General features: G+C 50.9%; 50 protein-coding genes and 1 riboswitch (2 of these 51 running past the window's edge). Of the genes, 25 read left to right on the top strand and 25 right to left on the bottom strand.

Annotation, left to right across the window (positions count from 1 at the left end):
- Positions 1-559 carry the final stretch of a RagB/SusD family nutrient uptake outer membrane protein gene (locus ICL55_RS30335; RefSeq protein WP_188104805.1) on the top strand. Its footprint begins 1,250 nt before the window's first position, so the window shows 559 of its 1,809 coding nt (coding positions 1,251-1,809); its start codon lies off the left edge, out of view; its stop codon occupies positions 557-559.
- Positions 560-701: 142 nt separating this feature from the next.
- Here ICL55_RS30335 and ICL55_RS30330 read toward each other — a convergent pair whose 3' ends face one another.
- Both ICL55_RS30330 and ICL55_RS30325 read right to left on the bottom strand, forming a co-directional pair.
- Positions 702-1,418: a phytanoyl-CoA dioxygenase family protein gene (locus ICL55_RS30330; RefSeq protein ID WP_188105078.1), complete on the bottom strand. Its 717-nt coding sequence runs from the start codon at positions 1,416-1,418 to the stop codon at positions 702-704.
- A 15-nt stretch (positions 1,419-1,433) separates the two neighbouring features.
- Positions 1,434-2,705, bottom strand: coding sequence for a hypothetical protein (locus ICL55_RS30325; protein ID WP_188104802.1), 1,272 nt, complete (start codon positions 2,703-2,705; stop codon positions 1,434-1,436).
- A gap of 137 nt (positions 2,706-2,842) precedes the next feature.
- Here ICL55_RS30325 and ICL55_RS30320 point away from each other — a divergent pair, with 137 nt between their 5' ends.
- Complete coding sequence (locus ICL55_RS30320; protein WP_188104799.1) at positions 2,843-3,916, top strand: NADH:flavin oxidoreductase/NADH oxidase; 1,074 nt, start codon at positions 2,843-2,845, stop codon at positions 3,914-3,916.
- 24 nt (positions 3,917-3,940) lie between these two features.
- Here ICL55_RS30320 and mgrA read toward each other — a convergent pair whose 3' ends face one another.
- Positions 3,941-4,942: an L-glyceraldehyde 3-phosphate reductase gene (gene mgrA, locus ICL55_RS30315; RefSeq protein WP_188104797.1), complete on the bottom strand. Its 1,002-nt coding sequence runs from the start codon at positions 4,940-4,942 to the stop codon at positions 3,941-3,943.
- Between the two features lie 193 nt (positions 4,943-5,135).
- A complete protein-coding gene (locus ICL55_RS30310; RefSeq protein WP_188104794.1) occupies positions 5,136-6,056 on the bottom strand; it encodes an acyl-CoA desaturase in 921 nt (306 codons plus the stop codon).
- Positions 6,057-6,227: 171 nt separating this feature from the next.
- Between ICL55_RS30310 and ICL55_RS30305 the strand changes: the two genes are divergently transcribed.
- Positions 6,228-6,794, top strand: coding sequence for an HdeD family acid-resistance protein (locus ICL55_RS30305; RefSeq protein ID WP_188104792.1), 567 nt, complete (start codon positions 6,228-6,230; stop codon positions 6,792-6,794).
- A 136-nt stretch (positions 6,795-6,930) separates the two neighbouring features.
- Here ICL55_RS30305 and ICL55_RS30300 read toward each other — a convergent pair whose 3' ends face one another.
- Positions 6,931-7,470: an RNA polymerase sigma factor gene (locus ICL55_RS30300; RefSeq protein ID WP_188104790.1), complete on the bottom strand. Its 540-nt coding sequence runs from the start codon at positions 7,468-7,470 to the stop codon at positions 6,931-6,933.
- A 166-nt stretch (positions 7,471-7,636) separates the two neighbouring features.
- On the opposite strand from ICL55_RS30300, the gene ICL55_RS30295 reads away from it, so the two are divergent.
- From ICL55_RS30295 to ICL55_RS30235, 13 genes are all read left to right on the top strand, one after another.
- Entirely contained in the window at positions 7,637-8,581 is a 945-nt protein-coding gene (locus tag ICL55_RS30295; RefSeq protein WP_188104788.1) for a FecR family protein, read from the top strand.
- A gap of 96 nt (positions 8,582-8,677) precedes the next feature.
- A complete protein-coding gene (locus ICL55_RS30290) occupies positions 8,678-12,127 on the top strand; it encodes a SusC/RagA family TonB-linked outer membrane protein (protein ID WP_188104786.1) in 3,450 nt (1,149 codons plus the stop codon).
- Positions 12,128-12,145: 18 nt separating this feature from the next.
- A complete protein-coding gene (locus ICL55_RS30285; RefSeq protein WP_188104784.1) occupies positions 12,146-13,588 on the top strand; it encodes a SusD/RagB family nutrient-binding outer membrane lipoprotein in 1,443 nt (480 codons plus the stop codon).
- Positions 13,589-13,829: 241 nt separating this feature from the next.
- Positions 13,830-16,451 carry a M1 family metallopeptidase gene (locus ICL55_RS30280; protein WP_188104782.1) on the top strand — a complete coding sequence of 874 codons (2,622 nt, stop codon included), beginning with the start codon at positions 13,830-13,832 and terminating at the stop codon, positions 16,449-16,451.
- A 94-nt stretch (positions 16,452-16,545) separates the two neighbouring features.
- Positions 16,546-17,724 (top strand): hypothetical protein, encoded by a 1,179-nt coding sequence (locus tag ICL55_RS30275; RefSeq protein WP_188104780.1) that lies wholly within the window; start codon positions 16,546-16,548, stop codon positions 17,722-17,724.
- A gap of 78 nt (positions 17,725-17,802) precedes the next feature.
- Entirely contained in the window at positions 17,803-19,275 is a 1,473-nt protein-coding gene (locus ICL55_RS30270; protein ID WP_188104778.1) for a cobyric acid synthase, read from the top strand.
- Positions 19,272-20,294 (top strand): pyridoxal phosphate-dependent aminotransferase, encoded by a 1,023-nt coding sequence (locus tag ICL55_RS30265; RefSeq protein ID WP_188104776.1) that lies wholly within the window; start codon positions 19,272-19,274, stop codon positions 20,292-20,294. The genes ICL55_RS30270 and ICL55_RS30265 overlap by 4 nt, the downstream gene beginning before the upstream one ends.
- Complete coding sequence (cbiB, locus tag ICL55_RS30260) at positions 20,279-21,214, top strand: adenosylcobinamide-phosphate synthase CbiB (RefSeq protein ID WP_188104774.1); 936 nt, start codon at positions 20,279-20,281, stop codon at positions 21,212-21,214. Before ICL55_RS30265 ends, cbiB begins: the two co-directional genes overlap by 16 nt.
- A 14-nt stretch (positions 21,215-21,228) precedes the next feature.
- Entirely contained in the window at positions 21,229-22,071 is an 843-nt protein-coding gene (locus ICL55_RS30255) for an SDR family oxidoreductase (protein ID WP_188104771.1), read from the top strand.
- Positions 22,072-22,085: 14 nt separating this feature from the next.
- A complete protein-coding gene (locus tag ICL55_RS30250; RefSeq protein WP_188104769.1) occupies positions 22,086-22,448 on the top strand; it encodes a hypothetical protein in 363 nt (120 codons plus the stop codon).
- A 226-nt stretch (positions 22,449-22,674) separates the two neighbouring features.
- Positions 22,675-22,878 carry a hypothetical protein gene (locus ICL55_RS30245; RefSeq protein WP_188104768.1) on the top strand — a complete coding sequence of 68 codons (204 nt, stop codon included), beginning with the start codon at positions 22,675-22,677 and terminating at the stop codon, positions 22,876-22,878.
- A gap of 200 nt (positions 22,879-23,078) precedes the next feature.
- Complete coding sequence (locus ICL55_RS30240) at positions 23,079-23,798, top strand: DoxX family protein (RefSeq protein WP_188104766.1); 720 nt, start codon at positions 23,079-23,081, stop codon at positions 23,796-23,798.
- A 165-nt stretch (positions 23,799-23,963) separates the two neighbouring features.
- The gene (locus tag ICL55_RS30235) at positions 23,964-24,272 is read left to right on the top strand and encodes a hypothetical protein (protein WP_188104764.1); all 309 of its coding nucleotides are present in this window, start codon (positions 23,964-23,966) and stop codon (positions 24,270-24,272) included.
- A gap of 131 nt (positions 24,273-24,403) precedes the next feature.
- On the opposite strand, the gene ICL55_RS30230 is transcribed toward ICL55_RS30235, so the two are convergent.
- The gene (locus tag ICL55_RS30230) at positions 24,404-25,093 is read right to left on the bottom strand and encodes a uracil-DNA glycosylase family protein (protein ID WP_188104761.1); all 690 of its coding nucleotides are present in this window, start codon (positions 25,091-25,093) and stop codon (positions 24,404-24,406) included.
- Between the two features lie 38 nt (positions 25,094-25,131).
- Positions 25,132-27,177 (bottom strand): hybrid sensor histidine kinase/response regulator, encoded by a 2,046-nt coding sequence (locus ICL55_RS30225; protein ID WP_188104759.1) that lies wholly within the window; start codon positions 27,175-27,177, stop codon positions 25,132-25,134.
- A 340-nt stretch (positions 27,178-27,517) separates the two neighbouring features.
- On the opposite strand from ICL55_RS30225, the gene ICL55_RS30220 reads away from it, so the two are divergent.
- The 3 genes from ICL55_RS30220 to ICL55_RS30210 all read left to right on the top strand — a co-directional run bounded on the left by ICL55_RS30220 (position 27,518) and on the right by ICL55_RS30210 (position 31,276).
- Complete coding sequence (locus ICL55_RS30220) at positions 27,518-28,747, top strand: YdcF family protein (protein WP_188104757.1); 1,230 nt, start codon at positions 27,518-27,520, stop codon at positions 28,745-28,747.
- Positions 28,748-28,811: 64 nt separating this feature from the next.
- Positions 28,812-29,732: an NAD-dependent epimerase/dehydratase family protein gene (locus ICL55_RS30215; protein ID WP_188104754.1), complete on the top strand. Its 921-nt coding sequence runs from the start codon at positions 28,812-28,814 to the stop codon at positions 29,730-29,732.
- 71 nt (positions 29,733-29,803) lie between these two features.
- Positions 29,804-29,914: riboswitch (SAM riboswitch) on the top strand.
- Between the two features lie 183 nt (positions 29,915-30,097).
- Positions 30,098-31,276, top strand: coding sequence for a trans-sulfuration enzyme family protein (locus ICL55_RS30210; protein WP_188104752.1), 1,179 nt, complete (start codon positions 30,098-30,100; stop codon positions 31,274-31,276).
- Here ICL55_RS30210 and ICL55_RS30205 read toward each other — a convergent pair.
- Positions 31,227-32,438, bottom strand: coding sequence for a dicarboxylate/amino acid:cation symporter (locus tag ICL55_RS30205; RefSeq protein ID WP_188104750.1), 1,212 nt, complete (start codon positions 32,436-32,438; stop codon positions 31,227-31,229). The two genes, ICL55_RS30210 and ICL55_RS30205, sit on opposite strands and share 50 nt — an antisense overlap.
- A gap of 147 nt (positions 32,439-32,585) precedes the next feature.
- Between ICL55_RS30205 and ICL55_RS30200 the strand changes: the two genes are divergently transcribed.
- Positions 32,586-32,915: a NirD/YgiW/YdeI family stress tolerance protein gene (locus ICL55_RS30200; protein WP_188104748.1), complete on the top strand. Its 330-nt coding sequence runs from the start codon at positions 32,586-32,588 to the stop codon at positions 32,913-32,915.
- A gap of 14 nt (positions 32,916-32,929) precedes the next feature.
- Here ICL55_RS30200 and ICL55_RS30195 read toward each other — a convergent pair whose 3' ends face one another.
- Complete coding sequence (locus ICL55_RS30195) at positions 32,930-33,907, bottom strand: sulfite exporter TauE/SafE family protein (protein ID WP_188104746.1); 978 nt, start codon at positions 33,905-33,907, stop codon at positions 32,930-32,932.
- A gap of 307 nt (positions 33,908-34,214) precedes the next feature.
- Here ICL55_RS30195 and ICL55_RS30190 point away from each other — a divergent pair, with 307 nt between their 5' ends.
- The 3 genes from ICL55_RS30190 to ICL55_RS30180 are packed head-to-tail and all read left to right on the top strand — an operon-like array spanning position 34,215 to position 37,097.
- Complete coding sequence (locus tag ICL55_RS30190; RefSeq protein ID WP_188104744.1) at positions 34,215-35,501, top strand: hemolysin family protein; 1,287 nt, start codon at positions 34,215-34,217, stop codon at positions 35,499-35,501.
- Positions 35,502-35,512: 11 nt separating this feature from the next.
- Positions 35,513-36,376 (top strand): pirin family protein, encoded by an 864-nt coding sequence (locus tag ICL55_RS30185; protein WP_188104742.1) that lies wholly within the window; start codon positions 35,513-35,515, stop codon positions 36,374-36,376.
- Between the two features lie 49 nt (positions 36,377-36,425).
- The gene (locus ICL55_RS30180; protein ID WP_188104740.1) at positions 36,426-37,097 is read left to right on the top strand and encodes an MgtC/SapB family protein; all 672 of its coding nucleotides are present in this window, start codon (positions 36,426-36,428) and stop codon (positions 37,095-37,097) included.
- A 34-nt stretch (positions 37,098-37,131) separates the two neighbouring features.
- On the opposite strand, the gene ICL55_RS30175 is transcribed toward ICL55_RS30180, so the two are convergent.
- Positions 37,132-37,428, bottom strand: coding sequence for a hypothetical protein (locus ICL55_RS30175; RefSeq protein ID WP_188104738.1), 297 nt, complete (start codon positions 37,426-37,428; stop codon positions 37,132-37,134).
- A gap of 278 nt (positions 37,429-37,706) precedes the next feature.
- Here ICL55_RS30175 and ICL55_RS30170 point away from each other — a divergent pair, with 278 nt between their 5' ends.
- Both ICL55_RS30170 and ICL55_RS30165 read left to right on the top strand, forming a co-directional pair.
- Positions 37,707-37,883 carry a hypothetical protein gene (locus tag ICL55_RS30170; protein WP_188105085.1) on the top strand — a complete coding sequence of 59 codons (177 nt, stop codon included), beginning with the start codon at positions 37,707-37,709 and terminating at the stop codon, positions 37,881-37,883.
- Between the two features lie 3 nt (positions 37,884-37,886).
- Positions 37,887-38,513: a hypothetical protein gene (locus ICL55_RS30165; protein WP_188104736.1), complete on the top strand. Its 627-nt coding sequence runs from the start codon at positions 37,887-37,889 to the stop codon at positions 38,511-38,513.
- A 133-nt stretch (positions 38,514-38,646) separates the two neighbouring features.
- Here ICL55_RS30165 and ICL55_RS30160 read toward each other — a convergent pair whose 3' ends face one another.
- The 15 genes from ICL55_RS30160 to ICL55_RS30090 all read right to left on the bottom strand — a co-directional run.
- Entirely contained in the window at positions 38,647-40,236 is a 1,590-nt protein-coding gene (locus ICL55_RS30160; protein ID WP_188104734.1) for a beta-N-acetylhexosaminidase, read from the bottom strand.
- Between the two features lie 68 nt (positions 40,237-40,304).
- Positions 40,305-43,232: a DUF4132 domain-containing protein gene (locus tag ICL55_RS30155; protein ID WP_188104732.1), complete on the bottom strand. Its 2,928-nt coding sequence runs from the start codon at positions 43,230-43,232 to the stop codon at positions 40,305-40,307.
- A gap of 18 nt (positions 43,233-43,250) precedes the next feature.
- Positions 43,251-44,384 carry a VWA domain-containing protein gene (locus tag ICL55_RS30150; RefSeq protein WP_188104729.1) on the bottom strand — a complete coding sequence of 378 codons (1,134 nt, stop codon included), beginning with the start codon at positions 44,382-44,384 and terminating at the stop codon, positions 43,251-43,253.
- Positions 44,385-46,760, bottom strand: a complete 2,376-nt coding sequence (locus ICL55_RS30145) for a DUF5682 family protein (RefSeq protein WP_188104727.1) — start codon at positions 46,758-46,760, stop codon at positions 44,385-44,387.
- 15 nt (positions 46,761-46,775) lie between these two features.
- A complete protein-coding gene (locus tag ICL55_RS30140) occupies positions 46,776-47,855 on the bottom strand; it encodes an ATP-binding protein (RefSeq protein WP_188104725.1) in 1,080 nt (359 codons plus the stop codon).
- 13 nt (positions 47,856-47,868) lie between these two features.
- Positions 47,869-49,338: a DUF5691 domain-containing protein gene (locus ICL55_RS30135; protein ID WP_188104723.1), complete on the bottom strand. Its 1,470-nt coding sequence runs from the start codon at positions 49,336-49,338 to the stop codon at positions 47,869-47,871.
- A 555-nt stretch (positions 49,339-49,893) separates the two neighbouring features.
- A complete protein-coding gene (locus tag ICL55_RS30130) occupies positions 49,894-51,204 on the bottom strand; it encodes an SWIM zinc finger family protein (RefSeq protein WP_188104721.1) in 1,311 nt (436 codons plus the stop codon).
- A 474-nt stretch (positions 51,205-51,678) separates the two neighbouring features.
- A complete protein-coding gene (locus ICL55_RS30125; RefSeq protein WP_188104718.1) occupies positions 51,679-51,993 on the bottom strand; it encodes an iron-sulfur cluster assembly protein in 315 nt (104 codons plus the stop codon).
- Positions 51,990-52,418 (bottom strand): SufE family protein, encoded by a 429-nt coding sequence (locus tag ICL55_RS30120; RefSeq protein ID WP_188104716.1) that lies wholly within the window; start codon positions 52,416-52,418, stop codon positions 51,990-51,992. Before ICL55_RS30120 ends, ICL55_RS30125 begins: the two co-directional genes overlap by 4 nt.
- A 15-nt stretch (positions 52,419-52,433) precedes the next feature.
- Complete coding sequence (locus ICL55_RS30115) at positions 52,434-53,681, bottom strand: aminotransferase class V-fold PLP-dependent enzyme (protein WP_281392634.1); 1,248 nt, start codon at positions 53,679-53,681, stop codon at positions 52,434-52,436.
- Between the two features lie 11 nt (positions 53,682-53,692).
- Entirely contained in the window at positions 53,693-55,003 is a 1,311-nt protein-coding gene (gene sufD / locus ICL55_RS30110) for a Fe-S cluster assembly protein SufD (RefSeq protein ID WP_188104714.1), read from the bottom strand.
- A gap of 13 nt (positions 55,004-55,016) precedes the next feature.
- Positions 55,017-55,781 carry a Fe-S cluster assembly ATPase SufC gene (gene sufC / locus ICL55_RS30105; protein WP_078670616.1) on the bottom strand — a complete coding sequence of 255 codons (765 nt, stop codon included), beginning with the start codon at positions 55,779-55,781 and terminating at the stop codon, positions 55,017-55,019.
- A gap of 44 nt (positions 55,782-55,825) precedes the next feature.
- The gene (gene sufB, locus ICL55_RS30100) at positions 55,826-57,271 is read right to left on the bottom strand and encodes a Fe-S cluster assembly protein SufB (RefSeq protein ID WP_188104712.1); all 1,446 of its coding nucleotides are present in this window, start codon (positions 57,269-57,271) and stop codon (positions 55,826-55,828) included.
- A 13-nt stretch (positions 57,272-57,284) separates the two neighbouring features.
- On the bottom strand, positions 57,285-57,611 hold the full coding sequence (locus tag ICL55_RS30095; protein ID WP_168874558.1) for a HesB/IscA family protein: 327 nt from the start codon (positions 57,609-57,611) through the stop codon (positions 57,285-57,287).
- A 38-nt stretch (positions 57,612-57,649) separates the two neighbouring features.
- On the bottom strand, positions 57,650-57,671 hold the final stretch of the coding sequence (locus ICL55_RS30090; protein WP_188104710.1) for an NADPH-dependent FMN reductase. The gene runs 548 nt beyond the window's last position; 22 of the gene's 570 nt are visible here — the last part of the coding sequence; the start codon falls outside the window, past its right edge; the stop codon is at positions 57,650-57,652.

Below are 57,671 nucleotides of genomic sequence, written 5' to 3'. Positions count from 1 at the left end.
GCAGGTGAACCAGGATAAATTCTATGACGGCAACTCCTGGGCGCCAGGCAACGCTATCAACTATGTACTGATACGCTTTGCCGATGTGCTGCTGATGGCAGCCGAATGCCAGGCCAATACCGGTAACCTCGACAAGGCAGAAGCTTATGTAAATATGGTCCGCGAACGCGCTGCCAATCCGGTGGGATGGGTCAAGGAATATATCGATCCCGATGATCCTATGGGCGGAAATACGGACGAACCGGCCGCCAACTATCACATCAGCCCGTATCCGGCAGGTGCCTTTACCGGCGGCGGAAAAGATTATGCGCTGAAAGCCATCCGCTTCGAACGTAAGCTGGAACTGGCCATGGAAGGCCATCGCTTCTTTGACCTCGTAAGATGGGGATTAGCACAGACAGAGATCACCCGCTATTTTACTTATGAGAGAACGATCACATCAGATATTGCCACCGGCAACTTCAGCGTTAGGAATAAATATTATCCGATTCCGCAGCGCCAGATAGACCTGAGCGTAAAAAATGGTACCTCCGTACTGACGCAAAATCCGGGATACTAAACTGGAGTTTGATTTTTGAAATTTTAAGAATGAATAAATAATAAATAAAAAGATCGAAACGATGTCAAATCGCTTCGATCTTTTTATTTATTACTCGCTTCGGTGATCTCCCGAAACCAAAAAATCGTACATCAAAAAATCCCTAAATTGTTTCAGACCACATTAATCCGCCGGGAAGATGTTTGTCAGAGAATTCCATATGTACCACTCTGCGGTTGGAGCCGCTGGTGCTACGGGAGGAGGCATGCATCAGCAATGGCCGCATGATCATGATGGCACCACGTTTTACAGGGCAACTTACCTCGGGCGTATCCTGCAACGAAATAGTGTCCGGGCGCACAATACCCTGTAAGTGTGTACCAGGGATCACTTTTAGCGCACCGTTCTGCGCATCGGTATCGTCGAGGTGCAGCCGGATGGTGTAAATGTTTTCCAGCAGCGACAACGGCGGTTGAACGGCGTACTGGTTTTGTTTCACTGTCCAGGGGCCGAAGCCTTCTACCGGCAACCGTTCGCGAACGGAAATCGTCAGGTCCTGATGCCATGCCACAAACCAGTTGGATTGTCCCGGCTTATCGAAATAGATGGATTTTACCGGCACATAATCTTCTCCCAACAGCGTATCAATAACGTATTGCAGCGCCGGGGAAAAAATAGCGCTTCGTACATCCGGCACTGATTGCAGAAACTGCCGGATGGCAAACAGATCAGCCGTTTTACGGAATACGGTCTGACTGGTATCTGCTGCGGCTATCAGTTGTACTATTGTCTGTACTTCATCTTCGGAAAATATATCCTCCAGTACAGTATATCCTTGTGTGGCCAGCTGTTGCCGGTGTACTTCGATATCTTTGATCATCTTCAAATGTAGGGGTTATTTGTTGAACGACGCTTCATTCACCCAATGAAACCCTCTGTTCATCAGCAGGTAGCGGTTAGTATCCTTTTTTCGCAGGTTTATGCGCACGCTGTCTTTACTAATAGTACCCAGCAACGTCAGCGTATCTCCACTAATAGTATAGTGTAGGTGAGCAGAGTCGCCTGCGCTGTTGGTGATCCATTTTAGTGTATGCGTTATCGTATCGGATTCGACGGTGGTGGTTATTGTCTCCTGTTTATCATTAATCACCAGACGGTCACTTTTCTCGAAGTACAGCGTTTCCCACGGTAACCGTTTTTTCTTCAACAGAGGCGGGTTACGTGTATCCATCATTAGTTCATTGGCGGAGAGGGCGGAGAAGTTTGTCACCTCGTATGTGCCATAAACAGGCCCCTGGGCGTACCGTTTTTTAGCAGAATGGTGAACGTAACTCCCTGTTCTGAAAGCGAACCACAGCACCCATACCACCGCGAGATATCTGATGCCATTGAAGACATATCGTTTCCATCGGATGGTAAATACGGGATAATATCGAGTGGTAGCCGGGACTGCCCGCTGCAATACCAAAAAGCTGGTCAGCCGTTTTATGTCTGGCATGATAAGGAACAAGGCCGTCAGCAACAGATGGCCCGAATAGAGTTTTACACAGATATCATAGCAGAAGTTCAGTGCCACCACGTTGGTCAGCACCGCTATGCATACCAGGGCGCCCAGCAGGCGGGTAGGCCGGAACAGTAGCAGAAAACCGCCCAGGCATTCGGCTATTCCGGAAAATATAGTATAGCCACGGGAGTATCCCATGAACGCCCACGCCAGTCCCATCGGAGAACTTTCGCCTAGTGGCTGGTCCAGTTTGTAAAGCGAAGGTTCAGAAAACTGACCGGGAAATACTTTGGCCATACCATATTTAAACATGGCCATCGCTAAGGTATAACAGAGTGGCACCATCACCCAGTACTGCACTTTATCGTAGTTTTTGCGCTTTCTGTCGATGACGGACCAGAGCAGGCATCCCGTCAATGCGATGAGCAGCAGGCAGAACAACTGAAGATAGTTAAATGTGGTATCTCCACTGCCGGAAGGCCATGCTTCAATATTATAGTCTTTGCGAAGCAATAGTCGACCGGCGCGTGTAACGGCATCGTCCCACCATGTCTGGGGAATATATCCGGCGAAATGATATAACAACAGGTAAATCGAAAAAAAACGAAAAAGTATCCGGTTGATCACCGGCCATGTGGAGGGGCTATTCAGGGGTTGTTGCATAAGGCTAGTTGGATAATGTTGCGATAATATGGAATATTATTATGCAGCACAAAGCCTTTAGCATTACTTTAACAACACCTGATAAGATGGCGGTTCGGGGAGAATAGCTTATTTTTAAGCAGATAAAACGAGAGCCCATGGCGCATTTGTTCACTCCTTTGCAGCTGAGGACCGTCACGCTGCGTAACCGCATCGCGGTATCTCCCATGTGTGAGTACTCCTCCGAGGATGGTTTTGCCAACGACTGGCACCTGGTACACCTGGGCAGCCGCGCGGTAGGCGGGGCCGGACTGGTGCTCACCGAAGCGGCGGCCGTGTCCCCGGAAGGTCGTATCTCCCCGCAGGACCTCGGTATCTGGAAAGATGAGCACATCCCTATGTTGCAGCGCATCACCACCTTTGTTGCCGCACAAGGCGCGGTGCCGGGCATCCAGCTGGCACATGCCGGCAGAAAGGCCAGTACACGAAGGCCATGGGAGGGGAGCGGTAAAGTGGCGCCGGCAGACGGTGGTTGGGAGAACGTATATGCTCCCAGCGCCATTCCGTTCAACGACGGATATCCGATGCCGTTAGCCCTCACGCAGGAAGGTATCCTGGAGGTGCTCAACGATTTCAGGAAAGCGGCTGCCAGAGCGTTACAGGCCGGTTTTAAAGTAGTAGAGATACATGCGGCGCATGGTTATCTGCTGCACAGTTTTCTGTCGCCGCTGAGTAATCAGCGTACCGACGAATATGGGGGCAGCTTTGAAAACAGGATACGTATGTTGTTGCAGACGGTGGAATCGGTGAGAGCCGTATGGCCGAAGGAACTGCCGCTGTTGGTACGCATATCCGCTACCGATTGGGCGCCCGGTGGCTGGGACCTGGAGCAGTCCACACAACTGGCAACATTGCTGAAAACGGAAGAGGTAGACCTGATTGATTGTTCATCCGGCGGACTGGTGCCGCATCAGAAAATAAATGTGGGGCCATTGTACCAGACACCTTTTGCAGAGAGCATTAAAAAAGAAGCGAAGATAGCCACCGGCGCGGTGGGATTGATTACCACCGCGCAGGAAGCGGAATCTGTTATTGAACAGGAAAAGGCAGATATCGTACTGCTGGCGCGGGAACTGTTGCGCGACCCTTATTTCCCTTTACGGGCAGCCCATCTGCTGGGCGATACCGGCGTTAAATGGCCGGTACAATATGAAAGAGCCCAACCCCGCTGATACATAGGCCTGCGGCCCGGGGCGTTAGCTCCGGCCGTGCAGGATATTTTCTATTCTTTCCAGCTCTTCGGAAGTGAAAGATACATTCCTGAGCGTGTCCAGGTTGTTGTCCAGCTGTGCTACGGAGCTGGCGCCTATCAGCACGGTGGTGATACGTTTGTCTTTCAGTATCCACGCCAGCGCCATCTGCGCCAGGGATTGACCGCGCTCCTGCGCGAGGCTGTTGAGCTGCCTGATTTTGGCTATTTTTTCCTCAGACACTTCATTCTCCTGGAGGAAACCACTGGGCTTGCTGGCGCGGGAACCTGCGGGAATACCGTTCAGGTAGCGATCCGTGAGCAGGCCTTGTGCCAGCGGCGAGAAAGGAATACAGCCGACACCGTTAGCTTCCAGCACATCGAGCAGGCCGTTTTCCACCCATCTTTCAAACATGCTGTATTTGGGCTGATGGATCAGGCAGGGCGTACCCAGTGATTTCAGTACGGCAACCGCTTTTTTGGTTTGTTCGGCGGTGTAGTTGGACAGGCCCACGTAGAGCGCTTTCCCCTGTTGCACGATGCTGTGCAGCGCGCCCATGGTTTCTTCGATAGGCGTTTCCGGGTCGGGACGGTGAGAGTAGAAGATGTCCACGTATTCCAGTCCCATACGACGCAGGCTCTGGTCGAGGCTGGAGATAAGGTATTTGCGGGAGCCTTTGTCGCCGTAAGGGCCGGGCCACATCAGGTAACCAGCTTTGCTGGAGATCACCAGCTCATCACGCAGATGACCGGTGAAATCCTGGCGGAGAATACGGCCGAAATTTTCTTCCGCACTGCCGGGCACCGGACCATAGTTGTTGGCCAGGTCGAAATGCGTAATGCCTTTGTCGAAAGCCCTGCGGATAATACTACGGCCATTTTCATAGTTGTCTATAGAGCCGAAGTTGTGCCACAGGCCCAGCGATATGGCCGGCAATTGCAGCCCGCTTTTACCACAACGGTGGTACATCATGGCATCATACCTGTCAGTAGCTGGTGTATATTGCATATATAATTACAAATTATGAATTACGAATTAATGAGCGAAGATCGTTGCGAAATATAGAGAAGATTATTGGAAAATAATATAGTGGCCGCTGTTGCCTGAAACAGAAAGAAGCGCATATTATATTAAAAAGCGAAGACCTGAGCAGGTGTTGCTCAGGTCTTCGCTTAAAAAATTCGTCACCCGTAATTCGTAATTAATCCTGAAGTTGTGCTTCGGACACGGCTACACGTCCGGCCTGGATATCTTTCAGTTTGTTGCTGTTCTGAACTTTAGCCGGTACGGGGCGAATCTCCCATACGATGCCCAGCCAGCCCAGTGTTTTGATCACATAGTAGCTGATGTCGATTTCCCACCAGTAGAAACCCTGACGGGCAGCGCTCTGATAGTAGTGATGGTTATTGTGCCATCCTTCGCCCAGCGTGATCAGCGCCAGCACCAGGCTGTTGCGGGACTGGTCGCCGGTATAATAACGTTGTTTGCCGATTTTGTGCATCAGGGAGTTGATGGTAAAGGTACCGTGGTACAGGATCACAGTGCTCAGGAAGAAGCCTATCAGTAGGGTAGACAATCCCGCGGTCCAGTCGAACCATCCGGTGCCGTTTACTTTATTACCCACAAAATATACTGCTATGGCCAGTATCACAGCTGGCACCATGTGCCACTTGTTGAGCCAGAACAGTTCTTTCGCTTTGTGATCTTTGATCAGGTCAAAACGGGTAGGTTTGTATTCAGGGCCCATGATCCAACCGATATGCGCGTACCAGATACCATAGATATTGGCAGAGTGAGGATCTTCCGGTGTGTCACTGTGTTTGTGGTGAATACGGTGATTGGCAGACCACCAGAGCGCGCCTTTCTGTAAGCTGCTCTGTGCACCGCCTGCAAGGATAAATTGAAAGAATCGCGACGTTTTAAAAGCGCGATGCGAAAAATACCGGTGGTAACCGGCTGTTACAAAAAACATGCGCACTACGTACAATACGCCGCACAGTATCCAGTCAAATGCAGTGGTGCCGGTAAAAAATGCCAGCAGGGGAACTGCATGAATTCCCAGAAAGTCCACTTGATGCCACCAGTTAGGTGATTTTCTGTCTTGCTTGATCGCCTTATTCATTCTGCAAATATAGTTTCCGTGGTCTATTAAATTTATGATTTAAATCATTTTGACAAAGTTAGGGCATTTCACCGGCCAAACCGAGGGACTTTATGCCGAACTTTTTAAGCGGACAGGTGTTAGGAAGATATAGATTGTCATTATTTTATAACAATAAAATAAAATTCATATATGTCACAGGTCCTGTCAGCTATCCGCAACAATGTAAAGTACTGGTGGCTTTATCTGCTCAACGGTATCATCTTCATTATTGCGGGCTTCATTGTTTTCAGTAATCCATTCAGCAGCTATGTGCTGCTCAGCATCTTTTTCAGTGTAACCCTGTTCGTAACCGGTATTTTTGAGATCATCTTCGCCACCAACAACCGGCGCTCCATGCACGGCTGGGGATGGTCACTGGCGTCCGGCATTATCGACGTAGTGGTGGGCTTCATCCTGATGCTATATCCGGCCATCAGCATGGCGGTTATCCCCATTTTCCTCGGTTTCTGGTTTATGTTTAAAGGCATCAGCCTGATCGTGTTCGCGATAGCGCTCAGCACCGACAAAATCCCCAACTGGGGCTGGGTACTGGTAGGTGGTATCCTGCTGATCATGATCGCTATTGTGATACTGGATAATCCCGCACTGGGCGTGGCCACTATTCTGGGGGTAATGGCAGCAGCCTTCTGGGTGACCGGCGTATTGAGCATTATTTTCGCCTTCCGGCTGAGGCATGTGAAGAAATTAATTCATTAGCTCAGGCGAAGTTGTTCACGCAAAGACTCCAGGTGAGCAAAGAACGCAAAGAACCATTTTTTTAGGAATAATAAAGAAAGCAAAGGAGCGAAGACAAAATTTGATCTCCGCTCCTTTGCTTTCTTTGTTTTTATATTTAATCTCTTTGCGTTCTTTGCTCACCTGGAGTCTTTGCGTGAACCAATTCCCTCCGCAGAAATTTCAATGCCCTGTTCATCTGCGTTTCTATCGTACCGGTAGTTATATTGAGCTGGCTGGAAATCTGTTTGTAGCTGTAGGCATGTTCCTTATGCAACCGGAAAATTTGTTGCTGTTGTGCCGGCAGGCGGTTGATCGTGGTTTGTAGCCGGCGTTGCAGCTCCTGTTCCATCAGTTTTTCTTCGGGGGAAGGAGCGGTGGTTTCCGGCGTGTATTGTGACAAGGCCTCTTCCTGACGCGCTTTTTTTCGCAGCTCGTCGAGGAACAGATTTCTGCCATAGACTTTTAATAACGCAATTATTTTTTCATCGTCACGGATACTGTCCAGGTTCTCCCATACCTTGATATAAGCCTGCTGCACCAGATCGGCGCACAGGTCATGATCTTTACAAAGTGCGAACAGTACCCCAAAAAGTTTGTCATAGGTCTGGTCTATTATCCGCTGCAGCCTTTCTTCCTGTTGATGTGCCAATGACATGTTGATTTTTGTATGCCGCAAAATTACGGCGGTGTTAACTGCCCGTAGATTAACAAATTGTTAAGCCCGCTTTTTTTGTACAGGCATTTGCCGGTGCATACGTGTATTATTCAAACACGGCTTCCGGAGGGGTGGCGACAGGCTACCGGGAAGCACTAAACGAAAAATGGATCAGGAACGCATCATAAAATATTTTCAGGGGCACTGTCCGGCGGAAGAAGCCAGACAGGTGCAGCAGTGGCTGGAGCAGCAAGGCGCTGAATGGATAGATCATTTCATGGAGCAGCACTGGGATGCTATTGCCCGGACATCTACTGAAGAAGAACGCCGTCATCTCGCCTCACAGGTGATCGCCATGGCGCCGGCCCCAAAGGGGAAATGGCGCTGGCTCGCCACCGCCGCTGCCGCCGCCTGCATGGCTGCCTTTGGAGGCGCTGCCTGGTGGGCTTTCTCTTTATCTGCCCCACAGCAGCTGGCCTGGACAGAAATACGGAACGACAGCAATATCGTTCGTACCATTCAACTGCCAGACGCATCTACCGTGACACTCAACAAACATGCGGTAGTCCGTTATTCATCTGCCTATAATAAAAAAGACAGACAGGTGGAACTGGCCGGGGAGGCTTTCTTCGAAATCCATCCTGATGCGAACCGCCCTTTTATCGTACAAGCCGGCAGCACCACCGCCCGCGTATATGGCACCGCCTTTAATGTCAACGCGCTGCCCGGTGCAGGAGAAACACGCATCGCGCTGCAAAGCGGCAAGATCGGCGTCACCTGCGACAGCCTCTCCGGAGAAAAAATCCTGTCACCAGGACAGCTACTCGTATTCGATAAACATACACATCATACAACTGTTACACCGCTGCCTCCTGCACAAGCCGACAGCTGGCGCAAAGGACAACTGAATTTTGTCAATACACCATTTAAGGAAGTATTGCTTCAACTTGAAAATACATATGGACTGCATTTTATCTATGCCGGCAAACCACAACAACAAACAGTAACCGCCGTGTTCCCGGCCAACGATCTGCCGAAAGTACTACAGCACCTGGCTTTCATCTGGGAGCTTGATTTTCAGCAGCGGAACGACAGCATCATTATTCAATAAAACATATTTACCTGCATCGACCTGTGTGGCATCGCCAAAAGCGGTGCAGGGGGACTATTTATTCCTGTAAAGCAAACAAAACTTCAAAACAACAGTATGAAAAAGAATCTGCAACGGTGGTTCCAACCAGTTTCCGGATGGCAATACCGCGCAAAGATTGGTTGCTGGTCATTAGCACTGGTAGCTGTCATGAGTGCCCAGGTACAGGCGCAGTCCATTCAGGTAGACCTGCATGGCTCCAACCTGGCGATGGTAGTGGCCAGCCTGCAGAAACAGGCGCCCGGTTACCATTTCTCTTATCAGCAACAGGCACTGGAGAAAGTAAAAGTAGAACACATCACCTTTCATCAGTCCAGCGTTAAAGCGGCCCTGGAGTACCTGCAAAAAAATTATGGCCTGCAGTTCCTCCTGGAAGGCAACCAGGTATCTGTGAAGTATAATCCCGCCCCGGTTAGCGCCACCACCGATATTCAGGTGGTGCAGGGCAAAGTGACCGATGATGCCAACACCCCGCTGCCGGGTGTGAGCATCATGGACCACCACGGTAAAATGCTGGGCACTTCAGATGCCGCAGGGGTATTCTCCGTGAAAACCACCACCGGCGCCACCCTCATTTTTTCATACATGGGCTTTACAGCAGAGAAATATACGGTGACCGGCAAGGAAGATGTCATTAAAATCTCCCTCAAACAAAACAGCCGCGAGCTGAATGGCGTAGTGGTTACTGCCTTAGGTATTTCCCGTGAGCAGAAAAGCCTCGGCTTCGCTACGCAAAAACTGGATGGCAGCGCCGTGAGCGCCGCCCCCACCAACGGTTTTGTGAATGCGCTCAGCGGTAAGGTAGCTGGCCTGAACCTCACCAAAGCCGGCGGCCCTATGGGTAGCAGCCGCGTCGTGCTCCGCGGCGAAAGCATCCTCGACGGACAAGGCGGCGAAGCCATCCTCGTGGTAGACGGCGTGATCGTCAATAAATCCTTCAATGGTACCGGTCATCAGGGGTACCTCGGCAACGACAGCCCCATCGACTTCGGCTCTGCACTCACGGACCTCAACCCGGACGATATCGAATCCATCAACGTACTGAAAGGCCCCGGCGCTGCCGCGCTGTACGGCGCCCGCGGTGCTGGTGGCGCCATTATCGTGACCACCAAAAACGGCTCCCGTAATACAAAAGGTATGGGCGTGACCGTTAGCAGCAACCTGGCTTTCGATCAGATCAACAACTGGCCCGATTATCAATATGAATACGGTCAGGGTACCAACAACGCTAAATATTATTCCTACGGTAAAACAGCCGACGGCTCCAATACCTCTTCTACCAGCTCTTCCTGGGGCCCTAAGTTCGACGGACAGTCCTACTTCCAGTTCAACTCACCCATGGACGCTAACGGCGTAAGAACAGAACGGACGCCCTGGGTACCTTATAAAAACAACCGCAAGGACTTCTTCCGTACCGGTCTTACCAATACCAACACCGTTTCCGTGGCAGGCAGCAACGATAAAGGCGACATGCGCCTGAGCTTCACCCACATGAAGAACGAATGGATCATGCCCAATACCGGCTATAAGCGTTACTCCATCTCTTTCTCCGGTAATACACAGGTAAGCAAAAAAATCTCCCTGTCTACCAAGATCGACTATACGAATAAAATCGCCGACAACCTGCCTAACTCCGGTTATAACAACCAGTCTGTTGCTTATTTTATCAACTTCCAGAATCCCAACGTGGACCTGAACTGGTACCAGCCTTACTGGAAGCCTGGCAAAGAAGGGGTTGAACAGAACCATCCTTTCAGCTCATTGATTGATAACCCGTACCTGATCGTAAATGAAATGATCAACGCCTCCAACCGGCACAATGTTACCGGTAACGTGATGGTGAAGTACAAAATTCTTGATAACCTGGAACTGATGCTGCGCAGCGGCCTCGACATGGGCTACGAATTCCGTAACCAGCGCCGCCCTAAAAATACCCAGAAGTTCCAGGATGGTATGTACCGTCAGCAGACCGTGATGAACTACGAAAACAACAACGACTTCCTGCTGCGTTATAATAAAAATATCGGCGCCGACTTCAACGTCATCGCCAGCGTAGGTGGTAACGTACGCAACCAGCGCCGTTATTATACCAACCAGCGCGCTGATAAACTGGCTGCGGTAGGGGTGTACAACCTTGCCAACAGTAAAGACCCGGTGTTGTCCAGCTCTTCCCGTCCGGTAGCACAGGTAAACAGCCTGTATGCGTTCGTGAACACCTCCTGGAAAAATAAATTGTTCCTCGATCTGACGCTCCGCAGAGACCAGTCCAGCACACTGCCGTTACAGAACAATGTTTTCTATTATCCATCCATCGCTGCCAGTGCCGTGCTGAGCGAAATGGTACATCTGCCGTCTTTTGTGTCTTATGCCAAACTGCGCACTTCTTATGCCAGCGTAGGGTTTGATGCACCTTTCGGTACCTACTCCCTGGAGAAAGATTATGAGTCCGGCTCTATTACCGGCAGCATGAGCAATCCAACAACCATCCCTAATCCGAACCTGCAGCCGCAGCGTAACAACGCCCTGGAATTCGGTACAGAATGGAAACTGCTCGACAACCGTGTAGGCTTCGACGTTACCTGGTACCGTCAGCGTGCTATCAACCAGATTTCTGCTATTCCGATCGATCGTTCCACCGGATATGAATACCAGCTGGCCAACGTCGGTATTGTAGAGAACAGAGGGGTGGAGGTGATGCTGAACGTAACACCGGTGAAACTGAAAAACTTCCAGTGGAAATCTACCATCAACTGGTCCCGCAACCGTAACGAGGTGATTAAGCTCAATCCTGAAGTAGGTACTTCCCTCATCATCGCGGAAGGCCCCAGAGGCACCCTCGAAGCCAGAGAAGGACATCCGCTCGGAGAACTGTATGGTATTGGCTTCCAGCGCAGCCCCGACGGACAGATCGTGTTTAAGAACGGTCTTGCGCAATTGTCTTCCGAAGCTACCTTCCGCGGCAACGCCAATCCTGACTGGAGAGGTGGCCTGAACAACCAGTTCACCTATAAAAATCTCTCACTCTCCGTACTGTTCGATATGCGTAAAGGTGGTAAGATCTACTCCCTCACCCACGCCATCCTGGCTGAACAGGGCAAGATCAAATCAACGCTGCCTGGTCGCGACAATGGCCTGATCGGCGAAGGCGTGATGCTGGACGCTAACGGTAAATATGTGCCGAACAATGTGCTGGTCACTAATATGGACCAATATTACAACGCCATTTATGACCGTAACAACGTTGAGTCCAACACCTTCGACGCTTCCTATATCAAACTGCGCGAAGTGGTGCTGAGCTACAATATCCCTGCCAGCGTCTTTGGCCGCTCTTTCATCAGAGGGGCAGCCGTAAGCCTTTATGGCCGCGATCTGTTTGTATGGTCCAACTTCCCGGCCTTTGATCCGGAAACCGCCACCCTGAACAGCTCTTCCATTGTACCCGGCTTCGAAACAGGTCAGTTCCCTTCTACCCGTACGATGGGCGTTAACGTAAAACTCAACTTCTAATACAACATACAGGCATATATGAAAAAGTATTTTATTTATATGGGTGTCGCGCTGGGACTGTGTACAAGCGTAGCCTGTACCAAGAACTTCGAGGACATGCAGCATAACCCGGAGACACTGAAAGTGGTGCCGGCAGGCAACTTCCTCAATGCAATCCTGTACGACGGGATGAATACCGGCCTGAGACAATCCCACCGTATCAACAATGAGCTGATGCAGGTGACGGTCACCGAAATTTCTACCACCGACCTGCACCGGTATATCATCAAAAACACAGAATCAGACTATCCGTGGGAGAACTATTATCTTACACTGAACAACGTGAAAGATATGCGCGCCTCTGCCAAACTGGCGGCGGAAGTGAATAGTGAAGCGGTAGCGCTGACCCTGTGGGCCTGGCTTTTCCAGAACCTGACAGATACCTATGGAGATATACCTTACCAGGATGCCCTGCGCGGATATCCCGATAACCAGTTGCAGAACAGGTTTGACCCGCAGCAGGATATCTACCGCGACCTGATCGCCAAACTGGACACCGCTAACCGCCTGTTTGTGACCAGCAAAGGCATAGAGCAGGGCGACGACCTGCTGTTCAACAGTGTAGCCGTGCCCGCTAATATCATCAAATGGAAAAAGCTGTGTAACGCGCTCCGCCTGCGTTTGCTGATGCGTATCGCGCATAAGTCGCCCGACGCCCGCCAGGAGCTGGCCAATATGCTGAATGCGCCGGATAAATACCCTGTCATGACCAGCAATGACGAGTCGGCCGTGCTGAAGTATACCAATATCAAGCCTTTCCAGAATCCGTTCTTCAGCTACCGTGATTATGATTTCAATGGCGACCGTGCCTTGTCTTCTTTCTTCGTGGACAAACTGACTTCCTGGAACGACCCGCGGCTGCCGCTGTGGGGCAAAAAAGCCAGCGATGGCGTGTACAGAGGTATTCCGAGCGGGTATAAACCAGAGCAGTTTGATGATATCTCCGGTATCAACGCTTCCACGCTCAACGTGGACCTGAAGAAGTCTAACCTGATTGGTACCATCATGACCTATGCAGAAGTGGAGTTCATCCGTGCAGAAGCCTTTATGCGCGGCTATGCTACCGGCAACGCACAAACGGCGTATGAAAACGGTGTGAAAGCTTCCGTGACCTACTGGGGCGCACAGGTGCCTGCCGATTTCATGGCACGTCCGGGCATTGCGTTTAACAACACGCCTGAACAGGTGCTGACCCAGAAATATTTTGCGCTGTTCTTCAATGATATGCAGCAGTGGTTTGAATACCGCCGTACCGGCTTCCCGGTGCTGCCCCGCGGCGAAGGTATTGTGGCCGGCGTGAATATACCTGCCCGCATGAAATTCCCGATCATCGTACAGACCATCAATGCTGCCAACTACCAGAACGTAGTACAGGCGATGGGAGGAGATGAGATTGCGACTAAAGTATGGTGGCAGAAGTAGTTGGGATTTATTGATTTTGGGATTTACGAATTTCGGAGTTTAACATTGTGAAGACCTAAGCGAGTAATCGTTTAGGTCTTCACTTTTTGTTTTAATCTCAAAATCTCAAAATCTCAAAATTCGAAAATTCCAAAATTCCAAAATTCCAAAATGAGATGAGAATGGTTAATATCCGTAAAGGTCAAAGTCAGCAAATCGCAGTATATTTAGAGACCACAAAATCTAACTTATCGCTAACGAGATGACACTACGCAAGCTTTATTCTCTGGCCTCCCTGTTGCTGTGTGGGATGGCGCAGCCCTGTCTGTCACAGAATACGCCGGTTTCCCGGTATGACCATCATGAGGCATTTTCTCCTTTGTTTTATCCGTCTAACGGAAACGAGTACAGGAGTGCGGGAGGGCAGCCCGGGCCTAAATACTGGCAAAATGCGGCTGACTATAAGATAACGGTCGCCCTGGATACCCTGCAACACCGTATATCCGGCAGCGTATTGATCACCTATAAGAACAATAGCCCTGACCAGCTGCCCTTTCTGTGGTTGCAGATGGACCAGAACGTGTACCGCAAAGATTCCCGCGGCACTGCCACGGTAGGCGCCACCGGCGACCGGTTTGCCAACCGTACTTATACTAACGGGTTTGAGCTGAAGTCGGTAGACGTGGTGAGCAATGGAAAAAGCAGTACCGCTAAATACCTGGTAGACGATACAAGGATGCAGATTAAGCTGTCCGACGCGCTGAAGCCCGGTGGCAGCCTGCAGCTGAAAATAGATTATAGCTATACCGTGCCGGAATATGGCACAGACCGTACCGGTCGTATGAACACCCGTCATGGATGGATATACGAAATTGCGCAGTGGTATCCACGGATGGCGGTATATGACGATGTGTTGGGGTGGAACAATATTCCCTACCTGGGTGCATCTGAATTTTACCTCGAGTACGGTAACTTCGACTTTACCATTACGGCGCCGGCCAATATGGTAGTGGTAGGTTCCGGCGCGTTGGTCAACGAGGCACAGGTGCTGAACGCCACTGAAGCGGCCCGCATCGCCAAAGCACGTAACAGTGACGCCACCGTTATGATCCGCGATACCACTGAGTTTCACAATGCTGCTGCAAAAGGCAACCGTACCTGGCATTTTGTCTGCAAGGAGTCGCGCGATGTGGCATGGGCTGCCTCCGGCGCTTTCATCTGGGATGCTGCCCGTTTGAACCTGCCCGGTGGAAAAACGGCACTGGCACAGTCGGTATACCCGGCGGAATCATCTGCTCCTGCCGCCTGGCGCCGTTCTACGGAATTTGTAAAAGGCTGCATTGAACACTATTCCAGCCAGTGGTATCCCTATACTTATCCTGTGGCCACGAATGTGGCGGGAATAGTAGGCGGGATGGAATACCCCGGCATCGTGTTCTGTTCCTGGAAAGCTAAAAACGGCGGACTGTGGGGCGTAACCAGCCATGAGTTCGGCCACAACTGGTTCCCGATGATCGTCGGTTCCAATGAACGTAAATACGCCTGGATGGATGAAGGCTTCAATACTTTCATCAACGGCATCGCTGTTGCCTCCTTTAACAAAGGGGAGTTCAACTCAGAACAGTCCGGCCAACGGGCGGCGATCAAGATGTTTGGCTCCGACGCAGAAGCGATCATGAATACGCCCGACGTGATCGGACTCCGGTACAACGGCATGGCGGCCTACTATAAACCTGCCATGGGCCTGAAACTGCTGCGTGATCAGATCCTGGGACACGAACGTTTTGATTATGCTTTCCGGGAATACATCAAACGATGGGCTTTTAAACACCCCACGCCGTGGGACTTCTTCCGTTCGATAGAAAACGCGGCAGGAGAAGACCTGGCCTGGTTCTGGCGGGGATGGTTCTTTCATACCTGGAAACTGGACCAGGCGGTTAAAAGTGTGAGCTACGTCAGCAATGACCCCACCCAGGGCGCTATCATCACCCTGCAGAACCTGGAGCAATTGCCCATGCCGGTGGCCATGACCATTCGTAGCGAAAGTGGTCAGCGTGACACCGTGCGCCTGCCGGTGGAAATCTGGCAGCGCGGCGCTACCTGGGCTTATCATCACCCGTCCAAAGAAAAGCTCGTCAGCGTCATCATCGACCCGCAGGGTGACATGCCCGATATTAACCCGTCCAATAACAGCTGGAAAGCGGAAGCCGGTAAACCCATACCGGCCGGCACTACCGCGGCCACTGTGCTGAAAAGCTACGTAAATGCTATCGGCGGCAGCGAAAAGCTGAAAAGCGTCAAAGATCTTTACACAGAGGCACAGGGCGAAACACAAGGCACGGAAATAGAGCTGAAATCTATGTATAAATTGCCGGGCAAAATCTGGCAGGCCGTTACCATCCCGGCGATGAACGGGGTAGCGTATAAAGTCAGTATCATCGGCGATTCCGTGAGGATGTGGCAAATGGGCCGTGAAATGCCGCTGACGCCCGCGGAAAAAGGCGCGCTGAAAGACAGAAACCAGCTGTTCGCTGAACTGTCTTACCTGGAAACACCAGACCGGGTGAAGATAGAACTGGCGCCACAAACAGAACAGATCAATGATGAAGACGTATATGTACTAACCATCGCCACAGCTGATGGCAGCCTGCAAAAGAACTACTACAGCGCTAAGACTGGTCTGAAAGTGCGTACCCTGATGCTCAGCGGACAGGAAGGCGCGCCGGCTAATAATGCCGTAGTAGACTATATTGAATACCGCGAAGTAAGCGGCATACAGATACCTTTCCGGTACCGCACCTCCGCCGGTGGCTATGATTCTAATGTGAAAGTAGTAAAGGCGGTCATCAACAGTAATCTCAGCGACGACCTGTTTACGAAGTAAGCGTTTCGTTAACAAAACAGATCCGGCAATAACATACGGAAACCCGTTTTTTCCTTATGTTTGTTGCCGGATTTTTTTATTGTAGTAACCCTTTATGCAGCAAGAATACACCTATAGTCGGGCTTTTCGCATCTTCATTTTCTGTTTGGTCACCCCTTTTGCCCTGATGCCATTATTGGCCGTCTATGGTATTACTACAGCGGGTATCAAGTCTCCGGTAGAAGCCTTCGTCGCGTTTATTTGTATGGTGCCTTGTGGAGCTTTAGCCCTTTATTGTATCAATGAATTGTTGTCCGTGGTGACATCAGATAACAACGGCATACGCTATAAGTCCTTTCTATACAGCCGGGAACTTTTTTGGGAGGAGATAAAAGGGTATCAATGGAAAGAAGGTGCGCTGGTGCTGATACCTGCCCTGAAAGGGAAAAAAAAGGTAAAGGTGTCTGGACAGCGCCCTGGGTCCCATAAAATAGCCGATTGGATAGTGGCCCGTTATCCTGATCTGAGTGATAAAATAACAAATGAAATGGTGATGGCAGCGTATAAAGCAGATCCCAATTATCATCATAAAATAAGAATGGCCAAATACACGGCCAGGGCATTCAATATTGCCAGCTTTGTGTTGATGGTGTCATGTTTCGCTTTTATCCGTTCTTCACCGTTTACCGATATGTTACGCTGGTTGCCGTTATTGATGGTGGCAATGCTGGCAGCCATACCTGTGGCGCTGGAATACCATAAAGGATGGCTGATTGTGTCCGAAAATAAAAGACAACAAACGCTACCTGGCATTTTACTGGCTGTGTTGTTTTGTGCTGCCGGGTTGTTTGTATTTGGTGTTCCTGTTTTTAGCCTCGACCTGAAAATATTGTGGACAGCCACTTTGGTGATAGTAATAGTATTTGCTTCATGGGTGGTTTTCGCGTCGCGGCACATGAAAATTACTATGGGAAATAAGATATGGGGAGTCATCAGCTTTCTTATTTTTTTTACGCCGGCTGTCTTCGGATCAATTGTTTATCTGAATACTTTTTTTGACCATAGCCCCCGGCAGTTGTTTGAAACAACCGTGTACGATAAAAGAATCAGCCGTGGAAGATCTACCAGTTATTATCTGGTGGTGCTGCCATGGGGCCCTGTGTCATCAAAAGTGTCGATTTCCGTCGGGAAGAAGAAATATGAGGCGGCGCATATTAATGATGTGGTGACAATGGAACTGCACGATGGAGCGCTGGGGATACCCTGGTATACGCCGCTGCTATTGAAGCGTTAAGGAACGGTGGTTTCATGCCCGACAAAGATAAGTTTGTGAAAGTTAATATCTTCGTTGCTACTTGATATGATGGATACCATGAAACAACTCCGGCCGGTGATGTTCGTCGGCACTGCTTCCGATGTGGGCAAAAGCGTGATCACGGCGGGGTTCTGCCGTATATTTAAACAGGATGGCTATCATCCGGCGCCTTTCAAGGCACAGAATATGTCGCTCAACAGCTATGCTACCCCCGATGGCCTGGAGATAGGCCGTGCGCAGGCGGTACAGGCGGAGGCGGCGGGCGTTCCCTGTCATACCGATATGAATCCGGTGCTGCTTAAGCCTACCAACGATAAATCGTCGCAACTGGTGCTGCATGGCAAGCCTGCCGGCAACCAAACGGCATGGGAGTATTTTATGCAGGACGACAAACGGCAGTTGTTTGAGGAAGTAAAAGCCGCTTTCAACCGGCTGGCGGCACAATACAACCCGGTGGTGATGGAGGGGGCCGGCAGTATATCTGAGCTAAACCTGCGTCAGCGTGATATCACAAATATGCGCATCGCACTGCATGCGGGGGCAGCGGTGTACCTCATCGCGGATATCGACAGAGGTGGCGTTTTCGGCAGTGTGTACGGCACTATCGCCCTGCTGCCACCGGAAGAGAAAGCACTGATCAAAGGCATTATCATCAACAAATTCCGGGGGGATGCCCGGCTTTTTGAAGATGGCCGCAGACAGCTGGAAGCCATCACTGGTGTGCCGGTTACGGGCGTATTACCCTATTTTCACGATATTCATATTGAAGAAGAGGACTCTGTGGCGCTGTCGCTCAAACAAAAACGGCAAACACACGGACGGATCAATATCGCGGTGGTGCTGCTTCGGCATATGTCGAATTTCACCGATTTTAATGTACTGGAGAAAGATGACCGCGTAAATATATTTTATACCGATAACCCGGCGGAGATAACGGAAGCGGATATTGTCATTATTCCCGGCAGCAAGAACACGCTGGCCGATCTGGTGGCGATCAAAAATAATGGTACGGCCCGGGCCATCACGGAGGCGTATAAACGGGATAAAGTGGTGATCGGTATCTGCGGCGGCTACCAGATGATGGGCGCTTCCATTGCCGATCCTTATGGTGTGGAAGGGGAGCCTGGCAGTATGCCGGGACTGGGCATCCTGCCGGTGTCTACGGTCCTCACCCGCGAAAAGATAACACGGCAACGTCGTTTTACTCACCGGCAACAGCTGGCTGTTTGTGAAGGCTACGAAATACACATGGGCATCACGGAAAGTGATAACCCATCTCCCCTGAACACCCTGGATGATGGACAGCCCGACGGGTACTTCCTGCATGATAAATGTTGGGGCACTTATCTCCACGGCATACTAGACAATACCGCTGTACTCGACGAGCTGCTGTTGGCCTGCGGTAAAGAGGTGAATACCGCCCAAAGCTTCGACTATAAGGCCTTCCGGTCTGCTCAATATGATAAACTGGCCGCTCATATCCGGCAACACCTGGACATGGATGCGGTCTATAAAGCCATTCGCTTATGATACAAGGACACGGAGATGATGCTTACCTGTTTGACCGCCCTATTGTGGCTGATTTCAGCTCCAACGTATACTATGGCGGTATACAGGAAAAACTGGTGCAGTATATCACCAGCCATATTCGCGGGGTAGACCACTACCCTGATGCGGCTGCGGGCAAGCTGCAACAGCAGATTGAACAACGTACGGAACTGACGCCGGGTATGGTGATGGTCACCAACGGCGGCACAGAAGCTATCTATATGGTAGCACAGGCATTCGGCGGTTCATCCACCACAGTGGTGGTGCCTACGTTCGCGGAATATGCCGATGCCTGTAAGCTCTATGGGCACGAGGTGAGTTATTTTTTCTGGGAGAAACTGGCGCCGGATACCCGGTTTATTACCGATCTGGTGTTTATCTGTAACCCCAACAACCCTACTGCGCAGGCGATGAGCGAAGAAGGCCTGCTGCAGCTGGTACAATTCAATAGTCGCTGTGTTTTTGTTATTGATGAAGCGTATATCCAATTCACCCGTAATGCCGATACGCTGCTTCCACACCTGCACCGGTTGCCGAATGTGCTCATCGTCCGCTCGCTGACGAAGTCCTGCTGTATCCCCGGCCTGCGGCTGGGTTATCTGGCAGGCCAGAAAACACTGGTCGACAAGGTACGGGCTTATCGCATGCCCTGGTCTGTCAACAGCCTCGCCCTGGAAGCAGGATATTATATCATGGCACATCCGGAGGAGTTTGAGGTACCGGTAGATTCCCTGTTGGCGGATACCTACCAGCTGTGGGAAGGCGTGCGCAAGATGCCGGAGTTCAGGGTACATCCAACCCAAACGCACTATTTCCTGTTTGAAACACTGACAGGCACCGCCGCCGCGTTGAAATTATGGCTGGTCAATAACTACGGTATCCTGATCCGTGATGCGTCCAACTTCTATGGGCTGGAACAGGGACATTGCCGCGTGGCCTGCCGTAATAAAGAAGATAATACGTTATTGTTAACAGCCTTGCGTAAATGGACCCTTTCGTAAAATTCGTGTTGCCGTTGCTGTTAGGGTATCTGCTGGACCTCCTGCTGGGAGATCCGCGGAGCTGGCCGCATCCGGTGAAATACTTTGGGCATATGATTAGCTTTTTCTCGCGGCTACTGAACCGCGGGAAAGGCCGTTTGTGGAAAGGCGCGCTGATGACCGCCGGATTATGTGCGTTCGTTTTTTTCTTTTTTTATTATGTACAACGAAGTCTTGCTCCATGGCCATGGGCGCAGGTGTTGTTGGCGTCCGTCGTGGTGTTTTTTGCGTTGGCCAATAAAAGCCTGTTGCAGGAAGGCCGGGAAGTATTCGATACGTTGGCGCAGCAGGGTCTGGAAGCCGGACGTAAGCGCCTCTCCTGGATTGTAGGACGTGATACGTCGGCGTTATCGCCTAACCAGATACGGACGGCCGTGATGGAGTCCATGTCTGAAAATCTGAGTGATGGCGTAATCGCACCACTGTTTTATTATGCGCTGCTGGGTGTCCCGGGGATGATGTTGTATAAAATGATCAATACGCTCGATTCCATGATTGGCTATAAGAACGACCAATACCTGTACTTTGGCAGGGTGGCGGCCAGGCTGGATGATGTGGCGAACTTTATTCCTGCAAGGCTCACCGCTTTATTGATGGTCCTGGTGACAGGCAGCGGTCGGGCGGCCCGGTATGTATGGCGTTTCGGCGGGGCACATGCCAGTCCTAATGCCGGTTATCCTGAGGCGGCGCTGGCAGGTATCCTCCATTGCCGCTTTGGGGGGCCCAATACCTATCACGGTCGTGTGGTGGTAAAGCCTTATATTGGAGAGCACCCCCGCGATATTGAACATACGGCATTCCGCAAGGTACAGTATGTGAACCATGCCGTCACACTGGTGATGGTGCTGGCCATTTGTTTAGGGGCTTATTTTGTTATTTGAGTATTTATTTCGGTATGGACCAACTTTTTCAAAAAATAAGCATTTTAAGTTGCGGCTGGCTGGGCAAGCCGCTGGCAATTGAGCTGCAACGCAGGGGCTATGCGGTAAAAGGTGCCCGTACATCTGCCGAAGGCGTAAAAGAACTGAAGGAAGCGGGCATCGACGGGCACATCGTGGTGTTGGGCGATGCTCCGCCGGTAGCGCCGGAAACATTCTGGGATGCTGACATACTGGTGATCAACGTGCCGCCGCGAAGCCGGGAGCGGGGAGTGCAGGCGCATATGCCGGAGATGAAAGCGCTGCGGGACAAACTGGAGTCCACCGGCATCAAAAAGGTATTGTTCGTGAGTTCTACCTCGGTATATGCCGATGTTGCCGGGGTGGTAACGGAAACGGATATGGGGATACCGGAAACTCCCAACGGCGCAGCATTACGGGAAGTAGAACAATTGCTGCTGCAATCCCCTGTTTTCCGCACGACGGTGCTTCGTTTCGGAGGGTTGATCGGCTACGACCGTGTGCCAACTGCAGCCATATTGCAATCGCAGCGCCGGAACAACGACGCGCCGATGAATGTCATACACCGCGATGATTGTATCGCTATTATTTGTCAGCTGATTGAAAAGGAAATCTGGGGAGAAATTTTTAATGCCTGTGCCACGGAGCATCCGTCCCGATACCTGTATTACAGCACTGCTGCCAGGGCTTTCGGGCTGGAACTGCCGGAAAAACGCTCCACCGGTGTGCCTGCAGCTAAAATAGTAAGTTCAGATAAGCTGAAGCAATGGCTCGGCTATGAATTTATCTACGATGATCCGTTAACGATATTCGATATGCCTGCCAACAGATACGAATAAATCCCTGTCATAACATGTCCCCGTTGTTTAAAAAGATCCTTTGTGCCGGCCTGATTGCGGTATTTCCGCTGTTGATGGCCGCGTTTATGACTTTTCGTTTTTTGGACCCCATTCCGCTGCTGTACGATTGGTGGCTGGGAGCTATGTTTGTATGGAGCGCCTTCTTCTATGGGATGATTAGTCCGTTGTTTTACCACAAATACCCCTTTGTGTTCAGATGTTTTGTTTGGGTAGGATTCCTTTCTTTTATCGTGGGAGGAGTGGCGTGGGGGTATTATTATCTGTATGCGCCATCTGATGAAACCCTTTTGTATACTGCTTTTGATCGGTTTTTTATCAGGGTGAACGAATTTGTGTCAACTGATAGTTGGTGTTGAAAGATGCATTAATTTAGCGAAACAATATAATTTTTTGATCATGGATTTACAGCTGATTTTAGCCAAATTGGATGTCCTGGATGAGAAAGTGGATCGCAGGTTCAATGCATTGGAAACACGCATCGGCTCATTGGAGAATCGTATGGGCTCTCTGGAAAATCGCATGGGGACATTGGAGACCCGTATGGGGTCAATGGAACGTCGCATGGATTCAATGGAGTGCCGTATGGATTCAATGGAACAACGGATGGATTCACTGGAAAAGAAAGTGGATACGCTGGAAGCCAAAGTGGAGATGCGGTTTAGTGTGGTGGACCTTCGTTTTGAGGCGCTGGACTGTGTGTTGAACAACATCCGGGAAGACATCGGGAAAATGGCGGAATGGGTACCCTTTCGTACGCCACCGTTAGCACCCGTACTGCGTGGTTAACAGCTGATGCTGCTCACATTGTTTACATGGAATCAATCGGGCCCGGTGCTTTGGCATCGGGCTTTTTTATTTGGAAGCATCTCCGTTGGAAAAATACTATCTGAAAAAATACGGTAAAATACAACCTGATTTTACTTAACTTTTGAACTACAAAGTACTTCCGGGTAATTATAAAACCTCAACATGATTAATCTATCGATATGAATAGCATTGAGGAAATATACAATGAGGCCAGGTCTGACAAATGGTTTAGGTGGTTTGCTGTTTTTTGCCGCGTCGCGCTGGCAGCAAGCTTTATCCCGGCAGGCTACGTTAAAATCATGGGTGAACGATTTACCGGCCTGCCATCCAATAACCCATTAGGACATTACTTCGATGCCTTACAGCTGACAGGGTATTACTATACCTTTATTGGCATCGTTCAAATCATAACCGCTATATTATTACTGATTCCACGAACAGCGCTTCTTGGCGCGCTGATGTATTTTCCCATTATCGTCAATATTTGTGTGCTTACGTATGCTACCCGCTTCGCGGGCACCCGGATCGTCACGATCATGTTGTTGGCCAACCTGTTTTTATTAATTTGGGACTATGACCGTTTAAAACACATCTTACCAGGTAAGCAGCGCAAAACAGTTGCTCCTGCAGTAAAACACCCCTTGCGGAAACGCCTTCGGACCCTGTTTTTTGGAGGGTGCTTTGTTGTCCTGGCCATCATCATCATTGGTACTTCCTATTTATTTGAGATCGGGCCGGGCAGCGCTGAAGCTGAGTGCAGAAATCAATGCGCTTCCGGTAAAAACCCCGCGGCCTGCGAATTTTTCTGCGACTGCATTTATAAACAGGGCCAATCGCTTGATAGCTGTTTAGCAGCCTTTAACAGATCGAAAGATATCCGCCAATCCGGTACGAAGTAGCTAACGCGCTACTTAGCTGGGAAAGAAAGGAAGTGCCGGGACTTTATTTACCGTTCTTCCCGGTCACTTGTTTTTTTGTCAGGTAAAAAGGTTATATTGTATAGCTGTTTGATGCCAACAACAGCCATTTCTCTGATTACCTAAACATCTAAACCTCAAGTAGCTGTGAACCTGCTATTCATAGGCGTTGTCGCCTTGTCCCTATGGTTGCTCTACCTTCAATATAAGAGCAACGCACGCAAAAGAAGCCGTCTGCTGACACCGGTGCGGTCAGCCAGCATCCTGAAAATAAACAGTTATACATCCTTCGGTATTATGGCCACCGTACAGTTTAAAGACGATGCCTGTCCGCAACTGGGAGAACGTATCCAGAAGGAGGGGAGCCTGTATAAAATTACCGGTGTACTGCCGGAGAACACTCCTCAGCAGGAAAGCCAGCAAAGGGTGTGGGACTGCCGTCTCGAAAAACTATGATGGACAGGGCTATTGCTGATGCGCCCGGTCAAAGGGCGTAAGCGGATCGCCGCTGTTACACCTGCCATCTCAATTGACTGTATATCAGATACGTTCTTTACAGCCCGGATAATGCAAAATAGCGGCAGTTATCAGGCGTCGTTTAAAGCCGTGATATACTTGTCCACATACGTCTCCTTTGTCTTACTCCTGTATTGCATCACAAATCTGGGATGTTCCAGCGGAACAACTTTCTGAAAGAACTGTTCCTTTTTGTTCAGTGCTTCAAAGAAAGCTGCATTCTTGCCGGTGCCCATCACGTAACAAACGCTGGTATCTATGTCCCAGGCAAGCTGCGTGCGCAGGCTTTCTATGATGAAGGGAGTGACTGCTTTTGTGAGGGCAGGGCTGTCGTAATAGTTGTAGTTGATCTCCTTGCCGCCGGTTTGTTGTTGGGTAAAGCCGAGCGGGCATATAGAGCCGATATAGAATTTTTTGTAGAACTTTTTCACGCCGCCGTAGGCATCGATCACGTCATACACAAATACGGACGATGGCTCATGAGTTTTAAACCCATTGATGGTGATGCCGCATTTTTCAGCCATGCGTTTGGTATCGGTGAAAGGCACGCCGGTAGCGCCCGAGCCGAGGCGGCCGGGGTTAATGCCCAGTATCATGCGGCGCTGCGAATGGTCGTCGTAATACTTCTTATAGAACTGTTCCATGATACCATTGATCTCCGGATTTTCACGGAATGGGTTCATAATACGGATACCATCGGGTAGGCGGCCGCTGAATACGAGGTTTTTATTAAAGTCGATGATCTGGTCTGCAAAGGTCATTCCCCAAGATAGGTCAGAATCTGCGAATATCCTGAAGGTTATACCAGCAGGCCGTGCGCACTGATTTTTTCGAGGATGTCTTCTTCACGGTAGGGCTTCATGATGTAGTCATTCAGACCACTGTTCATGTAGCTGGCAACATCATCATCCAGTATGTTACCGGTAATAGCGATGATCGTGACGCCGGCCTTTTTCTTGTCGGGCAGCTGCCGTATCTGCTGTGTGAGGGCGATACCGTCCATACCGGGAAGATCAATGTCGGTCAGGATCATGTCAAACGATTCTCGGGCATAGATGGTCAGCGCCTCTTCGGCAGACCCGGTAATCATGTGCGCGATGCCTAGTCTGTCCAGCAGGAGGGACAGCAACTTTTGATTCAGTACACTGTCTTCCACTACCAGTAGTCTGATGTGAGCAGGGGTGGCGGGGATGTCGGGGGATTCGGTGGTGTTGTTCACGGGCATGGTAATTTTAATGGTACCGGGTGTTTGCACAACAGCGGGATACCTTATTTCAAAATAGAACGTAGTGCCTTTTCCGGGTGTACTCTTCACTTCTATTTTCCCATCATGCAGGTCGATAATTTTTTTGGCGATATACAGTCCAAGACCGCTGCCTTTGGAGACGCCATTGGGGCCCTGAGTGAAAGCGTCAAACAGGGTGGGGATGACTTCTGCCGGGATACCATTGCCGGTATCTTTCACAGACACCTGTAACAGTTCCCCGTCACGCAGCCAGGCGGTTACGGTGATATCGCCCTTGCTGGTGTATTTGATGGCATTAGCGATCAGGTTGATCAACACCTGCTTGAGCCGGAACACATCACCATACACCTGTTGGGTGGTAGGGAAGTAAATACAGGGCTGCAACCGGAGCGATTTGATATTGGCCTGTACCTGTAAACTGGTGCAGACATCCTCAATGGCGGTGCGGGGGGAAAACTTCTCCTGCTTCAGGGAAGGTTTACCACTCTCCATCTGCGTATAATCGAGTACGTTATTGACAACAGATAGCAGCATCTCGGCGGAATTGCGGATGGCGGAAGCCGTTTCTCCGGGCTGTTCCCGCTCCAGCTGACTGGTATAACCCAGCAGGGAATGGATCGGTGTCCGGATCTCATGGCTCATGGTAGAGGCAAACTCACTTTTCTGCCGCGCGTATTTCTCCGCCTGCTGTTTAGATCGAAGCAAGGCAAGATCATATTTATAGAGCCGGATAATGCCATAGATGATGATACCGGTCAGTAGCAATAACAGCGGAATTTCCCAATACGTGTGTTTGTCCATCGTATAGAGGGAATTACCAATGTTCTGGCTCAGCACCCAGCGTTTTTTGTCGGTCTCGGCCACCATGTTTTTCCGCAGGTTGGCCAGTACCTGTTGCAGGGCGTTAAACAGCCGTTGATTGGCCATGACGAGCGCATATTCCTTGCGGTTGAGGTTCGCATGGCTCTGCGCTGCCTGCCGCATGAACTGCTGGTAGCTTTGCTGCATCCTTTTCAGGTCGGCAGTAGAAACAACGCTGGTCTGATTGTCGCCGCCAGCATCCCGTTTAATGACTTTGACTTCCTGTTTGGTTTGTACCGCTGCGCGGTTGGAAATCGCGTCTTTAATACGGCCAAACAGTTTCTTCTTAGGTTTGACGGTCGCTGAGGAAGAAGTGATGATGGTATCTATCTGTTCCCGCTGCGGCAGTTTTATCTTTTTCAGTTCCTGTATCACTACCGGGGTGGCGGCGGTATCCCATTGCTGCGATAGCTGCAAGAGAGAGTCCACATACAGGCGGGTATGCAGGAATAACTGGGTTTTAGCTTCTTTGTCGGCCAGCAGCTCCTGGACCTGTTTTTGTTTGGAAGCGGCGCCGATGGCGGTATCAATATGGGCACTCACCGCTTCCAGTGAAGCTACATAGGAGTGCAGATAGGCCGGGTCGTAGGTGAGGGTGTAAAAACGGAAGTCGTTGTCTGCTGCGTATAACAACTGCACGGCCTGATCAATATGCCCTGCATCGGTTTTGGTGGCCACCAGGTCCCTCACGCCCGCACTCAACTGATCGGCCGCCCGCTTACGCAGAAATATAATCATAAAGAAAGTAACCAGAATGATTACCATCAAGATGACTACTGCAAACCGGAAAAAACTTTTTCTTTCGTGGGCGTTGTACATTATTGCATGGATTGGAAGTTGGCACGAAAGAGTGAATGAGACTCTCCGGCGCGGTGAAATTAACTCATTTTCCGTATTGGTGGTAAAAGCCACTTATGGCGAATATGTTGATGGGTATGTAATTTTGAATAATCGAAATATGTATTATGATTAGCTATGTATTATTGATTTTTTAAATTCTATATTCAAGTAAATGTTATTTAAAGGTAATTTGTACTTTGCCGTTCTATTCTAAAACCATAACACTTTCGTGGACGATATGAAGCATTATGTATGGCTAGTAGCCCTGTTATGCACCAGCATACTGGCTACTTCCGCCCAAACCCCGGCTCCAGACCCCGGCTATAAATTACTACAGGAAAGGAACGTGATCGTAAACAGGAACTTCTATTTGTTTACGCTGCTGGAACACCTGCCGGAGGTCAACAAGCTCCTGGTAAAGGACACCGGCGTTCAGCGCTGCAACAATATTTATCGAACAAAACTGCAGTCGTCCCATCATCCGATAGACATGCAACTTGACGATGTCACCATCGCCCGTTTTAATAGCTGTTTCGCACAAATGCTGCAACAACATCCACGGGAAATGGGCACATTGTTGCAACATATGCGCCGCTCCGGCTTCTTCCAGCTGTACGCCGCTGACCCGGACAGCACGCTGCTCATGAAAGCCTGGCAGGATGCCGCTCATGGGGTGAACTATATCCTCAACGCCTATACGACCAACAAAGGTTTCCGGTATCCTAAAATTGATTCAGCGTCCTTTTATGTGGAAAGTCCTGCCTATCAACAGGCGCTCACGGAATTATCAGCTTCCGTTGCCCGCAACACGTCCTCTGACATTCTGTTTTTCCAATCGCCGCTGGCATTGGCCATCGGGATGCTGGTGCTGAATAAACATGATGAATGCGCCCGGTACCTGCCGCTGGAGGAAACTAACAGCGCTGCCTATACGAAAGCAAAATCGGTCAACTGGGATAAATACACCTACTCCGCATTGCTCATTCCCGGTGCAGGCCCGGATAATAAAGATGCTATCAGCGATGCGGGCAAAAACCGCTGCCGCATTGGGGCAGACATGTACCACGATGGGAAAGCTCCTTTTATCATCGTTTCCGGCGGGCATGTACATCCGTTCGGAACACCCTACGCAGAAGCGATCGAGATGAAAAAATATATGGTCAACGAACTGAAGGTGCCAGCCGATGCGATTATTGTTGAGCCACACGCCCGGCATACCACTACCAATATCCGCAACGCGGTCCGCATAGCCTGGAAAAGCTGCATGCCCCTGCAAAAACGGATGTTGTGCGTTTCTGACGCCTTACAGCTCTACTATGTGGCCAGCCCGGTGTTCAGCAAACGTTGCCAGGAGGAACTGGGCTACCTGCCGGGAGCTGATATACAACAGGCAGACCTGAATTTTTTATCTTTCATGCCCGACCTGAAGTCACTGCAGGCCAATTCGCTGGACCCGCTCGATCCATGATCAGGGGATGTAACATTGACAACGGTGAATCGTCTTCCTTGTTATTCATAAAACACACAAGCTCATGTACACTATCCTCGGCGCCGGTGGCATCATCGCCAATGAACTGGCCAAAGAACTGGTAAAAAACGGAAAACAGGTACGCCTGGTGAGTCGCTCCCCACAAACTATTGCCGGTATCACCGATCTGGTGGCGGCTGATATCACAGACGCTGCACAAACACGCAAGGCGGTGGCCGGCGCCACTGTGGTATTCCTCACGGCAGGACTGAAATATGATCATAAACTATGGGCCACAGCATGGCCCCGCATCATGACCAATGTTATTGAAGCCTGCAAGGCGGAAGGAGCAAAGCTCATCTTCTTCGATAACGTGTATTCTTATGGGTTAGTTAACGGCCCGATGACGGAAACCACGCCCTATAACCCTATCAGCAAAAAAGGAAAAATCCGTGCGGCCATCGCTACCCAGCTGATGGAGGAAGTAAAGGCCGGCCGTATTACCGCCACCATCGCCAGGGCAGCAGATTTTTATGGCCCTGGCGCAGATAAGACCGGTTTCCTCAACCTGCTGATCATCGATAAATTTAAAAAGAAGAGTTCCGCGATGTGGCTGGGTAAAGACAACGTTACGCACAGCTACACCTTCACCCCGGATGCCGGCAAAGGCCTCTATCTGCTCTCTCAGGACGACGCTTCCTGGAACCAGATATGGCATCTGCCCACTACCAATCCTGCGCCGGATGGTAAAGGATATATGGAAATGATCGCCCGCCAGATGGGCGTAAAGCCGAAATACATGAAGCTGAATGGCCTCCTCATCGCTATCTCCGGCCTGTTCGATCCTACTATCCGTGAACTGAGAGAGATGCTCTACCAAAGCAACTATCCCTATATTTTCGATTCTTCCAAATTTGAAAAACATTTCCAGGTGAAGCCTACTTCCTATGAAGAAGGAGTGAAACTAACCCTGCAAAATGAATAGTCTACAAAATTTGTAGGAAATAAATTTGGTAGTTTGAATTTGTGTCCTATCTTTGCACCAGTTCTTTTAATCGCTTATCAAGAAAGGAGGAGGGAAATGGCCCGACGATACCTTAGCAACCTTCATCATGGCACTGATGAAAGGTGCTGCATCCATCCCGGTGAAGCCGGGAAAGATAAGTATCTACATTTAGAAATTTATTGATTTTCATATTTAGATATTTAAAATGCAGCGAAGAATACCATCTCTTCGCTGCATTTTTTTTTTAAATCACTAAATCAATAAATTCCCAAATCTCAAAATTTGATCGGCGCTGCATAGAACTTGTTTATTCATTATTTCATCAAACTAAAAAACAAGTACAGATGAGCACCATCACATCACTGATCCATTCTATTCCCGTAGATCCGCAGACAGGCGCAATCGCTGTTCCCATCTACCAGACATCTACTTTCGTACAGGAAGCTCCCGGTGTTAACAAAGGGTATGACTATGCCCGGTCCAATAATCCCACCCGCGAAACAGCAGAGAAAATCATTGCAGGCCTCGAAGGAGGAGCGGCTGCTTCCGCCTTCGCCAGTGGGCTGGCGGCCATAGACGCGGTCATTAAACTGCTGAAAGCCGGAGATGAAATTGTGGCGGTAGATGATATCTATGGCGGCGCTTTCCGCCTCTTTCATAAAGTGTATGAAAAATTCGGTATCAAGGTACATTATGTGGACACTGCCGATACACAGGCGGTATTTCAGGCTATCACGCCGGCCACACGCCTGATATGGCTGGAAACGCCCACCAATCCAACGCTGAAGATCTCTGATATTGCAGCCATCAGCCGCATCGCAAAAGCCAGCAACTGTTTACTTTGTGTGGACAATACGTTTGCCTCCCCCGTGTTGCAGCAACCGCTGGCGCTCGGCGCCGATCTGGTCATTCACAGCGCCACCAAATACCTGGGTGGACATAGCGACCTGATTGCCGGTGTGGTGGTGTCTAAAACACCACAACTGGGAGAGGAGATTAAATTTTATCAGAACGCCTGTGGCGCTATCCTCTCGCCGTTCGACAGCTTCCTGCTGATACGCGGTATCGAAACACTGCACCTGCGTATTCGCCAGCACGTGGCATCTGCGCAGGTCATCGCTGAATACCTGGAACAACATCCGGCCGTGGACAAAGTATTTTATCCCGGTCTGCCTTCCCATCCCGGCCATGCACTGGCCAAACAACAAAGCAAGGGCTTTGGCGGCATCATCTCTTTCTCGCTGAAAGATGACCGCGAAGAGGCGGCTACCGCTTTCGTGACGGCGACACACTATTTTAAACTGGCCGAAAGTCTTGGTGGTATTAAAAGTCTGCTTAGTCACCCCGCTACGATGACCCATAAATCTATTCCGGCGGAAAAAAGAAAAGCTGCCGGTGTGAGCGACAGCCTGATACGTTTGTCTGTAGGTCTGGAAGAACCGGCCGACCTGCTTGCCGATCTGGAGCAGGCCTTTAAACGCTTACCGCAGCCCGCTTTGGCAGAAACCGGGTTACCAGCATAGCCGCTACGTTGTCTCCCGTCGCATTTAAAATGGTGGCCAGCGGATCTACCAATGTGCCGATCACCATCAGCGGCGGGAGCGCCTCCGGAGGGAAACCGTATACCGACATCACCAGCAGTTCACCGATGTAACCGCCATTGGGAATGCCGCCTTCCACAATGCTCACGATCACCGTGATGCCCAGTGCCATCACGATCACGTTGACACTGTCGAAACCTTTGCCAAACATGGCAAACACCACGGCCATCTTGATGATGGAACTGATACTGGAGCCGTCTTTATGCAGCGTTGCGCCCAACGGTACCACCACATTACCCACGGATGCCGGTACACCCATTTTGTGTACCGCTTCCAGATTGGCCGGAATAGTAGCGATACTGCTACCGGTGCCTACTGCTGTGAGCGTAGGCACAACATTATTTTTCCAGAAAATCTTTACCCCTTTGAAACCGCCGGCCACAAAGGCATAGAAGCTGAAGCCAACGAGAAAATAGATAGTACCGAAACCATAATAGATGCCCAGCGAGTGGGCATAGGTACCAAACAACTGTGGCCCTACCGTCCCTACCTGATAGGCGAAATAAGCGCCCAGTCCCACCGGGCCCGCCTTCATCAGTAGCGTCAGCAGGTCTTTCATCACCTCATTGCCGGAATGCAAAAAACGCCGGAAAGAGGCGCCCCGTTCTCCTGCCCGCATAGCGGCCATGCCGGTCAATACAGAGAAGATGATGAACGGTAACATGTTCTTGCGGGAAAGCAGTTCGTAAAACTCGCTGACGGTCAGTAACCGCGTCAGTTGGTCGCCGAAAGTGCCGATGCTTTCATGATTGGCCACAGGCGTCAATACCACCTGCTGATGAATTGGAAATATCCATACAGCCACAATGGTCAGGAAAGCAGCAATCAGCAGGGTACTGAGAAATACCAGCGACATCACGCCCAATACCTTCCCCAGCCGGTGCGAGGCATCGATATGCGCAATGGCAGATGCAATCGCAAAAAATACCAAAGGTATGACAGCAGTAAATAACAGGTTCAGAAAAATATCACCAATCGGTTTGATCACTTCCACCTTTGGCCCCAATAGCATCCCGGCTATGGAACCTGCGATAATTCCGGCCAGCAGCAGGAATATACCACGGTAATTTTTGAGGACTTCCATGTATGGAAATTTGTTTCTCCCCGAAAGCTAGTACATTTCATTCATATTATATAAAGAGGAATTTTGAACGGTTATACAACGTTGTCGCCTATACGTGTAACATTTTGGCCTTTCCGGTTGTTACACTATCAAACCAACATCGTCCATATGAAATGTTTGTTACTGGGTTTGTTATTACCGTTATGTTTTCTCGCCCAGAAAAAGTATTATACAATAGGTGAAGTCCTGAAAAATGCACGCCAGTTGACCTACGACAGCGCGACGGTAAAAATCCGGGGATATATTACGGAAAAGGTCGGTAAAACCACCTATCTGCTGGAAGACCGCACGGCAGAGATCCGTGTGGATATTGCAGATAAGTTCCTGCCCGGCCAACCATTCAGTGACAGGGAAGAAGTGATTGTGGAAGCCTGGGTGCAGTATGAAATAAACAAGCCGGTCACCCTGACGGCTAACCGGCCTGTAACGCATGATTAGTATTAGAGGGTAGATTACAATATTTTGAACACAAAGCTGTAGATACTCTTGATGCTGGCCGCTATCACAATGATGGACACTGCCATCATAATAGTTTTGGCAGAGATTTTATTGGACACTTTGGCCGCAATAGGAGATGCTACCGCGCTGCCGATGACCAGCCCCAGTACTGCGTCCCAGTGAACATGCGACAGTGCCGCTACGAAGGTGAGAGAGCTCAGCATGGCGATGAAAAAGCGGGTAGCCTTCACCGTGCCCAGCGAAAAACGCGGATGCCTGCGGCCTGCGATCAGGGACGACAGCACGATAGAACCCCATCCGCCACCGCCGATGGCGTCGATAAAGCCGCCGCCAAAGCCCAGTAGCCCGATACGTTTTATTTTTTTCCCGTTGTGCTGGGCGCGTTGCGCCTGAACAGCCCTTTTGAAGATAATGGAACCCAGTATCAGCGTGTACAATGATACCACCGGTTTGGTATACATCGAATAATGTTCAAGAGAGGAGAGGAGGTACGCGCCAATCACCGCGCCGGTAATACCCGGGATGATCAGAATTTTAAACAGCTTTTTGTTGACGTTGCCCATTTTGAAGTGCATCCACCCGGCGATACCATTGCTGAGGATTTCCGATATATGCACCGCCGTGCTGGCCGAAGCTGGTGGGATACCCATGCTCAGGGAGAAAGTGGTGGAGGTGATGCCATAAGACATGCCTATGGCCCCGTCAATCATGGCAAACAGAAAACCCGCTGCCAGAAAATAATAAAAAGTAGGTGGGACATCTTCCACGTGCACCCTAAACTCCGGCACAAAGTACCAGACCAGGGCAAGCGCTGTTACCAGGAACAGAATGCCTATCAACCAATAAATCCATCGCTGCTTTTTTACTGCGGCGGCATCGCCGCCTGCCACCGCCCCGCTTACCAGCAGGGGCTTCAGTGCCGCTTCATCCGCGGGTACTGTGGTGACTATGGTAGTTGTTTGTTTCTCCATTTTAAAACAATGAGCCAGCCTAATTTGTCCACAAAATACATAAACTCTATGAAATTAGTGGACTATTGTGTGATTTTTTTTCTCGCAAAGGCGCAAAGCAGCAAAGACGCAAAGGATTGATAAGAATAATAAGGGAGCAAGGGAGCGAAGATCAAATGTGATCTCCGCTCCCTTGCTCCCTTACCTGGCTTATGTAATCTTTGCGTCTTTGCTGCTTTGCGCCTTTGCGGGAACCCCATTGCGAGAAAAACAGACGCATAAAAATTGATTTACCTATATTTGGGGTTGCGAACCAATTACCACATTCATGCTTTTGCAGGTTTTTCTGACTTGTTTTTTAGTTTTATTAAATGGATTTTTTGTAGCGGCGGAATTTGCCATCGTGAAAGTACGTTCTTCACAGATCAACAGCAAAGGCGGCCTGAGCAGGGCCACAACAGCGGCCAAACATATCCTGAGTAATCTTGACGGCTACCTGGCGGCCACGCAGCTGGGCATCACCCTGGCCTCCCTCGGCCTGGGCTGGGTAGGCGAATCAGTAGTGACCACCCTGATCCTGCGGCTGATGGACGCGTTGCACATCCGGATGACGGAAAGCACCGCGCATAACATCGCCATACCGGTCGCTTTTCTGACCATCACCATATTACATATCGTTTTCGGTGAACTGGCCCCTAAATCCATGGCCATCCGCAAGCCACTGCCTACCACCATGGCCGTAGCGCTGCCGCTCCGGTTCTTTTTCGTCATTTTCCGGCCGTTTATCTGGCTGCTCAATGGCCTGGCCAACAGCATCCTCCGGCTGATCGGTTTAACGCCGGCAGGAGAGTCCGAAATTCACTCCGAAGAGGAACTGAAGCTCATTATCTCCGAGAGCCAGGAAGGCGGTGCTATCGAAGAAACGGAACGCGAACTGATCCAGAACGTGTTTGAATTCGACGACAGCCGTGTAAAAGAAATCCTGACCCACCGGAAAGACATCTCTGCCCTCGATATGAGCAAACCCTTTCAGGAGCTGATCGATCAGGTGATCAAAGATGGTTATTCCCGCTACCCGGTATACAGCAACACCCTCGATGAACTGAAGGGCGTTATTTATACAAAAGACCTGGTGAAAGGCGTCCTCGAAAAAACGCTGACCAACATACAGGACATCCTCAAACCCTGCTTCTACGTGCCCGATAGCATGAAGATCAAAGACCTGCTCCGTACTTTCCAGAGCCAGCGCCTGCAAATGGCGGTGGTGACCAACGAATTCGGCGATACGGAAGGCATCGTTACCATGGAGGATATCCTCGAAGAACTGGTAGGCGATATTCAGGATGAACATGATCAGGAAACGCCGATCGTGGAGAAAAAGGATGAGAACACCTACCTGGTGGACGCCCACGAATACCTCGCAGATATTAACGAACTGCTGCCGGTACCCCTCCCCGAAAGTGAACATTATGAAACACTCTCCGGTTTAATCAACTATATCCACGGTAACATTCCGAGGGAAGGAGAGGTGCTGGTGATTGAAAATTATGAAGTGCTGATTCTTAAGATGTTCAGAAGCTCTGTTGAGAAAGCACGTTTAAAGTTGATCCGATAAATTATTGCCATATGGAAAAGAAGATCCTGCATGTGATTGAAGGCCGGGAAAAACACATTACAGATACAGAAGTGGTAAGGCAACCGCTGCCATCTATGCAGTTCCGTTTTGCCAGTCCGTTTATTGTGCTGCACCATATGCCGGCAAAATACTACGCACCGGGCGCTCCGGCGGAAAGACTGCATCCGCATCCGCACCGCGGCTTTGCACCGGTGACCTTCATGCTGCAGGGACAGGGCTACCATCGCGACAACGCAGGCAATGCCATGACCGTTACCGCTGGTGACGTGCAGTGGATGTTTGCCGGTAAAGGCATCCTCCACAGCGAAGGCCCGTCTGAAGATTTTCTCCGTAAGGGCGGCAACTACGAACTGCTGCAGCTGTGGTTCAACGCGCCCGCTGCACGTAAAGGCGACGATCCCTACTATCAATACGTAAAAGGAGCAGACATGCCGCCCGTGGCCCAGGCCGACGGGGTACAGCTGACACTCGTCAGCGGCAACTATGAAGGCAAAACCGGCCCGCTGCAAAACTTCACGCCCATCATCGCGATCTGGGGCTCCCTCCAGGCAGGGAAATCCACCACGCTCAAAGCCACACCCGGCTACTGGACACTGCTGTATGTAATGGACGGACAAGTGACGGTCAATGGTACTGCGGTCAACGGCTATCACCTAGTGATATTCGACAAGGACGATGCCGCAGCGGACATACAGATCACCTGCGATGAAACCGCCCGGATACTTTATCTCTGCGCGGAGCCGATCAATGAACCAGTAGCGGCCAAAGACAATTTCGTCATGAATACCGCCACCGAGGTAGACCAGGCCATCGCTGACTATAAAAATGGCCTCTTCGGTACCCTGGAAGCGTAAATAACGTACAGCCATTCCTGTTACAGAATAATACCCTAACTTTAATAGTATGATCCCATGGACGGAAATACTGTTAAGGCTTTTGCTTGCCGCAGTGTTCGGCGGCATGATCGGACTGGAACGGGAACGGAAAGACTGGGCCGCCGGTTTGCGTACCCATATGATGGTATGCGTCGGCGCCGCACTCACCATGATGGTTTCTGCCTACGGCTTTGAAGACATTCTCGGCAGGCCTAACGTGGTACTGGACCCCTCCAGGGTGGCCGCACAGGTGATCAGCGGCATCGGGTTCATCGGCGCAGGCACCATCCTCTTCCTGAAAGAAGGCGTGATCAGAGGCCTCACTACCGCCGCAGGCTTATGGACAGTAGCGGCCATCGGACTGGCCACCGGCGGCGGAATGTATTTTGCAGCCCTCGTCGCCACCGTTATCGCGATTATTATCCTGTGGGCACTGCAACCCATCGAAAGAAGATTTCTCTCCCGCTTTGAACATAAAAGCATTCGTATTGTCACCTTCGAAAGAAGTAAATCAGTAGAACTGGTCGACAAACTTTTTCATAACAGCACCCTCCATATCGTAGGTTGTAATATTGAACAGACCGACACGCTTTTTCTGCTGAATATCCGCTTCAGAAATCTGGACAAAATCACCTTCGCTGCGCTGGTAGCAGAAGTACAGGCCGACAGCGGCGTAAAGGAAATATCCTGGAGCGCATAAAAAAGCCCCGACATTGTCAGGGCGAAAACTCACTTTACATGATCATGTCTTTTTTGCCGGAACTATCTTTCTGATGTTTTTTCATCTCTTTCTTCATCTCTCTCTTTTCTTTCTTTGCTTTACGCGCAGGATTGATAGTGTCCCTCATCTTAGGGGGAAATGTGTCCTGAAATAGTTCCTGATAACCGGTCTGTTTCACCAGTTCATCCTGTTGCACCAGTTCGTCCTGATTCACGGGATTAGCCTGTACCGTGCGGTTAAGGTTGCCCTGGAACAGAAAGAATACAAACAATACGATCATGAGTCCGATTGTAGCAGGAAGGTTCTTCATAAAATCTGTTTTTTGTCAACCAACACATGACCAATATCATGCTGGAAATTCTATAAAATGAGTAGGGAACACATAAGCTATTGAGAATGGTTCTTTTGTGAAAAGGGTTTCTGATACGCTTGCAGCGGCTGATCACGGCCATAGTGTGGATTTTGGCCGTCATTCAGGGGAAGCATAGTGACAATGGCGGAGCTGCTAAAGGGTTATCTGTGGTCAATCAGACACTAAGGCACTGCATTTGTGGCACATACTGTATTACTCACCTCAAAATGCTGGTTATGAAAAGATCAAGAAGTGAAAACACCCATCAGAGCAAGCAGATGCCTTTGAGCAATATGCCTAAACCGGAAATCCGCGATAACCTCGACAGCCGTAAAAATGAAGAGCAGGATTTTAAAGGTTCCGATACCACCCATAATCGGAAGGAACATAAATCATCCAAACACAAACGGTAACTTATGAGATATATACAGTACCTGTTGACAAGCTTTTTTTTACTGTGGATGACATCGTCCTGCAACAACCTGAGTGAGCAAAAGAAAGCCCAGCAAGGCAGGGCGGACGATAGTTCAAGACCTGCCACACCAGCACCTGCGGAAAGCAGGGCTACTTTCAAAATGGACACCACCTTCCGGGATTATCGCTTCAGCGTTACTACCCGCGGAGATGCCTCGCTGCGCAATCTGTTTGTCAGCATCGGATCGGTGAAAGATACTACCCGTGCGGATACCATCGTGGAAAAGGACGTGAAAGGGTTTATATCGGGAGTGGTCGTTGCTGATCTGAATAGTGACGGACAACCAGAGATATACGTGTTCAGTACGTCTGCCGGTACCGATTTATACGGGAAAGTATATGGTTTTGCGGTGGAACCCAAAGGAGTGGTGAAAATAAATACTGCTGTGCTGGACAGCCTGTCTGGTGGCGACTATAAAGGGCGGGACTCTTTTTATGTACAAGGTAAAGAACTGGTGCGTGCTTATCCTGCCATGAAGGAAGGACAACAGGACGTGCTGGCAAAAGATACCAGGAAAACCATCCGGTATCATCTGGTGAAATCCGGTAACGCCTATACGCTAAAATAAAATTACGAATTACGAATTAGGAATTACGAATTAAGAGGTTGCTCGCGGAAAGGTTATTTAGCGATCTCTTTGTTAGCCATCTCCTAATTCGTAATTCGTAATTCGTAATTCCTAATTCCTAATTCGTTGTTCGTTATCTGTGGTAATAGATACCGTTTTCGCTCCAGCGGGCATAGAAATTAGCCAGCGCCTTCTCGAATTCGCGGTAGTTCTTGTTTTTGGGAAGTGTCCAGCCGTCTTCTGCATAGGCCGCCAGGCGGGGATACACTTTGTCGTCCATAGACATTTCATCGGGTATCCATTCTCCCCACATCTGACAACCCATACCCAGGATTTTGCTGTGGTATTTTGCATCCAGCCCTGCGGGAATGGGGTCGAAGGCATACGCCTTTTCCAGCGGTATCTGTTCGTAATTGTAGTCCAGATAAGTAGCTGCATGGTAGGAGTTGACCACATCGTATCCTTTTGATACCGCGTCGGTGATTAGTTTCAGTTCTCCTTTCCAGAAATGTACGATGGTACCGGGGGCCAGCTTGGTCGTACTCACGTCTTTGTTGTCATTGTACTCATGCAGTTTGGCGCCCATGATTTCGTTCCAGCCCATCATGCGGCGTTGTTTGCCGGCAAGGTAGGTGGAGATGCCATTGGTGAAATATATCTGAAGATCGGCAGGAGTGGCCAGCTGATTGGCTTTCATATAAGCCTGTACGCCGGCATCGGCTTTCCATTGGTCATACTTCACTTCGTCGCCACCGATGTGGACCACTTTCGAAGGGAAGAGCTGCATCACTTCGTCCAGCACATCGTGCAGGAAGGTGACTACCTTAGGATTGGCAACGTTGTATACGTCGTAGTGTACGCCAAATTTCCCTGGTACTTTGATCGGTGTCTGTTGGGTGCCCAGCCAGGGGTAGGAGGCGATGGCGGCCGCAGAGTGGCCTGGCATCTCGATTTCAGGAATAATAGTGATATGCCGGGCAGTGGCATAGGCAATGATATCGCGGATCTGTTCCTGTGTATAGAAGCCGTCGTGCGGCTTGCCGTCGTATACGGTGCTGTTCCAGCTGCCGGTCTGCGTAGAATCGCGGTGGCTGCCTACTTTGGTCAGCAGGGGATATTTTTTGATCTCTATCCGCCAGCCCTGGTCATCGGTCAGGTGCCAGTGGAAGGTATTCATTTTCAATGCGGCCATCTCGTCCAACAACTTCTTCACGGTGGCAGCGCCTTTAAAGTGACGTCCTTCGTCCAGCATGAACGCCCTCCAGCCAAAACGGGGCTGGTCCTTTATTTCAATGCCGGAGATCGTGAAACCATTGGTTTCATTATAGCGAATGAGTTGTCGTAAAGATTGTATGCCGTAAAAGATCCCTGCATTGGAGGCGGCGGTGATGGTGGCGCCGGCAGGTGTTACTTTCAGGAGGTAGCCTTCCTTGCCAAGGGTGGAGTCCAGCTTTGCATTGAGTGACAAACGGATATAGTTGTTCTGGGCGGCAGGTTGTAACGGAAGCTTGAGGTGGATGCGGTTATCGAAAGCTTCCTGGAGGTATTTAGCCTCTCCGGCACTATTGCCACCTACGATGGCGGTAGTACCGGAGAGTTTGAAAACGCCGGTGGTGGTGGTTACCTGCGTGGGTTGCGGTATAAGGCGTTGGGCGTGCAACCTTTTGGCAGTCACGGCCAGCAACAGGCAACTGCTGATGACCATGGATTGAAATCTGAGCATATATGTATTTTATTGTTCACAAATCTAACGAACGATAAAATACAAAAAAAATCTCATATTTAAATGCTTCAGGCCACTTCTACTTTTTCCCGCGAGATGGCGATATCGGTAATCGCCTCGGAATAAAACACCGGTGGTACATGGCCAAGGGGCAACAGGCAGTCGTCGGTTTCTTTATCCGGACTTCTGAACCAGCGTTGCCGCATTTTGGTTTTATCTACAAAATATAAAGTGCCCAGTTTGAACCGGAAGCTTTCTTCCTTATAGATGCTGCTCATTTCCACGATCACTTCCAGCTGGTTTTCGTCGTCTGTTTTGTGATAGGCATATACATATTTGCCTTCCGCGCCTTCGCTGAGTTTCCAGCCTTTTTGTTCCATGTGTTTGTTGAGCATCGTGCTTTCCAGCGCGATATCTTCAAAGTCATGCACCAGCGTAGTATCCGCCTGTTGCGGCGGGATAGCGGCCACGGGCCTGTCCAGCTGCGGGAACACGGCTTCAACACCATCTTCGGCGAAGCGCTGTTTCCAGGCAGCGAGCTGTTCACCGCTGAGGTAGAGCGGATGCAGTATCCGGATGGAAGCGCCGGCCGGAATGGTCACCGGCTGGCCCTGCAGATCGGTCAGGTTGCCGTTCTCGCGGCACTGGAAACCGGTGATCAGTTGGTCCTGTGCATCATACAACGCCCATAATAACCGGGTTGCATATACGAACATGATCGGGTGCGGCAGGAAACACTGTTGCCATTGTGCCGGCTCCCATTTACGCTGCACTACCAGAAAGTGTTCCAGCCTGGCGGTTTGCAGCTTCACGGTTTCGGTGATGGCCTTGCCCAGTTGTTTAATCCCTTCTTTGGTTTCCGCAGAAATGGCTACGGGGATGGATTTGAGCTTCCGTTGCCTATTATTGATGGCAGCCAGTTTAAACTGCTGATCGATATACAATTGATAGATATCGCCTTTTACGTCGAAAGGCAGGAGACGGCCTTTAAAGCCGAAGTCAGGAACGATGCGGTCGCCCAGTTCATGCATGCTGATGCCCAGTTCGGCAGCGGCCTGCTGCATGCCTGCTAACGCGGCCGCCCCTACGTTGGCTTTACGGACGCGGTACTTGCGGGACAGGAACGCTACGGTACGCAGCGCCTCTTTGCTGCCATGCATGGCCAGTGCGGCCACGCCATGTTCGGCCATGCGTAGTCTTTTTTCACCAATCCACTGATAAATGGCCTGCTCCAGGGTCCGGGCCAGTTGATCGTCGCCGGTGAGACCGGCGAGTGCCAGCAGGTATTTCGCTTTGGCATCGCCGTTGCGCGACAGATACAGCTGGAAGAGCTGCATGGCGAAATCACCGCTACGGCTACGGTCTATCAGTCGCAACAGCGGCCTGGCTTCCATATCGGTCACCATCTCTTTCGGGCGCGACATACGGTAAAGGAGAAAACGGGTCATGTCCTGCGTAAGGGCGGTACCGTTGAGCAGATATGCCGGTGGCAGTATACTGTCGTCCAGCCATTTTTCGAGCGGGCGGTTCAGTTTGTGTCTCTTTTTGGCGAAGGTCACCAGCTGTTGTGCAGTGGTGATATCGTCTGTTCCTTCAAAAGTATGCCCCAGTGTTTCCAGCATCAGGTCACGGGCGTCATCATTGATTTCCTGCTGAAGTGCCTGTTGCAACAGCTGTTTGGCTTCGGGCATATCGAGCCTGCAGAGTATCTGTGCGGCGGTAAGTCGTTGCTCGGCTTTCTTATGCTGCAGCAGCTCTCCGGCGCGTTGCAGCGCCTGCGGATGATCTGCCAGTATAACGGCAACGAGCATACGTACAGATTTCAGTTTGTGCAAGGTGAAATCCCATAACCTTTCGGCATAGAGCGAGGCGTCCAGCTGGGTAAGCAGCGGGAAAATATGTTTGGCTTCGTAATCGTTGTCAATGGCTTTGAGCAACAGTGGAACGGCCTGATTGCCCAGTTCCTGTTGCAGCAGCTGAAATACTTCCGGATGCAGGTACTTGCGCTCGTCCAGATGGATGTCAAGGTAGCGGATGGCCTGTGGCCGTTCCTGGCGGAGTAACTGTCCTACTGCGATGACATCGGGTGCGGGCAGTGTGGAGGCTCCTCCCATGAGGAGCTGCTGCTGGCGGAACGCCTGGCTGGTGATGCTGCTGTTATATTCCTGCAGATAGGCATACGCGGCGTGCAGCAACAGGGTTTGATATTGTTCCGGTTGCTGTTGGGCCAGCAGATAGTAACCACACAGCTGCGCAGTGTAGTCGGGCAGTGTGGCCAGATGCGCCACGGATTTTTCTATCAGGGGCCGGTATTTGTCGGCGTTGAGCTGTAGCAGCACGCGCGACAGTTCCACGTTGACAAACCCTTTTTCCGGCTGTGCGAGGATATACTCCAGGTACTCCATTTCGCGGTCCGGATGTCCTTTGGACAGGAGCCGGAAGAAGAGGGAGTTCCATCCCTGTTCTTTCCAGGTACGGAGATAGGCATCTACCGTTGGCCATTCTGCGCTTTTGATCAGGTCCTGAAGGAACTTACGCAGTGGTGTGAATTTCAGCGGCGTCAGGTCGAAGTTGTTGCCGTCGCCGGAATAGATGATCAGGATAGAACCAATGTCTTCGGTGCTGCAGCCTCTTTGTTGCAGATAGCTGGTAAAGTAGCTGAAGCGCATAACGATGGCGGACGCAGAGCCGGGTGTGTCCAGCATAGGTACCACCTGTTGAAGGAACCTTTCCCTGCATTGCTGCCAGACGAGGGGATCTGCGAGCAATTGTAATACCAGCCGGTCGTTGTCATCCCATTGGTCGGGTAGTTTCAGCAGCTGTACAAAGACGCCCATTTCACGGGCGATCGTTGCATCGGTGCACACGGGTGGATGAATGGTTTGTCCGGTAAGGAAAGCTACCCCATCCTGCAGCTGCGCATAATGGCCGCTGTCTTCATAAAGCTGTTGCTGTCGTTCGATAAAAGGTAGTATAGTTTCCTTAGTATATGGCATAAGGCTTAAATAGGTTCTTTATTTTTTCAGGACGATTTCCTCCCTGGCTGCCCATTGAGCGATGTCCTGTTTGCTCAGCGCCATGGCCATCATATCCGGGAATTTGTCTGGTGTGCAGGCAAATACCGGGATACCAAGACCCGCGAGGAACTGAGCGTTTTCATGATCATATGAGGGGGCGCCTTCATCATTGAGGGCCAGTAATACCACTACCTGTACGCCGCTGGCGGCCAGGTCAGTAAAGCGTTTGCGCATGCCGGCTTCATCGCCGCCTTCAAACAGGTCGGTGATCACCACCAGCACGGTGTCTGCCGGCCGTGTGATCAGCTGCTGGCAATATTGCAGGGCCAGGTGGATATCGGTGCCGCCACCCAGCTGTACGCCAAACAGCAGCTCTACCGGGTCCTGTAGCGCTTCTGTCAGATCGGCCACGGCGGTATCAAAGACGACCATCTTCGTTTGTACGGCCGGGATAGAGGCCATCACTGCGCCGAAGATGCCGGAATACACCACAGAGGTGCCCATGGAGCCGCTCTGGTCCAGGCATAATACCACATCTTTCAGCGCCGACCTTTTACGGCCATAACCGATCAGTGTTTCTGGTATCACGGTTTTATAATCCGGTTGATAATGTTGTAGATTTTTTCGGATGGTCAGGTCCCAGTTAATTTCCTGATGACGCGGCCGCCGGTTGCGTATACTCCTGTTCAGACTGCCGGTAATGGCCTGTTGCATGGGCTGCGATAGTTTTTTGAGCAGTTCGTCCACTACTTTTTTGACCACCTGTCTGGCGGTGTCTTTGGTTTTCTCCGGTATTACGCGGCTGAGTGTCATCAGGGTGGCTACCAGATGTACATCCGGTTCCACGTTTTGCAGCATTTCTTTTTCCAGCAGCATGGAGGTGAGGTCCAGTCGTTTGAGGGCGTCTTTTTGCATCACCTGCACTACGGGGGAAGGGAAATAGCTGCGGATATCGCCCAGCCAGCGGCTGACGTTGGGCGAGGATGCACCCAGTCCTCCTTTACGGTTGCTGTCGTAAAGGGCTTCCAGCGTTTTGTCTACCTGAAGGTCGTTTTTGTTGAGGGTAAAAGCTGTACCGTCATTGCTGTCGCCTCCCAGGATCAGTCGCCACCGTCGTAAATTTTCTTCCATTTATTCTGCCTGGTTTTCAGGGTGAAAAAATCCCAATAGCTGCATCACCACCGGGATGCCGAGGGCTGCCCGCGTATCGTCTATGCCACTGGCCATGGTGTTTTGCACTGGTCCACTGCTGCTGCCCGTTCTCACTTTTTCTCCCAGTTTTTTTCTTTCCGGGGCGGTAAAGTTAGAAAAGGTGCGGCGTAATAACGGCAATATCTGCATGAAAATATCATTTTCCAACTGACCTACCCAACTACATACCATATTCCAGAGGGTATCGTCGAGCAGCAGGAGGGTACCGCTGCCTTTAAGGAAACCTTCGAGCCAGGCTGCTGCCACGGCAGGTGTATTGGCTACGGACATGGCCATACTGAAACGGTTGAAGAGGGTTTCGCTGTCCAGTATTTTAAAGTCGAACAACAGCCGGGAGGCGTAGCCGGCTATCACCGGGGCCGACTGGCTATTGGCTGAAATGGCCTGCAGGGTGCCTGTCCAGGCGGTGGTCAGGTCCGCATGCTGCAACAGGTTGATGGCGTCGTTCATGGCGTGAAACTGTTCCAGCAATTCCAGGGCGGCATCTTCTCCCACGGCGGTGCAGGCGGCAGGTAAACTGATACATACCCTGCTGATCATGCTTTCCACGATGTTCATCACCAGGTCTGCATCCGTTTTGCGTACGTTGCCATAACGGGTGATGTTCACCAGGGAAGGTATTACCGCTAACAGTTGCAATACGTCGCCGGCAGCGGCGGCGAGGTTGTTGATACGCAGGATCAGCGCGTCCACCACTTTGGGCAGTTCTGCCGGCAGGGCGGATTCCAGCATCTGGCATATGTCCCGGAGGGTCGCTGTTTTGCCGGATACGTCCAGCACATATTGGGTGACGGCTTCCAGCACGGTATTGCCCCAGCTGCCTTTTTCAATGATATCCACAGAAAACGACGGGTCCCATTGCAGGCGCCATTGTTCTTTAAAGGTGCCTTTGCCGGAAGTCTCCTGCCGGTCGCCCCAGCGGATGCCCAGCAGCTCCAGCCGGTGCAGGAAAATACTGCGTTCCAGGTCTGTCTCTTTACGGAGGTCCAGTGTATAGTCTTTGAAGTCCGCCGTCTGTGGTAGCCGCAGTTTTTTCTGTAGTCGTTCAATATCTGCCTGTAGTGGCGGTTTGGGAATATCTGAAGGTACCTGCCCGATGCGGTTGCTCACAATCAGTTCATCCCGTATCAGCTGCATCAGCACATCTTCGCCATTGCATAAAATGCTGAGCGTGGCTTCGTTGAGTTCTTCGAGGCCGGGGCGGGAATATTGCCGCAGGGAGGCGAGAGCGTTGGCCAGTCGCACTGCTTCGAGCACATGCGCCACAGAAGTATCTTTCTGCTGTTCGCGGAAAAGTTTGGCTACCAGCGCCATCCAGCGGGTGCCATCATCGGTGGGGTGGTCCCAGATATGCTGGTACCATCCGGGGGATGGCACACCGGCGCCATAACCGCTCTCGTAACTCAAACGGCTATACGTCCACGGTATCCAGGTACAGTCTATTTTAACTTTAGGCAACCCTTTCAGCAGGTCATTGTCTGCTTTCTGGGTGGGCATATTTTTAAGCGCGGGGGCATGCCAGGCGCCGCATATCACGGCAATGCGGGTGAACATTTCTTTCTCGGCCTGACGGATCATCTTACGCATCCAGGCCTCCCGCAGCTGTTCCATGCGGCTGTCGCGGGAAGGCAGCTCCTCCCGCAGCGCGCATATGGCGTCGCTTACGGCGTCGAACACCTGATCGTCGGCTTGCCGGTATTCAAACATATGTTCCCACCATCTTTCCCCGTCGTCATGTCCTGCCGCTTCTGCAAGGTACGCGATCGGGTCGTGCCGGAAAGTGGCCTGGGTGAGCAGGTGAGCGGGAAGGTCCTCTTCCTCGTCAGATACGGCGATCAGGTCGCCGGTTTCCTCTACGAGGGAATTGACTTTCGCGGCGGAAACTTCCGGTGCGGGGCCGTCTGTGGTTCCGCCCGGCTGACCGGCTTCTTCCTGTTGCCGCAGCGCTGCTTCAGCGGCGGCCTGCTTTTCTTTTTCGATGGCAAATACATGCGTCAGCGGCAGGTCCATAAACCGCACGGGAATATGTTGCCGTTGCGCATAACCGATCGCCTGCCATTCGGGAGAATATTCCGCGAACGGATAAAAGCAGGAGTGCTGCGGGTTATCGGGTTGGTACACCAGTATGGCCACTGGTGGCTTCAACGCTTCATGGCTGGCCCATGGGAGGATGGTATCAGCTTCCGGCGGGCCTTCCACCAGCACAATATCGGGTTGCAGCGCCTCCAGGAAGTTTTTGACGTTCCTGGCGGAGCCGGGCCCATGGTGCCGGATTCCAAGTATATGAACAGACATGATTACAAGGTTAGGTTATTGCAAATCGCGGCAGGCACGGTATACATCTTTCCACTCATCGCGGGTTTTGACAACCGTTTCCAGATATTCCTGCCATACCAGTTTATCCTGTACCGGGTCTTTTACCACCGCGCCGATGATACCGGCAGCAAGATCGGCTGCTGTCAGGCGGCCATCGCCGAAATAGGCAGCGAGCGTTAGGCCGCTGTTGACAACGGAGATAGCTTCTGCGGTACTGAGGGTGCCTCCGGGTGATTTGATCTTGGTTTTACCGTCTTCCGTAACACCATTGCGCAGTTCGCGGAAGATGGTCACAATACGGCGTATTTCTTCCAGCGCCGGTTTTTCGGCTGGCAGCTCCATTACTTTCTCAAAGCTCTCTACTCTTCTTTTCACAATGTCGATCTCTTCTTCCATGGTGCTGGGCACCGGCAGTATCACCGTATTGAAACGGCGTTTCAGCGCGCTGGAAAGCTCATTGACGCCCTTATCGCGGTTGTTGGCGGTGGCGATCAGGTTAAAGCCTTTGGCGGCCTGTACTTCGGTATTCAGTTCCGGAATGGGCAGTGTTTTTTCAGAAAGGATGGTGATCAGCGTGTCCTGCACGTCTGCGCCGATACGGGTCAGCTCTTCAATACGGGCGATCTTGCCTTCCTGCATGGCACGCATCACCGGCGTTTCTACCAGCGCCTGACGGGATGGGCCTTCTGCCAGCAGCCGCGCGTAGTTCCAGCCGTAGCGGATGCTCTCTTCGCTGGTGCCGGCGGTGCCCTGCACGATACGCGTGGAATCGCCGCTGACAGCGGCGGCCAGATGTTCGCTCACCCAGCTTTTAGCGGTGCCGGGCAGGCCGTACAGCAACAGCGCGCGGTCTGTGGCCAGGGTGGCCACCGCTATTTCCATCAGCCTTTTACTGCCGATGTATTTAGGGCTCACCTCAAATCCGTTTTTCAGTTTGCCGCCGATCAGGTAAGTTACTACGGCTTGTGGCGACAGCAGCCAGTTGTGCGGCCGCTTGCCGCTGTCCTGCTTTTTCAGCTCTTCCAGTTCGGTGGCGTACAATGCCTCTGCGTGTTGGCGTAAGGTGTCAGACATGGTATATAATGATTTAGCTGTTTTTTGTAAATGACTGTTGTATAAATGTTTTGATCTGTAATAGTCCCACCAGGTGCATGGAGATAGATTTCCAGTACGTCTGGTAATTTTCGTTCTCCGTAGAAATCTCATCCAGCGCGGATTTTACGGAAGAGGGGATGAGCGTGATAAAATCGCCCATGGTGCGCTGTGAATAGGTGTACGGATTTTTAGCGCAGAACCGGAGAATCTTCAGTGCCAGTTCTTCGCTCCATACCTGTTGCAGTTGCCCTACATAGTTCATCACCAGACTGCTGTGCGCATCAAAGTGTTGGAGGATATAGGTATCCTGCTGATCGGAAGGCAACAATGGCAGCAGTGTCATGTGGAAGGTATCACTGTGCTGCACAAACGAAAGGGCGCGTCTGGTATCCGCAAACCAGCTGATAGCCTGTACCAGTGCCGGTGCAAAAGGTTTGAGCGCTTTTTCGTGGTGGAACAGGTCGACCACCTCTTCAAACGAAGCCTTCAGGTGTTCTTCCCACATTCCTGGATGTACGAGCGCCACCAGCTGGGAGAGGATATATTCGTCGTCCGAAACACGGGCGTTGTTGCTGAGTTTATCGATACCGGTTTTAAACACCTCCGCATCCGGCGGGATGGAGGAGGTCACCGTCACCTTTCCTTTCTGATTGACGGTGATGGAACTTTCCAACAGCTGCCAGTATTGTTCATGCAGGCTGCTGCCGGGAATTTTTTTCAGCAGTGTCAGGGACGCCTCTTTTACCTGTTTGCTTTTCTCCTGTAGCAGCGATTCCAGCCATGGTGCATCATCCAGGCTGATGCCGGTGGAGAGGGCGCTTAGCAGCTCCGCTTTTACTGCGGCACTTTCCTGAGGCCAGGTGGCCTGTAGCAGGGTACGTGCTTCAGCGGGTTGTTCTCCGCGCATACGGGTGAGTGCTTCCAGTCGCTGTGCCGTGGTACCGTGCTCCCACATCTCTTCGGTCGTGTCTACGGCTATGGAGAAGTTCCATTCGCGGTTGAACTGTGCCAGCCATTCGCCGCGTTTACCGCAGCAGGCTGCTGCGAGGTTACGCAGGGATTTATGGCGACTGGCATTTTCCAGGATACGCGGCAGGTATTCAGGAGGGAGTACCTGGTTGTTGCGCAGGCACTGCTCCAGCCAGAGGTGGAGCAGTGGTGTATTTTCGCTGTCAAGTGTATGTTGAAGGGCCTGAATGGCGGTTGCACTGCAGTAGGCTTTTGTTTCCGGTGCGCATACCGTCATGGTGGATTCATCAGCAGCCATGGGCATAGCACCACTTTGCCGGTAGTTGAAAACCAGAGAGGCCAGCTGCAGAAACTGATCTTCGCGGTCTGTATCCGGAGCAGCTAATACCATTCCCGCCGCTGCCTGTAAGGGGGCGGGGAGGCTGCCGGTGTCCAGCTGCTTTTTGGCGGTGCCCAACAGGGCTATATTGATCATGTCGTTCCAGGACTGCATCGTCGTTTGCTTAAAAATTGTTTGTAAGCCGGGTCGTCTTAAAGTTTTTCTTTAGGCAGATATCCGGTTTTTTTTCAGCACCTGTTCCTTCAGGTGGCCTCGCCGGTTGTTATGCCGGGTTGTCTTAAAGTTTTTCTTTAGACAGATATCCGGTTTTTTTTCAACACCTGTTCCTTCAGGTGGCCTTGCCGGTTATTATGCCGGGTTGTCTTAAAGTTTTTCTTTAGGCAGATATCCGGTTTTTTTCAGCACCTGTTCCTTCAGGTGGCCTTGCCGGTTGTTATGCCGGGTTGTCTTAAAGTTTTTCTTTAGGCAGATATCCGGTTTTTTTTCAGCACATGTTCCTTCAGGTGGCCTCACCGGTTGTTATGCCGGGTTGTCTTAAAGTTTTTCTTTAGGCAGATATCCGGTTTTTTTTCAGCACATGTTCCTTCAGGTGGCCTCGCCGGTTATTATGCCGGGTTGTCTTAAAGTGCTTTCCTTTGGGCAGATAACCAGGTCTTTTACCGGTATCCGTATTTTATGAAAAACGGGCACGTCTATACGAGGTATTGGTTACAGTACTTTATATTCCTGCTGGTACCAGACACCGATTGGTTCGTATGTCGTTTCGCGGCCGATGACAGCCATGGGCAATGGCTGTCCGCCACTGAGGGCCAGCAGCTTCCATAGGCTGCGGAAATCCGGCCGTAGCTGCATTTCCTGTTGTTGATCGTCGCGCAGCCACCACTGGCCGTTATGTTGTACCAGCGTGAGCGCCGCGATCGTATATACCTGATCGTTATAGAGCGGCCACTGGCTGCCGACCTGTGTCTGGGCGGCCATCACGTCTGTCCAGCCGGCATAGCCGCGGAACTGGCGGTCTGCCGGTGCGGCTTGTTGCGTTTTGATGAGCGCCCGCATCGGGGCGGCTGATGGGTAATACACCAGTTCAGCCCGTATACAGCTGCCTGGTGCCGGCATCAGCTGTGCCTGCGGTTGATGCCGGATGGTAAATTGTAATACCAGCGCAGGGCGACGGGTGGTAAGACCGTATAGCCAATACCGTTCGGTAATGAGCCGGTCCTCTTCGGTGGTCTGTTTACCGAGTACCAGCCAGGTATCCGTAATGCCGGATTGGGTTTTAAGTTCTTCCTGCGACTGGGAGTAGCCAACGAGTGTTCGGATATCCTGCTGAAGGGAGGGGGCCAGTTTGTCCAGATGACCATAGGCCTTTGCGGTCAGATACAACCGTAGCAGCTGGTCCATAAATGTATGTTGCCAGCCATCGCTGTAGTAGCTGATTTCCGCCATTTCCCGGAGTACGGCGGCCAGGCCGGATGCCTGTGCGTCTACCATGCGCCGGGCCATGTTTTCGCACATATCGGCGCCTTTGTCAGGTAGCCCGATGATCCCGTTGCGTACCAGGTCTTTGGCCCAACGTATCAGTTCTTCCAGGCCGTCGCTTACTTTCCGGTGCCGGGCGTCCTGTCTTTTGGTCTGAGCGGCTTCGTCCACAGGTTTGGCTTCCGTGGCCTGTTGCGTTTTCTTTTCCGCCTTTTCCGTGCGCTTGCTGATCCAGTCTGTAACCCATGCCGGCTGTTCCTGCTGCACAAAGGAGGCTTTCTCCCGGGCATAATATAAGAGAAGGCCCACGCCATGTTTACAGGGGAACTTGCGACTGGGGCAGCTGCAACGAAAGGCCATGGTGCCGGTATCCACCTGGGTCTGGTAGGGTTTACTACCGCTGCCCTGGCATTCACCCCACAGGGCGGCCTCGCTGAAGCCCGTACTGACCCACCTGGCCGGTTTGGCCAGCTCTTTTCCCGCTTTGCGGGACGATTCATCGGGTGCCATCGCCAGCACCTGTTCTTCCGTTAGGTCCAATTATTTAGTTATTTTATTATTAGGTTATTTACTTATTTAATTTAACCCATTGCATGCATCAAAATAGCCTGAAAGTCGTTGTTGATGAACAATGCTACAAATTAAATAATTTCATAAAATAAAAGCCAAATATCGTTTAATACTACGCAGTGTATATAGTAACACCACAATTTCCGGCTTAAAAATAAGGTTTTATGGAAAAAACGAACGGGTAGCGCTTGTTATGGAAGTGGTCTACTTTGTATTTAATAAATAGCTGATTATCAATATTTAATATCTGGTTGTTTAAATATCATGACAAGTAAGAGGCAGGCAAAACAGGCAACAAATAAAAGTAATTATACAGGATCCTGTCATGTTTGCCGCATTGAACGCACAGATTTATTTTGTTATCTAAACGTAGCCCAGGGCCAAAGCCCTGAGCAAAAAAAAACGTCCCGGGAGGGGACGTTTTCAATCATATATTATTTCCGATTAAAGAAAACCAAGTTCCAGTTTGGCTTCTTCGCTCATCATTTCTTTCGTCCATGGTGGATCAAAAGTAAGGTGTACGTCCACTTCCGATACGCCTTCAATATTGCGGACTTTCTCATCCACTTCGCGGATGATATCGCCGGCTACCGGGCATCCGGGGGCGGTGAGCGTCATATCAATGCCGATGCGGTTATTCTCTTTGATCTTGATGGCGTATACCAGTCCCAGTTCCCAGATGTTGACAGGGATTTCCGGGTCGTATACGGTTTTCAGCTGTTCTTCTATCTTTTCCCTTAATGTAACTTCTTCGCTCATGACTGGTTTGTTTTTGCCTGGTAGGCTACTGCATAAAGTTTCATCTGTTTGAGCATACTCAGCAACCCGTTGGAGCGGGTAGGAGAGAGATGGCTGCTCAGGCCGATGTCGTTGATAAAGTAGATATCCGCGCTGGCTATCTCTTTGGGCGTATGTCCGGAGAGCACGTAAATCATCAGGCTTACCAGCCCTTTGGTGATCACGGCATCGCTGTCGGCAGTGAAGTACAGATTGCCGTCTCTGAGCTCGGTGTGCAGCCACACGCGCGACTGACAGCCTTTGATCAGATTCTCCGGTGTCTTGTATTCATCTGCAATGAGCGGCAAATCCTTGCCCAGTTGGATAATATATTCATACTTATCCTCCCAGTTGCTCATTACTTCAAAGTCGGACTTTATTTCATCCTGTCTTTCGTTGATCGTCATAATAGTAGTCTCCTTTTACCGCAGCATGGACACAGCCCGATGGATACCGGCTACCAGCTTGTCAATGTCTTCCTTCGTATTGTAGAAGGTGAGCGACGCCCGGACCGTACCGGGAATTTTAAACTCATCCATCAGCGGTTCGCAGCAGTGATGTCCTGTTCTTACGGCAATTCCTTGCTGGTCCAGTAATTCACCGAGGTCGAACGGGTGAATGTCGTGTATCAGGAAGGAGATAGCGCCACTTCTGCGGGCGGCATCGCCGATGAAGCGGATACCATCTATCTGCCGCAGTTGTTCCAGTGCATAGGCCTGCAGTTGTTCTTCCCATTGCTGGATTTTGTCGAGGCCAACCTGCTGCAGGTATCTGATCGCTGCCCCTAAACCGATGGCGCCCGCGATATGCGGAGTGCCGGCTTCGAATTTGTAAGGCAGTTCGTTATAGATAGTTTTGGCAAAGGTAACGGTCTTGATCATATCACCGCCACCCTGGTAGGGAGGCAGTTTGTTCAGCCATTCGGTGGTACCGTAGAGTACCCCGATGCCGGTGGGACCGTAAATTTTATGTCCGGAGAAAACGAGGAAATCCACCTGCAGGGCCTGCACGTCGATGCTCATATGCTGGATGGCCTGTGCAGCGTCCAGCAGTACGGGGATCTTACGGGCATGTGCCTGAGCGATGATGTCTTCTACCGGGTTAATGGTACCCATCGTATTGGAAACATACGTCACTGCTATCATTTTCACCGTATCGTCGAGCAGGGCGGAGAACGCGTCCATTTTCAGCTCACCCTTTTCATTGATAGGGATCACTTTCAGGGTAGCGCCGCTTTCCTCGCAGGCAATCTGCCAGGGAACGATGTTGGAGTGGTGTTCCATCGCGGAGATGATCACGCTGTCGCCTGCTTTCAGGAAACGGCGGCCCATGGTATTGGCTACCAGGTTGATCCCGTCGGTAGTACCTTTGGTAAAGATCACTTCATGGGAATGCGCCGCATTGATAAAGCCGGCAACAATTTCGCGGGCTTTCTCGTAGGCGTTGGTGGCTTCCTGGCTCAGGTGGTGAACGCCGCGATGCACATTGCTGTTATATTCTTCGTAATACCGGGCTTCTGTTTCTATCACCGTCAGCGGCTTCTGCGTGGTAGCTCCGTTATCCAGATATACCAGCGGTTTACCGTGCACCAGTTCCTGCAGGATGGGGAAGTCCCTCCTGATCTGCTTTACGTCCAGGGCGGTGGTTTCTATGTTAGCAATATGTTCCATTGGATGGGTAATTAGTTGTTCATGATGGCGGCAATCTGTTCCTGCAGGTAATGTTGCAGGGCAGGTACCTTCACTTCGTCGGTAATATCATGGGAGAAGGCATTCACCATCAGTGCTTTGGCAGCATCTTCTCCGATACCACGGGAGCGCAGGTAGAACATGGATTCTTCGCTGAACTGTCCGGCGGTGAAACCATGGCTGCATTTTACGTCGTCGGCATAAATTTCCAGCTGCGGTTGGGAGTTGATATCTGCTTTGGCGCCCAGCAGCAGGTTGTTGTTCTGCTGGAAGGCGTTGGTTTTCTGCGCTTCCTGATGTACCAGGATCCTGCCGGTGAAAACGCCGTTGGCGCTGTCGAGCAGTACACCTTTGTACAGTTCGTTGCTGTTGCAGTTAGGCATGATGTGGTCCATAAAAGTATGGTTGTCTACATGCTGGCTGCCATTGGCAAGGTACAGGCCGTTCAGGTTCGTTTCCGTATAGCTGCCGTTGAGGGCCACGCTCAGGTTATTGCGGGTGAACGGGGTACCGGGCAGGGTAAAGTTAAAATGATGGTAACGGCTGTTGGCCTGTTGCTGAGCGGCGGTGGTATGCACTTCACGGAAGTGCTGGTCGCCCAGTTGAATATTGTAATGCCACAGTTCTGCATTGTCTTCTACCACTGTTTCCAGGACGCTGTTAGCGAAGGTCACGACGTCGGCGTCCGGATGAACGGCGCTTTCGATGATGGTAGCGGCAGCGCTTCTGTTCAGCACCCACAGGTGGCGGGGCTGGATAAATGCGTGCTGTGTGGCGGTGTATACATGAACGATATGTATCGGTTTATCGATCACAGTATTGGCTGCCAGTTCTATATACAGACCGTCGGTGAAGAAGGCTGTATTAAGGGTGGCCAGTGATTCCTGGGCCAGGTGGTGTTGTTTGTTGAACCACTTGGTGAAGCCAGGCGCCTGTGTGTGGGCGCTGAGAGCACCGATGGTAATACCTTTACCGGCGGGCAGTTCAGAATGATCTGCCTGCAGGTGGCCGTTTACCAGCACAATGCGATAGCAGTCCAGTTCCGGGATGGCAGCCTGGGCTACCACGGAAGCCGGTACGGTAGTGGTGGCATACAGCAGTTCATAAGGGAACTCCTTCAGATAACGTTGTATGTTGGAATAACGCCATGCTTCTGTTTTCAGTGTGGGAAGACCCAACACAGCGAAGCGTTCCAGAGCCTCCCGGCGGACGCCTTGCAGATCGTCCTGCGCCTGGCAGGTCGATAATGCGTTTACATCGGTCGTTAACGCCTGGTAAAAAGGCAATGTAATATCACTCGTCATAATGGTATGCTTCTTATACTGATTCTTTCAAATGTAACTCTTCCTTCAGCCAGTCGTAGCCTCTTTCTTCCAGTTCCAGGGCCAGTTCCTTGGTACCGGTTTTGATGATACGGCCGTTGTACAGCACGTGTACAAAGTCAGGCACGATGTATTCCAGCAGGCGCTGGTAGTGCGTGATCACTACGAAAGATTTTTCTGCGTCACGGAGTTTGTTAACGCCGTTGGAAACGATACGCAGCGCGTCGATATCCAGACCGGAGTCTGTTTCGTCCAGGATGGCCAGTTGAGGGTCCAGCATGGCCAGTTGGAATATTTCGTTACGTTTCTTTTCACCACCGCTGAAACCTTCGTTCAGGGAGCGGTTCATCAGGTTGGCGTTAAAGTCTACCAGCTGCTGCTTCTCTTTGGTCAGTTTCAGGAAGTCACGGCCTTCAATGGTAGGCAGGCCTTTGTAGGTCCTGATTTCATTGAGGGCAGTCTTCAGAAAGTTCAGGTTGGACACGCCCGGAATTTCAACAGGGTATTGAAACGCCAGGAATACGCCTTCACGGGCACGGTCTTCGGGAGACAGGTCCAGCAGGTTTTTACCATTGAACCATACTTCCCCTTCGGTAACGGTATAGTTGTCACGGCCTGCGAGCACGGAGGCCAGCGAACTTTTGCCGGAACCGTTAGGGCCCATGATGGCATGTGTTTCGCCTTTACCTATTTCGAGGTTAATGCCTTTCAGAATTTGTTTCCCTTCTACTTCTGCGTGCAGATTTTTAATCGTCAGCATGATTGTTTTATTTCGTTCTGTATGTAGTTAATTGGATAAGCGAATTATCCAACGCTTCCTTCAAGTGTGATAGATAATAATTTCTGTGCTTCCACGGCAAATTCCATGGGGAGCTGGTTCAGTACTTCCTTTACGTAACCGTTTACGATCAGGGCTACGGCTTTTTCCGTATCGATGCCACGGGCGTTCAGATAGAAGATCTGATCTTCTCCGATTTTGGAGGTGGTGGCTTCGTGTTCGATCATCGCTGTTTTATTGCGGGATTCGATATACGGGAAAGTGTGGGAGCCGCACTCATTGCCGATCAGCAGGGAGTCGCACTGGGTAAAGTTACGGGCGTTGTCGGCACGGGGACCAACGGCCACCAGGCCGCGGTAGCTGTTATCGCCTCTGCCGGCAGAGATACCTTTGGAGATGATACGGCTTTTGGTGCCTTTACCGATGTGGTGGATTTTGGTACCGGTATCTGCGATCTGTTTGTTGCGTACTACTGCTACAGAGTAGAATTCACCCTCGGAGTAGTCGCCCTGCAGGATCACGCTGGGGTATTTCCAGGTGATGGCGGAGCCGGTTTCCACCTGTGTCCAGGAAATCTTGCTGGCGTTGCCTTTGCAGATACCTCTTTTGGTCACGAAGTTGTAGATACCGCCTTTACCGTCTTTATCGCCGGGGTACCAGTTCTGTACGGTAGAGTACTTGATTTCCGCATGGTCCAGGGCTACGAGTTCCACTACGGCAGCATGCAGCTGGTTCTCATCACGCATGGGAGCGGTACAGCCTTCGAGGTAGCTCACATAGCTGCCTTCATCGGCGATGATGAGGGTACGTTCAAACTGGCCGGTGTTCTGGGCATTGATACGGAAGTAAGTGCTCAGTTCCATCGGGCAGCGTACGCCTTTCGGGATATAGGTGAAAGAGCCGTCAGAAAACACAGCGGAGTTCAGCGCGGCAAAAATGTTATCAGAGTGAGGTACTACCGTGCCCAGGTATTTTTTTACCAGGTCAGGGTATTCCTGTACCGCTTCACCGAAAGAGCAGAATATCACACCCATCTCTTTCAGTTTGCCTTTGAAGGTAGTGGCTACGGATACGCTGTCGAACACGGCGTCAACGGCCACACCGGCGAGCGCCTTCTGTTCGTTGAGCGGAATACCCAGCTTTTCGAAGGTGGCCAGCAGTTCCGGATCTACTTCATCGAGGCTGTTGAGTTGTTTTTTCTTTTTGGGAGCGGCATAGTAGGAGAGCGCCTGCAGGTCCAGCTCCGGCATTTCGAAGTGCTGCCAGGAAGGGAACTGCATTTTCTTAAAGGCGGCAAAACCTTTCAGACGCCATTCCAGCAGCCATTCCGGTTCATTCTTTTTAGCGGAAATAAAGCGGATGATATCTTCATTCAGCCCCGGAGGAGCGATATCCATTTCAATATCGGTGGTAAAGCCAAACTCGTACTCCTTATTGGCTATATCATCTATTATTTCGTTACTGTTCATCATACGATTTTGATATTTATACCGCGAAGCTTTCGCCGCAGCTGCATGTTCTCGTTGCATTCGGGTTGTTGAAGAAAAGGCCTTTGCCATTCAGGCCATCGGAGTAGTCCAGTTCGGTACCGTACAGGTAGAGCAGGCTCTTCATCTGTACCACTACTTTGATGCCTTTATCTTCAAATACCTGATCTCCTTCCTGTTCTTCTGTCTCGAATTTCATCACATATTCAAGGCCGGAGCAACCGCCGCCTTTCACACCTACTCTTACAAATGTGCCGGGAGCGTGATGTTCGGTCTCCATCAGTGTCTTAATATATACTCCTGCTTTTTCTGAAACGGTTATCATAATTCAGAATTTTTTAATTGGTAAAACTGAATGATGGCTCATATTGCTGTCCCGGCGGTC

The sequence above is a fragment of the Chitinophaga varians genome (genome assembly GCF_014529945.1).
Taxonomy (GTDB): domain Bacteria; phylum Bacteroidota; class Bacteroidia; order Chitinophagales; family Chitinophagaceae; genus Chitinophaga; species Chitinophaga varians.
The sequence above is the reverse complement of the archived record's forward strand: the minus strand, read 5'-3'. Positions and strand labels throughout refer to the sequence as shown.

Coding starts and splice junctions, on each gene's coding strand:
- ICL55_RS30120 (WP_188104716.1), bottom strand. CDS start 52,418: ATGACGATCAACGAAAGACAGGATGAAATAAAGTCCGACTTTGAAGTA.
- sufD (WP_188104714.1), bottom strand. CDS start 55,003: ATGACGAGTGATATTACATTGCCTTTTTACCAGGCGTTAACGACCGAT.
- mgrA (WP_188104797.1), bottom strand. CDS start 4,942: ATGCAATATACACCAGCTACTGACAGGTATGATGCCATGATGTACCAC.
- ICL55_RS30275 (WP_188104780.1), top strand. CDS start 16,546: ATGCAGCAAGAATACACCTATAGTCGGGCTTTTCGCATCTTCATTTTC.
- ICL55_RS30220 (WP_188104757.1), top strand. CDS start 27,518: ATGAAGCATTATGTATGGCTAGTAGCCCTGTTATGCACCAGCATACTG.
- ICL55_RS30185 (WP_188104742.1), top strand. CDS start 35,513: ATGGAAAAGAAGATCCTGCATGTGATTGAAGGCCGGGAAAAACACATT.
- ICL55_RS30230 (WP_188104761.1), bottom strand. CDS start 25,093: ATGACCTTTGCAGACCAGATCATCGACTTTAATAAAAACCTCGTATTC.
- ICL55_RS30195 (WP_188104746.1), bottom strand. CDS start 33,907: ATGGAGAAACAAACAACTACCATAGTCACCACAGTACCCGCGGATGAA.
- ICL55_RS30325 (WP_188104802.1), bottom strand. CDS start 2,705: ATGCAACAACCCCTGAATAGCCCCTCCACATGGCCGGTGATCAACCGG.
- ICL55_RS30150 (WP_188104729.1), bottom strand. CDS start 44,384: ATGGAAGAAAATTTACGACGGTGGCGACTGATCCTGGGAGGCGACAGC.
- ICL55_RS30330 (WP_188105078.1), bottom strand. CDS start 1,418: ATGATCAAAGATATCGAAGTACACCGGCAACAGCTGGCCACACAAGGA.
- ICL55_RS30175 (WP_188104738.1), bottom strand. CDS start 37,428: ATGAAGAACCTTCCTGCTACAATCGGACTCATGATCGTATTGTTTGTA.
- ICL55_RS30140 (WP_188104725.1), bottom strand. CDS start 47,855: ATGTCTGACACCTTACGCCAACACGCAGAGGCATTGTACGCCACCGAA.
- ICL55_RS30245 (WP_188104768.1), top strand. CDS start 22,675: ATGGATTCAATGGAACAACGGATGGATTCACTGGAAAAGAAAGTGGAT.
- ICL55_RS30225 (WP_188104759.1), bottom strand. CDS start 27,177: ATGATTATATTTCTGCGTAAGCGGGCGGCCGATCAGTTGAGTGCGGGC.
- ICL55_RS30215 (WP_188104754.1), top strand. CDS start 28,812: ATGTACACTATCCTCGGCGCCGGTGGCATCATCGCCAATGAACTGGCC.
- ICL55_RS30190 (WP_188104744.1), top strand. CDS start 34,215: ATGCTTTTGCAGGTTTTTCTGACTTGTTTTTTAGTTTTATTAAATGGA.
- ICL55_RS30290 (WP_188104786.1), top strand. CDS start 8,678: ATGAAAAAGAATCTGCAACGGTGGTTCCAACCAGTTTCCGGATGGCAA.
- ICL55_RS30320 (WP_188104799.1), top strand. CDS start 2,843: ATGGCGCATTTGTTCACTCCTTTGCAGCTGAGGACCGTCACGCTGCGT.
- ICL55_RS30285 (WP_188104784.1), top strand. CDS start 12,146: ATGAAAAAGTATTTTATTTATATGGGTGTCGCGCTGGGACTGTGTACA.
- ICL55_RS30255 (WP_188104771.1), top strand. CDS start 21,229: ATGGACCAACTTTTTCAAAAAATAAGCATTTTAAGTTGCGGCTGGCTG.
- ICL55_RS30135 (WP_188104723.1), bottom strand. CDS start 49,338: ATGCAGTCCTGGAACGACATGATCAATATAGCCCTGTTGGGCACCGCC.
- ICL55_RS30295 (WP_188104788.1), top strand. CDS start 7,637: ATGGATCAGGAACGCATCATAAAATATTTTCAGGGGCACTGTCCGGCG.
- ICL55_RS30240 (WP_188104766.1), top strand. CDS start 23,079: ATGAATAGCATTGAGGAAATATACAATGAGGCCAGGTCTGACAAATGG.
- ICL55_RS30310 (WP_188104794.1), bottom strand. CDS start 6,056: ATGAATAAGGCGATCAAGCAAGACAGAAAATCACCTAACTGGTGGCAT.
- ICL55_RS30165 (WP_188104736.1), top strand. CDS start 37,887: ATGAGATATATACAGTACCTGTTGACAAGCTTTTTTTTACTGTGGATG.
- ICL55_RS30145 (WP_188104727.1), bottom strand. CDS start 46,760: ATGTCTGTTCATATACTTGGAATCCGGCACCATGGGCCCGGCTCCGCC.
- ICL55_RS30250 (WP_188104769.1), top strand. CDS start 22,086: ATGTCCCCGTTGTTTAAAAAGATCCTTTGTGCCGGCCTGATTGCGGTA.
- ICL55_RS30160 (WP_188104734.1), bottom strand. CDS start 40,236: ATGCTCAGATTTCAATCCATGGTCATCAGCAGTTGCCTGTTGCTGGCC.
- ICL55_RS30300 (WP_188104790.1), bottom strand. CDS start 7,470: ATGTCATTGGCACATCAACAGGAAGAAAGGCTGCAGCGGATAATAGAC.
- ICL55_RS30095 (WP_168874558.1), bottom strand. CDS start 57,611: ATGATAACCGTTTCAGAAAAAGCAGGAGTATATATTAAGACACTGATG.
- sufB (WP_188104712.1), bottom strand. CDS start 57,271: ATGATGAACAGTAACGAAATAATAGATGATATAGCCAATAAGGAGTAC.
- cbiB (WP_188104774.1), top strand. CDS start 20,279: ATGGACCCTTTCGTAAAATTCGTGTTGCCGTTGCTGTTAGGGTATCTG.
- ICL55_RS30180 (WP_188104740.1), top strand. CDS start 36,426: ATGATCCCATGGACGGAAATACTGTTAAGGCTTTTGCTTGCCGCAGTG.
- ICL55_RS30305 (WP_188104792.1), top strand. CDS start 6,228: ATGTCACAGGTCCTGTCAGCTATCCGCAACAATGTAAAGTACTGGTGG.
- ICL55_RS30210 (WP_188104752.1), top strand. CDS start 30,098: ATGAGCACCATCACATCACTGATCCATTCTATTCCCGTAGATCCGCAG.
- ICL55_RS30115 (WP_281392634.1), bottom strand. CDS start 53,681: ATGGAACATATTGCTAACATAGAAACCACCGCCCTGGACGTAAAGCAG.
- ICL55_RS30205 (WP_188104750.1), bottom strand. CDS start 32,438: ATGGAAGTCCTCAAAAATTACCGTGGTATATTCCTGCTGCTGGCCGGA.
- ICL55_RS30155 (WP_188104732.1), bottom strand. CDS start 43,232: ATGCCATATACTAAGGAAACTATACTACCTTTTATCGAACGACAGCAA.
- ICL55_RS30170 (WP_188105085.1), top strand. CDS start 37,707: ATGAAAAGATCAAGAAGTGAAAACACCCATCAGAGCAAGCAGATGCCT.
- ICL55_RS30265 (WP_188104776.1), top strand. CDS start 19,272: ATGATACAAGGACACGGAGATGATGCTTACCTGTTTGACCGCCCTATT.
- ICL55_RS30125 (WP_188104718.1), bottom strand. CDS start 51,993: ATGAGCGAAGAAGTTACATTAAGGGAAAAGATAGAAGAACAGCTGAAA.
- sufC (WP_078670616.1), bottom strand. CDS start 55,781: ATGCTGACGATTAAAAATCTGCACGCAGAAGTAGAAGGGAAACAAATT.
- ICL55_RS30200 (WP_188104748.1), top strand. CDS start 32,586: ATGAAATGTTTGTTACTGGGTTTGTTATTACCGTTATGTTTTCTCGCC.
- ICL55_RS30280 (WP_188104782.1), top strand. CDS start 13,830: ATGACACTACGCAAGCTTTATTCTCTGGCCTCCCTGTTGCTGTGTGGG.
- ICL55_RS30270 (WP_188104778.1), top strand. CDS start 17,803: ATGAAACAACTCCGGCCGGTGATGTTCGTCGGCACTGCTTCCGATGTG.